This is a genomic window from Aquimarina sp. BL5, from assembly GCF_003443675.1.
GTDB lineage: Bacteria > Bacteroidota > Bacteroidia > Flavobacteriales > Flavobacteriaceae > Aquimarina.
In genome coordinates this window covers 3153673-3211343 of the sequence record NZ_CP031963.1, presented here as the reverse complement: position 1 = coordinate 3211343, position 57671 = coordinate 3153673, and the positions used below count along the sequence as shown (strand labels likewise).

Below are 57671 nucleotides of genomic sequence, written 5' to 3'. Positions count from 1 at the left end.
AGTTAGATAATCTACCTGAAAACTCGCATTTAGAATTAGATGTTAGTAATACAAAATATTTAGATCAAGATATACTTGAAATTTTAGATGATTTTGCGTTAAAAGCGAAAAATAGAAATATATCCGTTAAATTAATTTCAGAACGAGGTATCGAAACGAACTTAAAGAGTTATACCGAGTTTTTTAAAAACAAACCAAAATTAATATCGTAATGAAAGCACATACTAAAGAAACACAAGCGGCGATTACTCCTCAAATAGCACTACAATTGTTGAAAGAAGGAAACCAAAGATTCCAGAAGAAGCATATGGCTGATCGTGATCTTTTGGATCAGGTAAAAGACACTAAAAGTGGTCAGTTTCCGTTTGCAACAATTTTAAGTTGTATTGATTCTAGAGTATCTTCAGAATTAATTTTTGATCAAGGTATAGGAGATATTTTTAGTGCGAGAGTAGCGGGTAATTTTGTGAATGAAGATATCCTGGGGAGTATGGAGTTTGCTTGCAAACTAGCAGGAACTAAATTAGTATTGGTTTTAGGCCATACTGCTTGTGGAGCTGTAAAAGGAGCATGTGATGATGCAAAACTAGGAAACCTTACCGCTTTATTAAGTAAAATAAAGCCAGCAGTAGCAGCAGTAAGTGAGCCATCAGATGAATCCTTAAGAAATTCTAAGAATATCGAGTTTGTTAATGAAGTAGCTGTTAAAAATGTACATATGACAATCGATAATATTCGTAAAGAGAGTGGTGTGCTAAAAGAAATGGAAGACAATAAAGAAATACTCATTATAGGCGGTATGTATGATATTAACGACGGTAGTGTAGCCTTTTTCGAAGGCTAGAAATGCTAAAACTTGAGTCTGCCTAAAATAGGTTGACAATTTTTAAAAAAGGCCTGATTCATTATGATTTAGGCCTTTTTACTTTGGTTCTAATAGTTTTGTTATCATTGTTCAGTATAAAACTAGAAACCGCATCTGTTGTCGTTATGAGATTAGGATGAGTGCTATATATAAATTGAACAGGACTATATGCTATGCAAGAGGTGCTTTTAGGTATTAAAAAGAAGAATATCAATATCTTATTGAAAACAAACAAGATACATGATGGAGCATATTGACATCATACCTTATTTTATTTCCGAAACGAGTATTTTTTATGACTTTACAAGTTGTTTAAAGTATGTAAATGAGCTTGGAGATAAATAGTTTCTGGATGACAAAAAACGGTTAAACTGTTGTGTCAGAATTATCGCTTCGTTCACTTTTTAAAATATTCGGTAGTACCATTGGTGCTAACTTTTTTACGGGAGAATAAAGTATAGACGAATCCAATGTTTCTTGCTTAATTATATTTAGAGATCTATTTCCAGCATCTACAAATATGATAACGACACTGGCTATAAATGCAAATTTTAATACTCCAAAAGCTGCTCCCAGAAGCTTATTAAGAATTCCTAAAGAGGCAAAATCTGCAATCTTAGTCAATAATTTTCCGGCAAGAGAAATCAGGATTACCACAACAATAAATGTGATAGCGAAAGCAGTAAGTTTCATAGCTCCATCTCCCCAATCAACATATTGCTCTATATACCCTCCTACAAGGTGAGAAAAATGCACAGCGATATAAATTCCAGCAACCAAAGCAACTAAAGAAGCTAGCGAAACGAATAAACCTTTGCTAAACCCTTTGATTAATCCCCATAGTAACAATATGCCTAAAATGATATCTATGTAATTCATTGATAATTTTGTTTGGACTAATATAATGTTTTAAATCAAAATTTTGCAGTATCTAGAAAATAGCCTCCAATAATTAATTGACAGATTTAGAAATATACCCTTAATGTTATATTCGGTGTAATTCCTAAGGATTGTTGTCGGATTACATCCAGTTCCACATTTTCTGTATCAGCATTTTCATCTGCTTGATAACGTATTGAAATAGGTACTTGTCGATCATAAACATTGAGTAAAGAGACACCGATTTGACCTCTCCATTTTTTATTTTTATTAATATCAAAATGATAAATCAATGAGGCATCTAAACGATGATATTCAGGTAAATTTCTGGAATTAGGAGTGCTAAACTCTATATCTTCATTGAGAAGATCAGCATCTGTAAAAGGAGCACCTGATCTCCAGATCCAACCTAAAGAGAACTCCCAATTTTTAATTTCTAACGTACTAGAAAATCTAAAACTATGCGTGATATCATTATTTCCTGGAAATGATGACTCTTGTAGTTCAGGAAACGTATAGTCGATATCATTAAAAGTATATCCAATCCAGGTTCTTAAATTTTTGAATCGTTTCTTTAGTAATACATCTAAACCCATGATATCACTTTCACCTGTGGAAAATTCATTATTTATATTGTTAAATCCATTAGTAAGCGAGGTTAGACCATTAATATTTTTGTAGTATCCATCTATCTCAAAATTCCAATCATTTTTAGAGAACAATAATCCACCAGAAAACTGTGCGCTTTTTAATAATGGAATTTCTTCATTATTAGAGTGGATCCATAAGCTGTTTTCTAACCGGAGCTGAGTATCTTCGAATTCTACCAATTGACTTATGGGTTGATATCTGAGCTCACCAGTAGCTTTTACACGTAAGTTTTTGGTAATCGGATACTCAATGTTTATTCTTGGTTCAGTATAGAACTGATCAACCACTGAATAATGAGAAGCTCGAAACCCTAGATTGATTAACCCCTTATTTTTAAAAGAAAATTTATAATTGGCGTAGATTGAGTTTGCATTGTTTTTTACAAGATCCGTTTCATTAATTGGAGTTTCGAATTCACCATCTCTAGTAATATTATAAAACACCTTATTGTTAGAGAATTGATAACCAATGGTTACTGAATGTTTTTTGTATATATCGTATGTCAGATCAAGGTCAAAGCCAATATCTTCTACAGTGTTTTTTCGAATAGATTGTTCCTCTATTACCATCTCCTCTCGCTCGGTAAAACTATAATCAGAGTCATAATTAGAGTAGTATCCCTTAATACCATAATGAAGACGATCTAGTTTTGTGCCTATCCAAGAAAAACTGGCCCCTTTATTTTGTATAGTAAGATCATCAGTTAGTAGATCTTCTTCGTTATTTATTTCAAAAGCAAGATCATTTTTAGTGTATATTCCGCTTACTAGAATTTTATCGTTTTCAGAAATATCGGCAATTAATTTTACACTTGTATCGTAGAAAAAAAAGTTGTTATCCGATATTTCTTCTTCTATTTCATCTTCGTCCTCTAGATCGATTGGATTTAATGCATCAGTTATTTTAGTATTTTGAAATACTTTGTCAAAATATGCAGAGTAGGTTGGAGTTTCTAAGTAATCCGTATATGCTCTTCTCCCAGAGATAACTAGTCCTACTTTATTTGAGATAGGTGTTTTTAGGAAAAGATCAGCATGTGTGCCATTAAACCCCATTCCACCATTAAATTTTTCAGGCACTTCTGTATCACTAGAAATATCGATTACTCCAGATACTCTATCTCCATATTTAGGATCGGCGCCTCCTTTAAAGATTTTTGTATCAGAAACAACGTATGGATTAAAAGCTGAAATGAGCCCAAAAAAATGTCCTGTATTATACATTTTTATATGATCCCAAAGAATTAAGTTTTGATCAGGAGAACCACCTCTAATTTGTATGCCTGTTGCAGTTTCATCAGGACTACTAATACCAGGAATCAATTGCATACTTTGAAAAATATCGGGCTCAATTTGACCAGGTAGAATTCCTAAATTTTCATTAACAATACCAAGAGATCCATCAATATTTTTCCCGAGCCCTTTAGTAATATATTCTATGATAAGTACTTCTTCTAATGCAGTGCTTTCTGTTATAAGTCTTATGCGTTGACAAACTGATTTTTGGAAAGTTGCTACTGGAACAGTTTTTTCTGTGTATCCCACATACTGAATAGTAATAGAAGTATTCTTATCTATTTTTTCCAAAAGGAAAAAGCCGTTTTCGTCAGAAATAGCACCTTCATTTGTTTCTTTTACTACTACAGAGGCATAGGATAGTGGACCATTAGTATCGGCATCAAAAATATATCCACATATAGAAGTTTTTGTATCAGGAGCGCTTACGGTTACTTGTCTGTCAGATATTTTATTATAAGTAAGATTGGTTAGAGTTCTTAAAGTTACCAAAATCTCATCAAGAGAAGTATTGTTAAGTGAAAGTGTTATCACTTTGTCTTTTACTACATCATTACTAAAAGAAAAAATTAATCCATAGGATTCAGCGATTTCGGTAAGTACCTGATGCAAAGGCGCTTTTTTATAATTTTTCATTACCTGTGCCTGCATCGAATAGGTTAAAAAGAATAGTAGGAAAACAGCTTTTTTCATTAAAATAAAATAACAGGTAACATTAAAATTTTATGTTCTTTATGGTTTGTATCAGTCGCGTTCGGCACTTATCAAAACTATTTATAAGATAACTTTACACTTAGACCATTAATAACATACTCTATATTCATTGGAACGAGTACAGATTCTAAAGCAAGATCAAGATTGTTATATAAGAAACCTCCAGAAAACAGCTTATTTTCATCAATATTGGTTCTTATAAAAGTGATGTTATATTGCCTTTCTAATTCATCTAAAACTTCTTTTAAAGGAATGCTTATAAAAAGGCTTTCTCCATTTTTCCATAATGGTCCGGATCTAGAAATATTTGTTTTATGTAATTTGTTGTCTTTAAGTGAAACAGCTTCCCCTTTCTTAATTATTTGTTGTTGATTAGAATTAGTTTCTACACTCACTTTGCCTTCATAACAGGCTACTTCGAAAATGGTTTTTCTCGATTTTACATTAAAAACAGTTCCTAGCACTTCTATTTTTCCGGAATCTGTTATAACCGTGAAATTATTGCCTGTTTCTACTTTAAACAAGGCTTCTCCGTCTAGTTGTACTTCTCTGTTTTGAGACCAAAAGAAACGATTGTAGGTTAAAGTTGAGCCTGCATTAAGATCAGCAGTACTTCCATCAGGTAATATAACTGAAAGCTGTGTCCCTAGGTCCACTGTATGGCTAACTTTATTAAAAAACAATCCAATAATAAGTAAAATGGATGCAGCAGCTGAAATCGCATAAATAAAAGGTTTCAAACGAATGACTTTTCCTTTTTTCTGATCCTGCAGTTTTTGTAAAGTAACAGCAAGAGATGCTTCTTCGTCAAATGAAGGAGCGTCAAAGTATTCAAGACCTTTTACAATTTTATCGTAGTCATCAAATTCTTCCGACTTTTTAAACTGTTCTAGCTCTTGAGGAGTTAAATCATCGTTCAACCATTTTGCCAAATATGGATTTTTGTCCTCAGCCATTTAATTTGTAGTTGTTTTTTCGAATAATTAGGATTGCTATTTGCCATATAACCGGCGATATACTAAATACCCTACCTTATTTAAATATTTTTTATGATTTTCCTTAACTTCTTTAGCGCATTGTGCATTCTTTTTTCTACTGCTTTTACCGAAATACCTAGCATTTCAGCTATTTCATTGTATGTTTTTTTATCTATACGATTTAACAGAAATACTTCTCGTTGTGCTTCGGTAAGATCAGCTATTGCATTCTGTAACTTTATCATAAACTCTTTTTCTTCTAATATAAAATCAGGGGATTCATGGTTTCTGTCTCTATGGGACAACTTACTGTATGCTAATCGTACTTTTTGATGCTCGACCTGATTGAGAAATAAATTTGTGGATGCTTTATACAAAAAAGCCCTCGCTTTTTCTAAGATTATTTTTTTGCAATTATTCCATAATCGAATAAAAGCCTCTTGCATAATATCTTCTGCCTGATCCGGATCTCCACATTTGTAATAAATATGATTTCTAATAGTCCTGGAATGCGCTTTGAACAACTCATTGAATACAGGCTGATCGCATACGGATTTGGGAGATACACTCATAGGGGAAATATTTTTTTTAATCCAGGGTAGGGTATTTTTCTTATGTCCGGTTATACAGCCAAAAATAACTCATTATGAATTCCAAAACAAATCTTAGAATTACGGTTATCTTGATTACTGTTATAGCTATTACCTCAATTGGATTTAAGTTGAAACCAATTATAAATAACTATGATAACTTTAATCCTGATGAAGTGTATAAGGTGAATTATACTTATTTTTTTAAGTCAGGCGACAAAAACACATTTGTAAAAACATTTATTCCTAAAAATAATTTCAGACAAAGAATTTCTGAGGGAAATACCCAAAAAGATAGTGCTTTGCATTTCAAGAAAAAAGAAGAAGAGAATGAAAATATAAGAGCGATTTGGAATACTACAAATAAGAATCAATATCATTCTGTAAACTACGAATTCATTTTTGAGGGAAAAGATAAAAACTATATTATTCCTAAAACATTTATTACAATACCTGATGCGTATAAAAAATACTTAGAACCAACACTGAATATTCAATCGGATGATGAATCCATAAGTGAATTAGCCAAACGGCTTGTTCGGGAAACCAAAAATGATAAAGAAGTTATTAAAAATATTTTTGATTATGTATCCGGTATTCCTTCTGCACCAATTATTACATTAACGGATGCATTAACTACAATCCGACAAAACAAGGCGTCCTGCAACGGAAAGAGTAGACTATTTGTAGCTTTATCAAGAAATCTGGGATATCCTGCTAGAATAAAAGGAGGAATCATCGCAGAAAACTCTAATAAAAGAACATCTCACGTCTGGGCAGAAGTCCTGATTAATGAGACTTGGATACCTTTTGATACCTTAAATAATCACTTTGCATATATACCTTCTAATTATTTAGAGATTTATCAGGGAGATGAATTCTTAATAACCCATACACCTGGAATTCAGTTTGATTATACGTACCAAATAGAAGAAGTAAATCATATTGCTTTCTTGAAGATGAATTCTGAAGAGATACGTAACTTATCAGGGATTTCTCTTTGGGGACTTGTAGAAGGAGGTATCATGCCAAAAAAATCATTAAACCTTTTGCTGTTATTACCTTTAGGAGGTTTATTAGTAGCTTTTTTAAGAAATGTAGTAGGAGTAAAGACATTCGGGATTTTTCTTCCTGTTTTGATCGCATTTTCTATGCTACATATTGGTTTTATATCGGGAATTATACTATTTGTTGGATTGATTTTATTAGTGGGGTTGATCTCTTATCCTTTTGATAAAATAGGCTTGTTGTATACGCCTAAACTAGTAGTTTCTTTGACAATTATGGTTGGGTTAATGATTATAGCTACGACAATCGGACTAAAGTATAAGATAACCTGGCTTACAACATTAACCTTTTTTCCAACTATTATTCTTACAATAGCTGCAGAACGCTTTTCGAGAGCAACTGTCGAGGACGGTTATAAAATGGCGATCGATAAGCTATTTCAAACCTTGTTAGCTACGACAATCTGCTTTGGATTACTATCCTGGAAAGCATTACCATCGATCCTAATAATTTTCCCGGAGATTATACTACTGATTATTTCTTCTGCAATACTTCTAGGAAGATATATAGGTATTAGATGGGTAGAGTTTTATCGTTTCAAACCACTATTTAGTTAATCGATCAATAGTAACCAGTATCCCAACCTTTTTGGTTTATCCTATGAGGATAGAATTGAATATTTTAAAAATATAAAAACTATGTTGTCAACAATTCTGAAAATAAAAAAACGAAGAAAGTCTAACGTAATTGGCTTGAACGAAAGGAATATTAAGTTAATCTATCCTAATAATGCTAAAAAGCACTATCCTCTTGCTGATGATAAAGTATTAACAAAAGAAATTTTACATCAATATAATATTCCTTGTGCAGAAACATATGCCGTAATAGAATACAATAGCGACATTAAAAAAGCTTGGGAGGTTTGCAAGAAATACGACGCGATGGCAATAAAACCGGCAAATGGTTGCGGGGGTGGAGGAATAAAAATTATTAAGAAAGATGCAGTAGGTAATTGGATCAGCAGTGGAAAAATAATTACTGAACGGCAGATATTTCAACATATTGCCGCTACCATAATGGGATTCTTTTCTCTTGGTTCTCATGATAGAGTTTTGATTGAAGAATGTATAGAGCCACATCCGTTTTTTCATAAAATATACCCACAAGGTGTACCTGATTTTAGAATTATAACTCTTAAGAATACTCCTTTAATGGGAATGCTAAGAATGCCAACCGATAGATCGGATGGTAAAGCGAATCTTCATCAAAATGGAGTTGGGATTGGAGTAGATTTAGACAAAGGAACATTAACAGAAGTATATGATGGCAAAAATTATTTTGATCACCATCCGGACAGTGACTTTATAATAAAAGATGTTCCAATTCCATATTGGAAAGAAATTCTGGAAATATCTATTGCAACAGCAAAAGTCTTCCCTTTGGATTATCTAGGAATTGATATTGTAATTGATAAAAATAAAGGACCGCAGATAATGGAGATAAATGTGCGGCCGGGATTAGGAATACAGCTAGTAAATAAACAAGGCTTAAAAAAAGCAATAGAAGAAAAAACAACTAAGTAAGAAAAGGAAAAAGAACAAATATGAAAATCACGAAAATCTCTTTAACAATCATATTAACACTAACAAGTATTATTTCATATACACAAAGTAATCATAGCTTCAATGCAGAAACCCAAGCAGGGTATGAATACAATTATTTCAGAAGTCCTAAAGAGATAAGAACAGGAGGAGCAATATTGAATGAAGATGAATTGATATCTAGCAGTTTTTATCAGGATATTGAACTCAATTATAAATACCGATATAAATGGAGCAAAAATAGAATTAGAGTTTCTATGAATCCTTTTTCTAGAATTTTTCATGAAAATTCTGATGATAGTTATTGGAGTTTGAGTACAAACGTTAAATATGATTATAAGTTTAGTAGAAAAACATCTTTACTTGCAGAAGCGCGATTCATAAGAATGAATAGAGAAGGACTCGGAGGTGATCAGGATGTATTAATTAATCCTTTAGGGTACACCAACTATGGAGGAACCTTAGGTTTACAGTTTGCGCCACTTACAAATAACGAACTTACTGTAGAGGGGTTTTATAACTTCAGGAATTTTGATGTCTTTGGTGTTAGAGATTTACAATATAATGAATTTGGAGCTCAGATTTCTTCAGTTCAAACTTTTAGAATCAATAAACTAAAACACAAGTTAGGTATAACAGCATATGCAAAAAAGAGACGTTATGATACTTTTAATGCCAGTGATGTTGAACCAGATGGAGAAAGAGATTGGGATTATCTAAAAGGGACTTTGTATTATAGACTACCTTTTAGCAAGCAGTTCGAAATAAAACCAAGTGTTGTTTACTATATAAGGATTGATAATTCTACCAACCGATCTGGGTTCAATCAATTCGGTCCTGGAATTGCTCTGAAATATGACAATGACAAGACAAAAATTAGAGGAACTTTCTCTTTCATTACAAGAAATTATACAGATATCGAAGCCAGAAACACTGATGGAGGTATAGGAGAAGATCTGAAATATGAATATTCAAACTTTCAGATGAATGCTGCTCACAAAATAGGGAAAGGTTTTTCTATTACTGCTACCATGTTTTCTAGAATTAGAAGTACTAACTATACTGATATTGATGCAAGATCCTTTAGAAATTATAGAAATCAATATGCTGGAATCGGTGTATTGTGGGAGTTTTAATATTTCTCTCAAATGATGGTTGGTTTTTTTAGTTAAGCGTTACTTTTGTAAGGCTTAATTTTTTATGTAGAAATTGAAAGTATAGTTAAAAATACGTTATGGCTAGAGACGAAAAATTAAAAGAACGATGGGATGTTTTGGTACAAAAATTATCAGTTCAATTTGCTGATGGAGATCCATTAGATTTAGATGCAATCATTTACCTGATTGGAGTGCAGGAATTAGGGCAGGTACATCGTAAGTTTAAGAAAGACGAAAAGCTAGATCTTATGCATATTGCTATCTGTAGATTGTTAGAACCATATGGGTATTATGAGTTCGATTATTTTGATGAGCAAGGATGGCCACATTATATTGTAAAAGAACAATTACCTAACCTCAAAGCCGGAGAGCAATCAGTTTTAATGAAAGAAGCAATTGTTAGTTATTTCCTGACAAGTGAGTATATTTTTTAATGCTGTCAAACAATAATGATTTATAAAAAAGACGCTCAAATTGAGCATCTTTTTTATAAATGTTTTGAATATGTAATATAAAATTCTTGTCTTAAAGAAATTTACTCATAATGTAGTTATCTTCTCATAGCATACCAAGAAGCCGAAGGAAGATTGCTTATCAATTCTTTTAATCCTTTCATGTCTATAATTAGGATTCCAAAAAATAACTTTTTCATATCGACATTTTTTAATTAAACATAAAATAATGACTAACTTTTAGTCATATACCATGTGTTCGCATTTATTGGTTATGAAAGATTATTTTGGGAAAATCTAAGGCTGAATTTTATAGTATTTAAAACTATATTTAAATATAATCAATATCTACAGTTTTGTCAAGATTTTTAACGTGCTTTAACGTACTTAATAATTGTTTTTCTTAAAGAATTTCATAAAAATGATATTTATCTGATTACTAGCGAATTATCTTTTTGTTACTTTCAGTATTTATTACACTTGAATACTTCTCAATTTGTGTCGTTTTTTTAACTTTAATACAAAAAGAAAATATGTTTCTGAATGTTATCAATGATCCTAATGTTGTTCCCAATGATACCGGACCGATTTACCAAGAAACGATCATGGGTAGATTACCAGTAGAACCGTTCAATACGATTAGCAATCTTGTATTTTTAATTATAATTATATACTTTTCTATACGCGTATATAAGAATCCAAAACAGCATTTGTTTTTAGCCTTTTGTTTACCGATTCTTGCTATCGGTTTTATTGGAGGGACTTTATTTCATGGTACCCGAAGTCATCAAATATGGTTGTTTATGGATTGGGTTCCAATTATGGTTTTGTGTATGTCGGCTGTTTTTTATTTCATTTTTAAATTGTACAAAGTTTGGTGGAAAAGAATATTAGCCTTTACCATAATTTTTGGAGTTTCCTTTGCCGTACGCACATTACCCATTCCTGCTATAGTCAGAATTTCATTAGGATATGTAATTACGGCAATTACTGTGTTGCTTCCCATCCTTTTGTATTTAGTAAAAAGAAACGGAAGACATAAAGAAATGATTATACTAGCTTTTGTGTTTTTTGCAATAGCCGTAAGTTTTAGAAGCGCCGATACGTTCTGGGAAACAGATTTTTTCTATATGGGAACACATTGGTTATGGCATTTATTCGGAGGAATCTCGGTTTTCTTTTTGATGTTATATACCTATCTGGATAATCTAAAACAAAACAAAGTTCTTTCTGAAAGGTGATTTTTCTAGAAATTATACGTTTTATTACCAAAATAACACATTTTTTTAGACGCCGTGTACAATTTAATGATGTACAAATCTTAAATTTGCCCTCTACTATAAGAAAAAGATCATGATCGATAAGATTAAAGAATATATCTCAGAAGTTGAGGATTTCTCTGCTAAGACCAAAGAAGAAGTTGAAGCATTCAGAATAAAGTTTTCAGGTAAGAAAGGACTAGTTAATGACTTTTTTACTGAATTCAGAAATATTGCGAATGATCAAAAGAAAGAATTTGGTCAAGCTATAAATGCTTTAAAAGTCGCGGCTGAAGAAAAAGTGAGAGCTTTAAAAGACGAGCTAGAGTCTAAAGATGAAGATAAGGGAACTTACGGAGATCTTACACGTCCTGCAGAACCAATTGCTTTAGGATCACGTCATCCAATTTCTTTAGTAAAGAATCAAATTATAGATATATTTTCACGTATTGGTTTTAATGTAAGTGAAGGGCCAGAAATTGAAGATGATTGGCACAACTTTACTGCACTTAATTTACCAGAATATCATCCAGCACGTGATATGCAGGACACGTTTTTTATCCAAACAGATCCGGATATTCTATTGCGTACACATACATCTTCTGTACAAGTACGGTATATGGAAGAGAATAAACCACCAATAAGAACTATTTCTCCAGGAAGAGTATATCGTAATGAAGCAATTTCTGCTAGATCTCATTGTTTCTTCCATCAAGTAGAAGGATTGTACATAGATAAGGATGTTTCGTTTGCAGACCTTAAGCAAACATTACAATATTTCACTACAGAAATGTTTGGGAAATCTAAGATTAGATTACGTCCATCATACTTTCCTTTTACCGAGCCAAGTGCTGAGGTAGATGTGTATTGGGGATTAGAAACCGAAACAGATTATAAAATGACCAAAGGAACCGGTTGGTTAGAGATTATGGGTTGTGGAATGGTAGATCCTAACGTATTAAAAAATTGTAATATTGATCCTGAGGAGTATAGTGGATTTGCATTTGGTATGGGGATCGATCGTATAGCGCTATTGTTATATGGGATTTCTGATATCCGTATGCTAAGCGAAAATGATGTACGTTTCTTAGAACAATTTAAGCCTGCCTTATAATTGAAAAAAGATATAGAAATACCAATAGTAGAAAATGTCTACGTAGCTGTGGTCAAAGAATGGAATGATGAATTCGGTGGCCATGATTGGAATGCTTATATCATTAATGATCAGGATATTCCTATTGAAATGGTTTTGGTAGTAACCAAAGGTTACAATACCGAAAAAAAGACATCTTTATTAAGACATGGTATAGGAACAGTGAATGCAAAATCATCCGCTAAGATCGAAATGATTCAGGAAGAATTATTTGCTATGAATAATGAGTTTTCAGTTACTTTCTTTGCTGAAGGTAAGCTATTCGATAAGAAATACGTTTTTAGAAAAAACACAATTAATGAAAACGCTTTTCGAGATCTTCCTGTGATGGAACAACGTGGGGTTTTGGTTTCGTAAACCCTTCATTTTATAGAATTATTAGTTAAATAACTTGTGTAAAAACAGGTTAATACCCCGTAATTGAGACGCCAATTGACTTTACTTTAGCGTCATATTTCCCTTTTTAAAATTTTTACTAAAAAGCAACCCTCTAACAGATTTGAAAAAAAGAGGTTGTTATACCATATATCCCTATAACGATTGGAGTGCCAACAGCCAATTGTAATGGGGATTTTTTTAATCTTAAAACCTAAATAATATGAAAAAAGTATTTTTTTTGGCCGTAGCAATAGCAATTGGGGTATTCTACGCTTGTGAAAAAGAAACAGTAGAAGAAACAAATTCTATTGTAGAGGTAAATGAAAGTAATAACCAAATAGAAGCAGAAGGTAAGTGGATTTCTTATCGATGCTACTATATTTTTGAAAGAGGACTAAGGCTTCAAGGAAGGTGTTTCTCTACATTTAATGGAGTATGTAGTGTTAAAAAAATATGTATTCCTATATTTTACGATCCATGCTGGTTTGTACCTTGTTGGATTGATATTTTTGACCCTTGGGTAATCTATGAGAAGTTAGATCCTAGAGATTTTCTCTCTTTTAAAGATAAATTAGAAGTGGATATTGATCCAAGAGAAACCGCTATTCCTTTTGCGCTAAATGAAAAAATAGCGGGATTACAATTTTATCAGGATGAAGGTCTATTCAAGGAAAATGTATTTACTGTAAAAGAGACATTGACCTTGGACCCAGAAGTTTCAAAAGAGTTGGGATTACAAGGTAATGTAATAAAAGCGGGTGAATATCCAGTAATCACTAATAAGGAAAATGGAACGTTTAATGTCATTTTAGCGGTAGAAAAAGGTTTCGAACGCTAATATCGGTTGATAATTGTTGGCAATAAAAAGGGCTGGTTATCTTTCAAGATAATCAGCCCTTTAATTTTGATTGATGATGAGATTCTTATTCTTTTATGTCAAAAACTATAGGCAAAGAATATAGTACACTAACAGGTGCGCCATCTTTCATACCTGGTTCCATATTAGGAAGTCCCTTTAACACACGTAATGCTTCTTTTTCAAATTCTGGGTGTGGACCTCTTACTTGAATATCAACTACCTTACCCGTTTTATCAACTTTAAATCTAGCGTATATTCTTTGTTTCCCACTAAGCCCGATATTTTCTCCAATTTTAATATTGAATTCTGATCCAACAAATTGTGCAATGTTTTGAGAAAAACACTTTTTAATTTCTTCGCTACTTAAACCTTTACAATTGGGATGAATAGGAACAATATCTAATTCTACAAAAGGAACTCCGTCTTTTTTTGGTTGCGTGCTCTGTTTCGATTTAGAGATAGCTTGTATCAAACTTTGAAAAACCTCTAGGTCTTCTGGTTCTAAATCCGGAGCTTCTGAGTTTCCTACATCTTTCATTAGTGCAGAAAAAAGCTCTTTGTTCTCTTTAGTAAACTTACCCTCACTATTTATTTTTACTAATAAAGTCTCTGCTCTTTGTGTTAGTGTTTTCTGAGCAGTTTCGTTTTGCGTTGTTTTTTCCTCTAGAATGCGAGAATCTTCTGAACAAGAGCTATAGATAAGCATTGAACTAATAACTGGGATAAGAAGTAGGTATTTTAATTGATAGACTTTTTTTGATTTTGATTTTTGTAACATAACAAGTCGATTTTTGATTAATGAATGATTAAAAAATGTATTAATAAATGAAATTTTCTCTGTTTGGAAAACCTGAGATAATAAGTCTTGATAGTATTCTTTTTTTGTGGTTTCTGCTATAGCCTTAGCATCTGCAATATATTCCTGAAGTGTGGCTATTCTATTCTGATATATATAGATCAATGGATTAAACCAAAATAGAATCCGTAATATTTCAAAGAAAATAAGATCTATAGAATGGTATTCTTTTACGTGAATTTTTTCGTGAAATAAGATGTTGGTTTTTTTAATTTCCGAGAGATCAGTCCCAATATAGATTGTATTGAAAAAGGAAAATGCAATGGTTGTATTTGGTAATGATATCAGCGTAATATTTTTTGTATGTACCTTAGTTCCGGATCTTTTTAAGTTTATTATTTTAAAGATCTTATAAATAAATAAAAATGAGCTTGTTATTACTCCCAAATACCATAAATATCCAAGGACTGGTATCAAAGAAATGTAACTTGATAGGTGGCTTTCTGATGCGATTATAACTTCTGGTAAAAGATGAACCTGCATAGGAAAATCTGTAATAAGTACTTCAGGTAGCTGTATGATGTATGCTGTTGGAATGTTTTGTCTTATAAAATCCAATTTAATCAGAGGAAGCAAAAAACTTAGAATGGGGGTTATGAGAAGATATGTTCTATTCCAGTTAAAGAATGTTTCTTTTTTTAGAAATAGATCATATATTACTAAAAAAAGTAGTTGAAACGCGATGATTTGTAGTATGTAATGTATCATGTTATTCTTCCTCTTTATTTATTTCTCTCATTGCTGCTTCCATCTCAGCAATACTGATGTCATTTTTCTTCATAAAAAAAGAGACCATGCTCTTAAAGGATCCTTGAAAATAACCATCAATCAATTTGTTAATACTCTGATTGCTGTACTCTGTTTTTTTCACAAGTGGGATGTAAATATGAATTCTTCCTTCTTTTCGATAATTTACAAAGCCTTTATCTTCTAATATTCTGACAATTGTAGAAACAGTGTTGTAAGCAGGTTTTGGTTCTGGTAACTGTTCCAGGATCGCAACAACACTACCTTCCTCTAGATTCCACAGGATTTTCATAATATCTTCTTCTGCTTTGGTCAATTGTTTCATAAATGGATTTCTTTTTAGTTATCAAACTAAAATCTTAGTTTGAAAGTGCTAATATAAACTAAATATTTAGTTTGAACTAATATCTTAGTTTTAAATATTTTTTATTGTATTAGAGTCATTAATGTATTTGTAGTGTTGATAGTGTAGAAAAGAAGCCTAAATAAGTAATTTGTCGATTAAAACTATATCTCAAAAAAAAATTGAAAATCTTGCGATATAACCTTTTTGATTAAAAAAAATGAGAATTTTAGAAATTGCCTTATTAGTTTTTGTAACAATTTTACCATTTGTAAAGCGTCAATCCATTAAGAAAATTCCAAAGAGATATTTAATAACTTCTATCTGTGTTCTGATGGTTTTACATCTTAGTGTCGAAGGCTGGCGTTGGCAAATGATTCCTGCTTACTTGCTAGTTCTAATTTTAGGTTGGTGTTTGTATAAAGAATATTCATTTTTTAATGGAGGTTGGATTAGAAAAACTATAAGAGGAATAGCATTAGTTTTACTATTACTATTTAGTTGGGTGTTACCCTATATTTTGCCTGTTTTTAACTTCCCCAGGCCTACTGGAAAATACAATATTGGCTCTCAATATATTCATTTAAAATCAACCCAAGATGAAATAATGACTTCTGATTTAGGAGATAAAAGAGAATTGATGATAAAGGCATGGTATCCTGCTATCCTAGATAATGAGAAAACAGAACCTTATCTTAATGAAGGGGACAGAGTGAGCTTTGCAATAAAACATGGATTGCCCATAACTATATTCAATTATTTAGATCTTGTTAAAACGCACACATACATTAAGCCATCTGTAGCTATGGGTAAATTCCCTGTATTAATTTTTTCTCATGGGAGCTATTCTCAAGCTTCGGGTTATTATGCTTTAATAGAAGAAATTGTAAGTCATGGGTACATTGTTTTAAATATAAATCATACATATGAAAGTACAGGAACACTTTTTCCTGATGGGGAAATAAAACTTTTTAATTCGGAATACGACAGAAAGCAAAATAATCAGGAAATGGCTGAAATGGCTTGGAATGCCTTGCAAAACTATAATAAGGCAACAACACCAGAAGAACAATTTAAGACTGTTCATAATCTTATTTTAAATTATTACGGCGCTGAACTAACTGAGCGATATAGCAACGATATTTCTTTAGTTATAGATGAATTAAAAAAATGGAACACATCTACTTTTTTAGCGCATCATCTTGATATAACAAAAATTGGCGTTTTTGGGCATTCTCAAGGGGGTGCAGCAGCAGGTCAAGCATTACTTGATGATGACAGATTAAAAGCAGGAATTAACGTGGACGGTATGCAATGGGGAAAAATGATAGATACAATAATGACCAAACCATTTGCTTTAATTTCGTCTGAATGGGATGACTCACACCCAAATTTAAACATACAGGCGTATCATAATGGAAGTTCTTCTGATTTTTACAACGCTAAAATCTTGAACTCTGGACATTCTAGTTTTATGGATATTCCGTTAATGATTAATTTACCATTTATAAATGAAGCAGGAACAATAAGTCCAAATAAAGCATATGAGGTAACTACAAAAACAGTGTTGCAATTTTTTGACTTATATTTATTAGATAAACATTCTGATTTATTGGAATTAGGTAATAAATATCCTGAACTTGAACTTACGGAAAAAAAGTAAAAAGGTTGCCTAACATTTTGGGATAGCTAATATGTTTTGGCAAGGGCTTATTTACTAAATTAGTTCTTTAACGTGCAACTAATCAGACACAAATTCCTTCTAGTATTAAGAAAAATGAATCCTTAATTATGATATATAGAAGAAACTCTAAACAATAATTATAAAAAGAAAGAGGATATCTAAAAAGTCTTCAAAACTTAAAATTGTCAGTCTGAGCTTGTCGAAGACATTTTGAAAATTAAGAAGTTAAAAACTTCGACAAGCTCAGTTTGACATCGTAAACTTACTTTTTAGACACCCACTTTTATGATTTATCTTAGAAAATCAGGTAGATTAGTATCCAACCTTCTCACGTACTCTAGAAAGCACTCTATTTGCTACTTTTGAAGCTTTTTTTGCGCCAATATTTAACGCTTTATCTACTTCTTCTAGATTATCCATGTAATAATTATAGCGTTCACGTTCTTCGGAGAACTTGTCGATTAAGACTTCATATAGCGCTTGTTTTGCGTGACCGTATCCGTAATTACCACCGGAGTAATTGGCGCGCATTTCTACCAATTGCTCTTCTGATGCTACTAATTGATATAATGCGAAGACATTACACGTATCAGGATCTTTAGGCTCTTCCATAGGAGTACTATCTGTTTGAATACCCATAATACTTTTACGTAGTTTTTTGTCTGGTAAAAATAAATTAATGGTATTGCCTTTGGACTTACTCATTTTAGCACCATCTGTTCCAGGAACATACATCGTTTCTTTCTGAAATTGCGCTTCAGGTAAGACAAAAAGTTCTCCAACCTGATTATGCATACGTTCCGCTACATTTCTGGTCATTTCTATATGCTGTTCCTGGTCTTTTCCCACAGGTACAATTTCTGCATCATATAATAAAATATCAGCAGCCATTAGCATTGGATACGTAAACAACCCTGCATTAACATCTTCTAACCGATCCGCTTTATCTTTAAATGAATGTGCTAGAGTTAACCGTTGATACGGAAAGAAACAACTAAGATACCACGACAATTCTGTTACTTGTGGAATATCACTCTGGCGATAAAACACAGTTTTTTCTATGTCTAAACCAAAAGCTAGCCAGGTTGCAGCGGTAGAGTAGGTGTTTTCTCTTAGTGTTTTAGCATCCTTAATCTGTGTTAATGAATGCATATCTGCAATAAACAAAAAGGAATCATTCTCTGGCTGATTAGCCATATGAATTGCTGGAATAATAGCTCCTAATAAGTTTCCTAAATGAGGTGTTCCTGTACTTTGGACTCCTGTTAGAATTCTTGCCATAGTAATTTTGTAGTTTCGGGCAAAGGTAATTTTTTTGTTCAGATAGCTCAAACCAATTGTGTATTTTTACGCTTATGATTATCCTTAGATATATATTGATTCTTCTTTGGCGAATTTGGTTTTATGTGATGATGGGAATTCCTATTATTATATTATTTCCGGTTTTATTGATATTAACATCAAGAGAGCAGTGGTATCCGCAGTTTTTTGTTGTCGCCAGATTTTGGGCTAAAATTGTGCTGTTTGGCAGCGGTTTTGTTCCTAGAGTAAAAAAAGAAGCAAAAGTGGACGCTCATAAGAGTTATATGTTTGTGGCTAACCATACTTCTATGGCAGATATTATGTTAATGCTATATTCTGTAAAGAATCCTTTTGTTTTTGTGGGAAAAAAAGAACTTGCTAAGATTCCAATATTTGGCTTTTTTTATAAACGAACTTGTATACTTGTAGATCGCAATAGTCAGAGAAGTCGGAAAGAAGTTTTTGACCGTGCGCAAGCCAGACTACAAGAAGGAACTAGCATCTGTATATTTCCAGAAGGTGGTGTTCCAGAGGATGAATCTGTTATGCTTGATGATTTTAAGGATGGCGCGTTCAGGTTGGCGATTGATCATCAGATACCCATTGTTCCTTTAACGTTTCTAGACAATAAAAAAAGATTTTCATATACTTTTTTTAGTGGAAGTCCAGGAAAAATGAGGGCTTTTGTACATGAAGAAATTCCAACCGGGGGATTGACTCAAGAACAGAAGAAAGAACTTAATATAAAAACGCGCAAAGTCATTTTGGATAAATTACAATCTGATCAATTATAGAAAGCCAGCTTCTTAAGAAAAAACAAAAGCTGTTCCTCCCCAGAAACAGCTTTGTCATCATTGCTTCCCTAGAGCAATAATTCAACCTAACCAACTAAAATAACCTAAAACACATTTAGTTACTTTTCTTTTTCATTGTTTTAAAACTTAAAACTTAAAACTTAAAACTTATACCTGTATATATACCGAAATAGTAGGGTTTAAAGTTTTGTGCACTTTCTTTAAATCCATTAAATTGATACTTAAAGATAGGTTCCATATTAATCTGGAATTGATCTGATAACTTATAATCAAATCCTATACCAATATTTCCACTAAAGCTTACATCATTAACAGTTTCATCTCTCGCAACGTTTTCATTTCTAAAGCTACCAGCGATGATAGAGACTTCTTCATTTTCTAAGAATAACGTACTGACTCCTCCAATCATATGAATTCCGATTTTGGATTCTGTTAGCGAGTATTTAAGTTCTAGTGGTACTTCAATATATCCAATACTATGATTTAGTAATCCTGGATTTTGAGATCTCACTAAAACTTCACCATTAATATCAGGAAGAGAAGGAGTGAAGCTAGCTTGCGAAGCTTGAAAATCTGACACAATAACACTTTGAGTATTTGTAAAGTCATTACTGTCACCTCTACCTACAGAGGAAATGCCAAATCCTACATCTTCAGTATTGTATCCGACATCAACTTTATTCACGCCAGATCGTACACTTAACTTTTTATTAATTGAATAAGCAACCTGGATACCGTAGCTAAGATTAACTTGTCCTTGTTTATTATTATCAGAGAATTCTGGATCGATAGAAGATCCACCAAATGAATCATAGTACACAGGAGCAACGTTTGGTGATATGTTCCATCTTTTACCCGACTTGGTTTCTGCTATAATTTTTTCCTTTTCTTCTTTTTCTTTTATAGCGTCAAAAATTGATTTTTTTCCACTAACTGGACTTTGATCCGAAGTTTGGTCAGAAACTTCTTTTTTATTCAAATTATTAGACTCTTCTTGATTGTCTGCTATAGACTCCTTAATGGTACTTTCCGTGTTATTTGGATCTTGAAAATATGGACTTTCTTCTTTCGTAATATTTTCAACTTTAGTATTCGTAGAATTGTTATTTTCTGCTATTCCATTTTTAGGAGTAATAGCTGTGCCAGTAACAGGAATTTTTTCTTTATCTATTTCAGAAGTACTAGTTTTTTGTGTTTCTGCTACCGTATTAAAAGTTGTTGATTTTTGATCTAATAGGATGTCCTCTTTTTTCTTATTGTCTTTATTGGAAACAATTGCTTCTTTATTTGTCGCATTAGTAGTTATAATAGGCTCTTTATTGGTAGTGTTTTTATTAGTAGAAGGGTTTTTATAAGTATCTGAAATTGTAGATTTAGAATCTGAGGTTATATCAAACGGAGTATCTTTCTTATCATCATTTTTTAAGGAATTATTCGTAATTGCTTCGTTATTGGCGTTGGAACTTTCTGAAGATCCATCGCTATAGTTTGATTTTTTATTTTTTGGAGTGTTCACAAGACCATCATTGGTGATGATTGTATTGCTATCTTGATTTTCAGTAGATAAATTATCTGTATTTTCTGAATCTTTAGTAACAACTATAGAGTCTTGCGTACTTTCTTTGGGTAGTAAAAAGGATCCAACAGACAAAATTATCGCGACTAATGCAGCAATACCAGCAATGCGGTACCAAAATGGTATAAGAAGTACTCGTTTCTTATCCTTGTTTTTTCGATCTTGGATTTTTTTCCAAACAGCATCGTCAGGTGCAACTTCAAAATTTTTGAACTTTTCCTGAAACAATCTATCTATGTTTTTTTTATCACTCATCTTCATCCTTCAATTGACTGAACACGTGGTTCATGGTTAGTTTCTATTTTTTCTTTCAAAATGTTTCTGGCTCTTGCCAAATTGGATTTAGAAGTTCCTATGGAAATAGTAAGCATTTCTGCAATTTCTTTATGAGAATAACCATCTAACACATAAAGATTAAATACCAGTCGATATCTATCTGGTAATTGCTGAATAATTTCTAGAAGATAATCCAGAGAAACACTGTCCTCATCTATTTCTAATTCTACCTCTTCTATCTGGTCCTCACCAATAATTTCAAAAACTTTTTGTTTTCGGTATTTTTGTAATGCGGTATTGATAGTGATTCGTTTTATCCATCCCTCGAACGAACCTTTACTTTTGTACTGTTCTATTTTGTCAAAAATTGTAATGAAGGCATCCTGCAAGGTGTCTTCTGCACTTGCATAATTGTTAGAATACTTTAGGCAGATGGAAAATAATTTACTACCATATAATCTATACAGTTGTTCTTGCGCCTTAGCATCTTGTTTCTTACATTTTTTTATGAGTTGGTCTAGACTCACGAACAGTTTTTATTTTGATTAACACTATACTACCAAAGTCTTATTCTACAACGGGAACTTCTATAGTTAAAAATTGATTTTCACCTTGATCATCTCTGCCTTGCCAAAATCTGAAAACATACGAATCTTCTGATCCAACAAAAAAGTTAATTGAGACATCAATCAAATCCGTTTCAGCAAGATCTTCACACATACGATCTTGAACAACGACATTTACTACAGAAACTGTACGTTCGTTTGATAGTCTGTCATAATCAAATCCACTAAAAGAATGGCAATCAGATGGTCTAAAATAAAAAACATTGATTGTATAGTTTTCACCTCTTGTAAATTGACCTGGGATGTCTACTCGTTCGATGGGAACTCTTTCATACGAAAAAATGATTCCATCATCATCATTCAAGCAACTTGTCAAACAACTTGAAAAAACAATCAGTAAAATTATTCCTATCCTTTTCATACTAAAATAATTTTGGGGTTCTACATACCAAATTGTATTATATAGATGTAACTATTGGTATTTGGTTGCGTTTGTACGAAATAATATTTTTGAGACGATGTACAACCTTAAAATTCTTAATACGAATTCATATATAGAACTAGGATATAAGGTATAAAAAAATCCCGAAGGATCGGGATTTTAGTATTAGTTTATGAGGGTTACATTACTCATTAACAATTTTTATGGCTTCCTTGATTTTTTCTTCCAATTCCTCCATAAGTTCAGGATTGTCATTTAATAATGATTTGACAGCATCTCTTCCTTGACCCAGTTTTGTGTCTTGATAACTAAACCATGAACCGCTCTTTTTAACAATTTCGTAATCTACACCAATATCAATGATCTCTCCTGTTTTAGAGATTCCCATACCATACATGATGTCAAACTCTGCTGTTCTAAATGGTGGAGCTACTTTGTTTTTCACAACTTTTACTCGAGTTTTATTTCCTTGCACTTCACTGTTACTATCTTTAATCTGAGTAGATCTTCTGATATCTAAACGCACAGAAGCATAAAACTTAAGAGCATTACCACCAGTGGTAGTTTCCGGATTACCAAACATTACTCCGATTTTTTCACGAAGCTGGTTAATAAAGATAACTGTACAATTTGTTTTGCTAATAGAACTGGTTAATTTCCTTAAAGCCTGAGACATTAATCTCGCATGAAGTCCCATTTTAGAGTCCCCCATTTCGCCTTCAATCTCACTTTTTGGAGTTAAAGCAGCTACAGAGTCAATAACGATAATATCAATTGCTCCCGATCGGATTAAATTATCTGCAATTTCTAATGCTTGTTCTCCATTGTCTGGTTGAGAAATAATAAGATTATCTATGTCAACACCTAATTTTTCTGCATAGAAACGATCAAATGCGTGTTCCGCATCTATAAAAGCAGCAATTCCACCTGCTTTTTGTGCTTGTGCAATCGCGTGAATTGTAAGGGTTGTTTTACCAGAAGATTCAGGACCAAAAATCTCGATCACTCTACCTTTGGGATATCCTCCTACACCAAGAGCTAAATCTAATCCAAGTGATCCGGTAGAAATCACTTCTACTTCCTGAATCGCAGAATCACCCATCCTCATTACGGTACCTTTTCCGTAGGATTTGTCTAGTTTGTCTAAAGTTAGTTTTAACGCTTTTAATTTTGCATCTTTTTCTTTATCCGTACTCATGCGCTTACTTTCTTTTGTAATTGATTTTGGCTAAAATACTACATGTTTTTTGCAAACCCATTTCAAAAATTACACTTATCTGACTAATTTATTAACAATGATTATTAGCTTAATTGCGTATTAGTTTAATTTTTTTTAAAAGCATACGCAACCTTTTTTCTTTTACTGCATCTTATAGGAAAGCAAAACTTGAACAAACCGTGAGGAAGGAGGATGTAGATGAAATTTCTTAAAAGAGTCGTAAGACACAAACTTGATGGCTGTACAGTTACTAGTATTAGTAATTGTATAGTTGAGGGTGGTTAGCTTCGTTGTTTAATTTTTAGTCGTTAAGATTAAGTAAATTAATTAAATAACGAATTAGCCCAAAAAATGCCTTGAAGTGGTTTTCAAGGCATTTTTTTTATTCAAAACCAGACTGTTCTTGCATATTACACTTTGATTCGTACTTTTGCATCCATTAAATAATTTCTTTTAACTTAAAAATTAGTATAGCATGCAACTGTACAATAAATTAAGTGCAAAGGAGAGAGCTGCCCTTATTGATGAGGCAGGTACGGAACGTCTTACACTCTCTTTTTATAAATATGCACATATCGGTAATACCGAAATTTTCAGAAATCATCTTTTTATACATTGGGACGAACTAGAGGTACTAGGTAGAATCTATGTGGCTCACGAAGGTATTAATGGCCAATTATCGGTTCCGGCACCAAACTTTGAAGTATTCAAAAAACATTTGGATAGCATTTCTTTTCTGGAAAATGTACGATTGAATATTGCCAGAGAGCAGGATATCAAATCTTTCCTGAAATTAAAAGTAAAGATTCGTAAGAAGATTGTTGCCGATGGTTTAAACGATGAGACTTTTGATGTGACCAATAAAGGAGTTCATGTAGACGCGGAGAAGTTTAATCAATTGATTGAAGATCCGGATACGGTATTGGTAGATATGCGCAACCATTATGAAAGTGAGATAGGTCATTTTAAGGGAGCAGTAACTCCTGATGTAGATACTTTCAGGGATTCTTTGGATATTATTGAAGAAGATCTAAAAGATCATAAGGAAGATAAAAAACTGGTAATGTATTGTACCGGTGGGATTCGATGTGAGAAAGCAAGTGCATATTATAAACATAAAGGTTTTAAAAACGTATTTCAGTTAGAAGGTGGAATTATAGAATATGCCAGACAGGTAGAAGAAAAAGGATTAGAGAATAAATATTTAGGAAAGAATTTTGTTTTTGATCACAGAAGATCAGAACGAATCTCTGAAGATATAATTTCTAACTGTCATCAATGTGGAAAACCATGTGATACCCACGTTAATTGCGAAAATGAAGCATGTCATTTGCTATTCATTCAGTGTGAGGAATGTGCAAAAGCAATGGATAGTTGTTGCTCTATAGAATGTAAAGAGATTAATAGCTTACCTTATGAAGAACAAAAAGCACTGAGAAAAGGTAAAGGGAATAGTAATAAAATATTTAAGAAAGGTCGTTCTGAGGTCTTAAAATATAAGCAGTAATACTAAAATGATTTAGATACTATGGTTTTAAAAGAAATCATAGTATCTTTATCGATTAAGATGTCGGATGTGTAAAACACCTGACCCAAGTAAGAATCATATTTGCTGTGTTTTAACGCAAGCAAATTTCAATATAGCAAGAGAATATGGGGTGTAGTAGTTGTTCCTCCGGGAAAGACGGACAACCAAAAGGATGTAAGAATAATGGTACATGTGGTACAGATGGTTGTAATAAATTAACTGTTTTTGATTGGTTATCTAATATGTCGCTTCCCAGCGGCGTAGCACCTTTTCATTGTGTAGAAATTCGTTTTAAAAATGGACGAAAAAGCTTTTTTAAGAATACAGAAAATCTTTCATTAAGCATAGGAGATATTGTTGCCACTGAGGCTTCACCAGGACACGATGTTGGTATTGTAACACTTACGGGAGAGTTGGTGCGTATCCAAATGAAAAAGAAGAAAGTAGATGTAGATAGTGAAGATGTTAAAAAAGTATACCGAAAAGCATCACAAAAAGATATCGACATTTGGCAAAAAGCTAGAGACCGTGAGCAAGCAATACAGGTTCGTTCTAGAGAAATAGCAATTCGCCTAAAACTACAGATGAAAATCTCTGATATAGAGTTTCAAGGAGATGGTTCTAAATGTACTTTTTATTATACGGCAGAAGATAGGGTCGATTTTAGACAATTGATTAAGGAATTTGCGCAAGAATTTGGTACTAGAATAGAAATGCGCCAAATAGGTTTCCGTCAGGAAGCTGCTCGTTTAGGTGGTATAGGTTCTTGCGGAAGGGAATTATGCTGTTCGACTTGGCTTACCGATTTTAGATCCGTGAATACCAGCGCTGCGAGATACCAGCAATTATCATTAAATCCTCAGAAATTAGCAGGTCAATGTGGAAAACTAAAATGTTGCCTTAATTATGAGCTAGATGCTTACATTGATGCTTTAAAAGAATTCCCTAAGACTGAGGTTAAACTATATACAGAAAAAGGTACGGCTGTTTGTCAGAAAATTGATATATTCAAAGGGTATTTATGGTATGCTTATGAAGGGGAATGGATGAATTGGCATAAGATTTCTGCTGATCATGCAAATGAAATTATTGAATCAAACAAAAAGAAAGAACCGGTAGCTAGCCTTGAAGATTTTGCTTCAGAACTTATTGAAGATACTAAAGTTGATTTTGAGAACGTTGTAGGACAGGATAGTCTAACGCGTTTTGATCAACCAAAAAGAAGCAATAGAAGAAGGAATAAAAATAGAAACAGAAATAAAAAGAAAGTTTCTGTAGAAAAGCAAAAACCAACTTCTCAAAAACCAAAAGAAGGAAATACTGAGAGCAAAAACTCAAATAGGAAAAAAAACAACCAACGTAATAAAAAACGTAAACCACAGCAGCGCAAGAATAATGATAAATCTTAGGTTTTTAACATTACTTTTTCTGTTAATAAGTATTGTTTCTTGTGATGACACAAGAGTTTTTGATGAATATAAAACAGTATCAGATTCTTGGGAAAAAGATGAAAAGATAAGTTTCGCCTTACCAGAACTTGATTCATTACAAGGATATAACCTATTCATTAATGTAAGAAACACGAACGATTATAAGTTTAGTAATTTGTTTTTGATTAGTGAGATGGAGTTTCCCAATGGCAAAATAGTTACAGATACTTTAGAATATGAAATGGCAAAACCAAATGGAGAATGGTTAGGTGTTGGTTTTACGGATCTAAAAGAAAGTAAACTTTGGTATAAAGAAAATGTAAATTTTGCAGAAAAAGGAGTATACAAAGTAGTGCTTCAACATGCAATGAGAAAAAATGGAGAGACGCTCGGAATAAATTCTTTGGAAGGAATTACTGATATAGGTTTTAGAATAGAATTTGCAGAAAACCCTAAATAATATGGCTAAAGCAACACCAAAATCAACAAGAAAAACATCAAAAGCCCCCCAATTAGATGTAATTAAATATATAAAGTGGTTTTGGATCACTTTTGCGTCGGGGATATTTTTGGTAATACTAATATTCCTTTTTGCTAGTTGGGGATATTTTGGAGAAATGCCAGGTTTTGATGAATTAGAAAACCCTCAAAATGATTTAGCAACTCAGATTATTTCCTCTGATGGGAAGCAAATAGGAACTTTTTTTAAAGAAAACAGAACACCTGTTAATTTTGAAGATTTGGCTCCTGACTTGGTTAATGCTTTAGTTTCTACGGAAGATGCACGCTATTATGAACATTCAGGTATAGATGCAAGAGGAACGATTCGTGCTTTTGCCTTTTTAGGAAAAAAAGGAGGAGCAAGTACCATTACACAACAGCTGGCAAAGCTTCTTTTTACTGGAACAAGATCAAAAGGATGGCAACGATATACCCAAAAAATTAAAGAGTGGGTAATCGCTACTCGATTAGAAAGACAGTATACCAAGGATGAGATCATGGCAATGTATCTCAATAAATATGATTTCCTTAATCAGGCAATAGGTATAAGTTCTGCCTCAAGAATTTATTTTAATAAAACGCCTAAAGAACTTAAGAAAGAAGAAGCAGCAGTACTAGTTGGGATGTTAAAGAATTCTTCGCTTTTTAATCCTTTAAGAAGGCCAGAATTAGTAAAAAACAGACGCGATGTGGTTCTATCTCAGATGGCAAAGTATGATTTTATTACTACTCAAGAAAAAGATAGTTTACAACAATTACCATTAAACCTAGATTATGCACCAGAAGGTCATTCTGATGGAATAGCGACCTATTTTAGGGAATATGTAAGAAGTTGGATGGGGAATTGGGTGAAAAAAAACCCAAAAGGAGAAGATGAAGACGGAAACCCTGAGTATTATAACATCTATAGAGATGGCTTAAGAATTAATGTTACAATTGATTCAAGAATGCAGAAATATGCTGAAGAAGCTGTTCAAGAGCATATGTCTAACTTACAAAAAGAGTTTGATAAACAGGAACAAAAAAATAAAACAGCGCCTTTTAGGGATTTGACTAAAAGTGAAGTTGAAGGTATTGTAAAAAGAGCGATTAGAAGTTCTGCCCGAAGAAAGAAAATGTTATCTCAGAATAAAAGTGAAGAAGATATTTTAAAATCTTTTGATGTTAAGGCAGAGATGAAAATATTTTCCTGGAAAGGATATATCGATACTATTATGACTCCTAGGGATTCTATTTTATATTATAAAAGATTTTTGAGATCAGGTATGATGTCTATGGAGCCTCAGACAGGCCAAGTTAAAGCTTGGGTTGGTGGTGTAGATATAAAGCATTTTCAGTATGATCACGTATATCAAGGAGCACGTCAGGTAGGTTCTACGTTTAAACCTTTTGTATATGCTACAGCAATAGATCAACTTAAATTATCTCCCTGCGATACGTTACCAATGTCCCAGATCACAATTCCTGCTGGATCACATGGTGTAATGGAAGATTGGACTCCAAAGAACAGTGATGCTAAGTATACGGGATACTTAAGTCTTAAAGAAGCGCTTGCAAAATCTGTGAATACGATTTCAGCACGTTTAATGGATAGAATAGGACCTGAACCTATTGTAAGATTAGCAAAGAAATCTGGGGTGGCATCGGAAGTTATAGAAGTGGCATCGATAGCATTAGGATCTGTAGACCTGAAGTTATCCGAGATGGTAGGTGCATATGGTACTTTTGCCAATGAAGGGATTTATAATAAACCAGTAATGATTACTAGTGTTGAGGATAAAAATGGTACAACATTGTATCAGTTTGAACCAGAAACACGTGATGTCATAAGTAAAGAAGCGGCTTATGTAACGCTAAACCTTTTAGAAGGAGTTACGCAGTCAGGATCTGGAGCGCGTTTACGATCTGGACCTTCAAATAGATATGACTATAAGAATGTAGTAACAGGATATCCTTATCAGTTTACAAATCCAATTGCTGGTAAAACAGGAACAACTCAGAATCAAAGTGATGGTTGGTTTATGGGGATAGTTCCTAATCTTTGTACCGGTGTTTGGGTTGGAGGAGATGACCGTGCAACTCACTTTAGTTCTGTGAAATATGGGCAAGGAGCTACAATGGCATTGCCAATATGGGCACTATATATGAGAAAGTGTTATGCCGATAAAACGCTAAAAGTATCAAAGGGTGGATTTAAAAAACCTGAGAATCTTACTATAGAAGTGGATTGTAAAGAGTTTAAGAAGAATATAAAAATAGAAGATCCTATAGAAGATGAATTTGGTCTTTAGATTATAATCATTAAACTAGAATGGGGCAATCGGTTTTTAAAACAAAAAACAATAGACAACCTGTCAATTTCGATGGACGTAAATATGTTAGGTATTTCTGGATTGGTTTTATCTCCTTTTTGACCATTGTAGTCTTTTTATTTCTTTTGGCTAGCTGGGGAGCTTTAGGCGAAATGCCAACCTTCGAACAATTAGAAAATCCTAAGAATGATTTGGCCGCTCAGATTATATCCTCTGATGGCGAACAATTAGGAACTATCTTCAAACCCAATGAGAATAGAACGCCAATAACATATAATGAATTACCGTCGCATTTAATTGAAGCTTTAATTGCTACAGAAGATGTTCGTTTTTATAAACATTCTGGAGTTGATGCAAGAGGAACTCTTAGAGCTTTTACATCTTTTGGAAGAAGGGGAGGGGCAAGTACGATCACACAGCAATTGGCAAGATTACTTTTTATAGGTCTTAGATCGAAAAATTGGGATAAATATACTCAGAAGATCAGGGAGTGGGTAATTGCTGCTCGTTTAGAAAGGCAATATACTAAGAACGAAATTATAGTCATGTATTTAAATAAATATGACTTCACAAGACAGGCTATTGGTATAGGATCTGCATCAAGAATTTACTTTAATAAAAAGCCAAAGGATCTAAATATACAAGAAGCAGCAGTGCTTATAGGAATGTTGAAAAGTTCAACTATATACAATCCTAAAACCAGATTGAAAAATGCGGTTGATAGAAGAAATACAGTAATAAGCCAGATGGCTAAATACGGATATCTTACAGTTCAAGAAAAAGATAGTTTACAGAAAACACCCTTAATACTTAATTATAGATCAGAAGGTTATTCTGAAGGTAGTGCTACTTATTTTAGAAGACAAGTAAAAAAATGGGTGGAAGAATGGATTAGGTCAAACCCTAAGGGGAAAAACAAAGAAGATCAATTAGAATACCATGATATTTACGGAGATGGCTTAAAAATTCACGTGACTATCGATTCGCGTATGCAGAAATATGCAGAAGAGGCAGTTACGGAACATATGAGTAATCTTCAGAAAGAGTTTGACAAGCAAGAACAAAATAATAGTACTTCACCATTTAGAGGTATTTCGGATCAGCAAATCGATAATATAGTAAAGAAAGCTATTAGAACTTCATCGAGGAGAAAAAAAATGCTTGATTTAGGTAAAAGTGAACAAGAAATTCAAGATTCTTTTGATAAGAAAGTAGAGATGAAAGTGTTTTCCTGGAATGGAGTTAGAGATACTGTAATGACTCCACGAGATTCTATTTTGTATTACAAAAAGTTTTTACATACTGGATTGATGTCTATGAACCCTCAAACTGGAGAAGTAAAAGCTTGGGTTGGAGGTGTTAATCACAAATATTTTAAATACGATCATGTGAATCAGGGAACACGACAAGTGGGTTCTACATTTAAACCGTTTGTGTATGCCACTGCTATTGATCAATTAAAGTATTCCCCTTGTTATAAAATACCACGAGCGAAGGTCACGATACCTGTCGGAAAGCATGGAGTATCAGGTAAAGATTGGACTCCAACTAATACTGATGGAAACTATATAGGATCTGTAAGTCTAAAAGATGCATTAGCAGAATCGGTTAATACTGTTTCAGCACGATTGATTGATAGAATAGGACCAGAACCAGTTATCAATTTGGCTAAAAAGTTAGGAATACGATCAGATATAGATACGGTCGCATCGATATCTTTGGGAACTGAAAACCTTAAGTTATCTGAGATGGTAGGAGCATATAGTACTTTTGCCAATGAAGGGATATATATCAAACCTTTCATGATTTCTCATATTACAGATAAAAACGGGATATTATTATATGATAATTTTCCTGAAAGAAGAGATGTCATTAGTAAAGAATCTGCATATGTAACTCTTAATTTGATGGAAGGAGTTACGCAAACTGGCTCGGGTAAAAGACTTAGAACAGAAGCTTCTAATCAATATCTTTATAAGAAAGTAGTTACTGGTCACCCATATGTATTTACCAATCCGATTGCGGGAAAAACAGGAACTACCCAAAATCAGAGTGATGGATGGTTTATGGGTATTGTTCCTAATTTGTGCACAGGAGTTTGGGTTGGAGCGGATAATAGAGCAACACATTTTAAATCTACAGCATATGGAGCAGGATCGACTATGGCACTTCCGATTTGGGCGCTCTACATGAAAAAATGTTACGGAGATGATAATTTAAACATTTCAAAATCTGAGTTTAAAAAACCTGAAAATCTTTCCATTGAATTGGATTGTGAGCTCTATGAAAAGAGGAATAAGGTAGATGATGAACTTGGTTTTTAGTCTCTTATATAAATAACATTAAATATTTCTAAAACTATGAATGTTCAAACGTTTTAGTACTATTTTTTTAGTACTTTTAATCTGCTAAAATTGAACACTATGATTCGTAAAACAGTGGGTGGAGTTGTTGAAGCTACAGAGGGTGTAAAAGACAACATGACTTTTATGCTTGGAGGTTTTGGACTTTGCGGAATACCGGAAAATTCTATTGCAGAATTAGTAAAGAAAAATATAAAAGGATTGACCTGTATTTCTAATAATGCTGGTGTTGATGATTTCGGATTAGGACTATTACTTCAACAAAAACAAATCAAAAAAATGGTTTCTTCTTATGTTGGAGAAAATGATGAATTCGAGCGTCAGATGTTAAGCGGAGAATTGGATGTAGAACTCATTCCTCAAGGTACATTAGCGGAACGATGTAAGGCGGCTCAAGGCGGCTTTCCTGCATTTTATACACCGGCAGGTTATGGAACTGAAGTAGCTGAAGGAAAAGAGACCAGAGAGTTTAATGGCAAAATGTATATACTAGAAGAAGCTTTTAAAGCGGATTTTGCTTTTGTAAAGGCTTGGAAAGGAGATGAAGCAGGAAATCTAATTTTTAAGGGCACAGCCAGAAATTTTAATCCATGTATGTGTGGAGCTGCAAAAATTACTGTTGCAGAAGTAGAAGAGTTAGTTCCTGCAGGAACCTTGGATCCGGATCAAGTGCATATTCCGGGGATTTTTGTGCAAAGGATTTTCCAAGGAGAAAAATATGAGAAAAGAATAGAACAACGAACTGTTCGAAAGAAAGAATAACAATAAGTAAAAAAAGCTTTTAAAACTTAAAACACACAAATCATGGCGGTATTACGATTAGGAGATAAAGCACCAAACTTCGCGGCGCAAACAACAGAAGGAGAAATTGATTTTCATAATTGGTTAGGAGATAGCTGGGGGATTTTATTTTCGCATCCCGCAGATTATACACCAGTATGTACAACAGAACTTGGAACTGTGGCTAAGTATACTGATGAATTTAATAAGCGAAATGTAAAGGTGGCTGCACTGAGTGTCGATGGATTGGAATCGCATCGTGGATGGATTAAAGATATTAATGAAACTCAAGATACAAATGTCAATTTTCCGATTATCGCAGATGAAGATAGAAAGGTATCTGAGCTGTATGACATGATTCACCCTAAAGCTGACAGCCAGCTGACAGTTCGTTCTGTTTTTATAATAGGACCTGATAAGACAATAAAACTTACAATTACTTATCCTGCTTCTACTGGACGTAATTTCGATGAGTTATTAAGAGTTATAGATTCATTACAATTGACAGCATATCATAAAGTCGCTACTCCTGCGAACTGGAATCAAGGAGAGGATTGTGTAATATCTCCTTCGGTAAGTAATGAAGAAATACCTGCATTATTTCCTAAGGGACATACAGAGATCAAACCTTATTTAAGAATGACTCCACAACCTAATGGGAATTAATTCTTTTTAAAATTAGAATAAAAAATTATGCTTGATAAAAACGGAATAGCAAAACGAATAGCGAAAGAGCTCGAGGATGGGTATTTTGTGAACCTGGGGATTGGTATCCCTACATTGGTGGCAAATTATATCCCTCAAGGAATAGAAGTGGAGTTTCAGAGTGAGAATGGTGTGTTGGGTATGGGGCCATTTCCTTTTGAAGGAGAGGAGGACGCCGATATCATTAATGCTGGTAAGCAAACCATTACTACTATGCCGGGAGCTTCTTTCTTTGATTCTGCTACAAGTTTTAATATGATACGCGGCCAACATGTGGATTTAACCATTCTAGGTGCTATGGAAGTTTCGGAGAACGGAGATATTGCAAATTGGAAAATCCCTGGAAAAATGGTGAAAGGAATGGGGGGTGCTATGGATCTGGTTGCGAGTGCAGAGAATATTATTGTGGCAATGATGCATACAAATAGGGCAGGAGCATCTAAACTACTCAAAAGATGTTCTTTGCCATTAACTGGTGTAGCATGTGTTAAGAAAGTAATTACTAATATGGCAGTTTTAGAAATTACGGATGATGGGTTTAAGTTATTAGAAAGAGCTCCTGGAGTAAGTATCGATGACATTAAAAATGCCACGGAAGGAAGGCTTATTATTGATGGAAATGTGCCTGAAATGATTTTGGATTGATTTAATCAAATTCTATATCAAGACAAACGATTATTAAATATAGTACAACGAATAATAAATCAGAAAAGAAAACGTTATCCATAAAAAGGTATAATAATCTCTCTTAAAGTAAGAAAAAGACTACTTTTTATCCACCGGTTTTACTTACTTAAACTTTTACTTTAACCTACAAACACTACAAAAACATCTTTAAATGTTAAAATTTTGAGTATTTTGTCGATTTTAATGGTATTTAAACGTTGTTTCCAGAAATATTTTGCATATTAGCAGTCCCTATAAAGAAGTCCAGTTTTTTAATTGTGCTCTTTTTAAAATATTAATTAAGTTTTAACCCTCACACATTGCCCTATTATGAAAAAACGTATAAATCGTCTACAGAAATCAGTTAAGCCTACAATCGAGTTGATTTCTAACTGTATGTATTTAGCAAAAAAAGTATTTTTGTTTTAATAAAAAAGATAATTTTTGTTATGTGATTTTTTGTTGTTAATTAATCGCAACCTCCCCAAGTCGCGATGAATGAACCTGTTAGTCTATTGAGCTTAACAGGTTTTTTTTATGCAATACTTACTTGTAGTTGTGTAATCTATTGTTGTTTTAAAAAATCGAATACATCTATTTTTTTGGTTTTGTTTCGGCTATTATTACACCAAAGTTTCCTTCCATTTGTTCCCAATTGGCGGATGGTAAATATGTTCGAGATACAAATCCGTCAAGATATAATGCGTTTTTACAACCTTTGTCCTTAAAATAGCTTGCAAAATCGTAGAAATTTATCTTTTCTTTAGACATAGCGAAAAGTAAATTTCCATTGGGAAGTATTCCAACCCCATTTCTTATATGGATATTTGGAGATCCTAAATTGAATTTAGGATGGATTTGTCCATTGATTAATAGCATAGGACCAGATTGAGTAGCGTATTTGATGTTTCCTTCATTCTTAAAACTAGTTGTAGTGCGAATAGCAGGTATATTATCCTTTGTAATAGAAAATATCCCATTAGGTTGTAGATAGAAGTTTCCATATCCGTTTTTAAGAGTATCTATTCTAGATTTAATTATACAGTTTTCTATATACAATCCTTGAGGCGATAAATCTTTATTATACATGCCACCATTCATAGCAAAAATTAAGTCCTTATTATTCTTTTGCAATTCTGACTTAAGATTCTGGAAGTTTCTATAATTTTCATTAACATTATTTTTCCAATAGAATCTAATATTCTGATGCTTTAGATCAATTTCATAGCTTATGAACGTATTTTCAATATTTGATCTTTTAAGATTGGTAAAACTTATAATTATAAGACATAATGCTAAGAATAATACGGTTACAATGTTTTTCATATGAATAAAGTGTCATTATCTTAAGTTGGTACAAAGTACCTAATTCTAAACGTTTGTTTGATATTCATACAGCATAAGATCTTCGTCATCATTCGGAATATTGATGATTTTGATAAAGGAAAAGCCTAACTTCTCTAATAGTTTTTGTGAGGATTTATTTTCTTGTATCGTAATAGCACTTATCTTTTGGATACCAAATTCTGCAATCCCAACTTCCTTTATTTTTAGAGCACTTTCGTAGGCATACCCTTTTCCTTCATACTCTGGTAAAAAGGCAAAACCGATATCTACACCTTCAATTCCATCTCTATCATATAACCCACAACAACCTAATTTTACGTTGTCTGATTTGCGAATTACAGTATAATTAGAGTATCCTAATCGTTCTAGTTGAGGGATCATTCTTTCTGTGATATAGCGTTCTGCATCTTCGATAGATTTCACGTTTCGGTCTCCTATGTTTTGTAACCATTTGGGACAGTTAAGCAGCATTAGATAAAAAGCTGCATCATCGATGGTTGAGGGATTTAATAGGAGCCTGTCTGTTTCGAAATGTTTCATTGTGGATATAGAATAAGCTAAGTTATAAATAATAAGTATACAAAAAGCCCTGAAACATTTTTGCTTCAGGGCCTTATTAAAAATTAAGGTTATCTATCTTTAATTTTTATTTTTTTATAAAACTAACTGTATCTGTATTGACTTTTAATATATATGCTCCAGCTTCTAATGCTTCAACATTTATAGTGTTAGAAAATGTTCCCTTAAGAACCGTTTGACCTAACATATTATAAATTGAATAATTTAATGTTCCAGAATTTCCGGTTTGTACATTAAGAATTGCTCCTTTTAAAGGATTAGGGTACACTGAGAATATTGCAGTTGGTGGTCCTAAAAGATCATCAGAATTTGTAGTAAATGATGTAGTAGTTCCACATGCTCCTAGATTAGTCCATCCTGTTGCAGTTCTTTCATATAAGCTTCCTTGATATGTAACTCTATCACCGGTTTGGTACGATTGAGTACTACTCCATTCTGAAACTCCATCACAGATATCAGTTGATCCACCACCACCTGAAGTGCTAGTTAATGATACATTATCTATCGCGATATCTGCTTGCCAAGTAGATCCAGTAATTCGGTTAAATCGTAATTGAACTCCTCCACCTACATAAGCGGCAAGATCGATACTAGCATCTAACCAAGAGTTTCCTTGATTACCCGTTTGGCTCCATAGGTTTGTCCAAGTTACTCCATTATCAGTACTAGCGTCTACTGCGATACTTCCCATATCTGTGGCACCATACATATGGTAACTAAATGTGAAACTCGCTTCTGAAAGACTAGATAGGTCGAAACAAGGAGAATTTAAGATCGCTTGTTTATTAGGATATCCAGTTCCGTTAGTAGAAGCTTCAACAAAAATATAGTATGAACCTTGTGTTGCACTAGATGGTCCTGTACTGCCAGAAGGTGTTCCATTAGCGTCTACAGTCCAATTAATATCGTCAGCAGTAGACTGAGTCCACGCGCCAAGAGTATTTTCAAATCCTTCATTATAAGGGAAAGAAGAAATACCGGATGTACATCCACTTCCTGTAGATCCGCCAGCTGTAGTTACATTAACAGTATTACTTGATGTAGATTCGTTTCCTGCAGCATCTTTTGCTTTTACGCTGAACTGGTATGCGGTATCTGCAGTTAATCCAGTAATATTTGCCGTTGTATTAGTAACTTCCCCTAAAATAGCACTTCCTTGATATACATCATAAGCTGTCACACCTACATTATCAGTAGCAGCAGTCCAAGATAGTGTTAACGTAGTTTCTTCAATATTAGACGCAACCAAACCAGTTGGTGCTGTTGGTGCTTGTGTATCACCAGCTGAAGCTCCAATTATTACCGTATAATCTTCTACTTCTCCATACTGGAATGATTCACAAGAAGTAGGTACTCCATTGTATTTCATAGAAACACGCATTCTTGTATTTCCATTTACAGCACTTGATGGCACAGTAAAGCTTCCGCTAACCGGCGTGGTTTGTGTAGCAGCTTGAGTCCATACCTGTTCTCCAGAATCTGTAAATACTCCATTTTGATTGTAATCGATCCATACACTATATCCTTCACTATAAGTTGTGCCGCTCCAGGTTGGTGTTATCGTTATTGTATAGTCACTTCCTTTAGAAATTGATGTGGAAGTAGCAGTAAAATCTGAATAACCTCCACTTCCTGCACCAGAAGCATTGTTGATTGTTCCTAATTCAACATTACTAATATATTCGTCAGCTGTACTATCACCATTAGATGCACAATAGTTTAATTGAACTTCGGTAGTAGTAAAAGTAGTTGATGTGCTATAAGAAGAAGTTGATCCATCAGAACAATTACTTCTTACCTGTGCTTCATACGATGTAGTAGCAGTTAATCCAGAAATTACATAAGAAGTTCCACTAGCAGACTGAGTTGTCCAAGTAGAAGTTCCTGTTTGACGATATCTTACATCGAAAGATGCTCCGGGAACAGCTGTCCAGTTGATAGTAGCAGTGTCTGAACCTATATTAGAAGATCCAACTCCTGCAGGAACTGTAGCGTTACACACTACCGGTGTTCCTGTTAATCCGGTAACAATAAGAGAGAAGTCTTGGCTTCCTCCAACTAAGGATCCTTTGTTAGTAACAGTAATGGTATAAGAACCGGAAGCATTTGCTACGTCAATTCTTTCATATGGATCTACTGTATTATCTCCAGTTCCATTTGTCGTTATACCTGTTAATCTGTAGGGATTATAGGTTGTAGAGTTTTTAGTAACTCTAATATCTAAATCGTTTACTAAAACAGCGGTACTAGAATTAGCAACTGTGGTTGCAGTTCCGGCACGATCAGTCCAGGAAATAGAAGCTAATAAAGGATTTACTCCATCAGAATCTACAGTGATTGAATATGTTTGACCACTGGTTAATGTAAGCTCTTCTATTTTAGCCTCATTTCCATTAGTAGAAATTGCTTCTGCGGCAGCTTTTGCATTCATTAATCCCCATCCATAAACAGCATCAGGTCCAGAAGGTCCTGCATCATCAGCGGTATGAAGCGCTAACCCTTTTAGAGTAGCAGCTTTCATAAAGCTTCCGTTTAAGTTATCGTAATGTTGCTGTAATAATAATAAAGATCCTGTTACATTTGGAGAGGCCATAGATGTTCCAGTAATGCTGTTGTATGCGGTATCACTACTTGCGTATGTTGAATATACACCTGTACCATTACCAGTAATATCTGGTTTGATTCTTAAATCGTCAGTAGGTCCTTCACTACTAGAACTATTAATAGAAACGCTACTTAAAGATCCATCTGCATTAATATTAGCATCCTGAGCATTGGCAACAACCATATTATTTTTAGAAGTAGCGTGCCCTGAAAGTTTATCGTAAGATGAGTTTCCGTTAAGAGGAGCTCCATTAGCAGAGTTATCGTTTCCGTCGTTTCCTGCTGCAACCACCATAAGGTAATAAGGAGCATTAAACATTACTTCATCCCAATCTCTGGAAACATCAATATATCCTCCAAAAAAGTAAGTTGGCAATTGTGGATTTCCTTGTGCGTCACGTGCGCCAAATCCATACGAATGATTTGATACCAGCATCCCGTTGGCAGCTGCCGCAGTAGCTTCCGCTACATCATCATTCCACATATATCCATTTACTTTTGCTTGAGAGGCCATTCCTTTAGCATTTGCTTGTACACCAGAAGCCATAATCGTTCCAGTTACATGACCTGCGTGAAAATTAAGTCGAACACCACCTTCTGCTGTTATATCTTGAATAGTAACTCTATTATTCCCCCCAGGACCGTCATATTCTTGGTGAGATGCTCTTGCGTGACCACCATCCCATACGTGAGCAGTCATATTTTGACCATCTAGATTGAGTCCAAGAGATCCTCCATTATTCAAGTGATCTGTTCTTGTAGATCTTGCAGCAGCTACATTAAAGGTTTTATAGTAAATCGGTTTTCCCTCTGCAGTTAGTTTTTGTAATTCATAAAAAGTTCCGTCCTTAAGCGTAGTTGTTATAGGCCATCCATTTTTCTTAGCAGCTTCTACAGCTTCTTTTTTCTGAAGTGCTGCTTTTTTTGCATTTTGTACTTGTAGTTGGTTAAGTACAGTTACATTACTGTTTTGTCTAATTTGGTTTTTTTGCTCTGGAGTTTGTGCAAATACTCCAGTAGATAGTAGAAACATAGAAGAAAAAACTAGCGTGTGTAGTTTTCCAAACCTTTTTGGCATAAAGCCAAATACCCCAGTAAGGTTTTTGTAACTTTTTTTCATTTTTATTGAGTTTGAGTTAGCGATAATTTAGTTTCCTTGATAATTCAATAAGGAAACAGCCAAAACTCTTAAAATATTCCTAATTAAAAAAAGATTTTCGACAAAGAGCAGAAAATTACCATACAAAACCTTAACATTGACTTAACATTTGTTTCACGTGTTATAAAATGTGAGAATAATATTACAAAATATGGTAAAAACGTTAAGTTTTCTTACCATTTCTGTAAAAACGCTATGGTTTTCTGTTCGTTGTAATAAGTTTCTCCGTGAAGATAAAAACCAACGTGTCCACCAAAATTGGGTATTTCTAAAAATAAATTGGAGTTTTCTTTAGCTTCTTTGATTGGATAACATGCGTTTCCAAGAAAAGTATCATTTTTAGCATTAATGATAAGTGTAGGAATGTCAATACCCTTCAAAAACTGCTTGCTACTGCATTTTGTATAATAATCGATTGCATCAATATATCCGTGTGCTTTGCTTGTATATAGGTCATCAATATCCATTAGAGATTTACACGAACTAATGTCTGATTTACTAATTCTGTCTGGAAAAACCTCTTGTCTTTCACTTAATTTTTCCTTTAGACTTCTAATAAAACGTTGTTCGTATATAAAATTTTTAGGCTTATTGATTTCTTTTAAAGAATCATAAAGATCACAAGGAACCGATACTACTACGGCTGATTTTACCTGAGAAGGAGTCGCTCTTTCTCCTAAATATTTTAATGTGATATTTCCTCCGAGGCTGAATCCACAAATGGAAATATTGCTATAATCTTTTTTGACAATGTGGGTGATAATGGAACTTAAATCATCACTCACACCTGCATTATAGGATCTATATAGTCGATTAACTTCTCCGCTACAATTACGAAGATTTACTGCTGCAACATCCCAATGATTATTATTTAAGTGTTTGGCAAGCCCCATAATATATTGTCGTTGGGCATTGCCTTCCAATCCATGAATTAGTACAGCAACCTTTCTTGTAGATTCCGAATTGGCTGGATAACTCCAATCTATATCTATAAAATCACCATCGTCTAACTCTACACGTTCACGTTGTTGATTAATTCCTTTAACTGTTCTAAGTAAATTTGGGAATATGGTTGAAAAATGACCATTTCTAAAAAAATAAGGGGGCGTGTATTGTGATTCTACTATTGGCATTAATAAAGGATATTATCTTTTGGTTTTTCCTTTTCAGGAAGTTCTTTCTCATCTAACATATCTCTAAGATCAATCTCAATAGTTCTGCATAAAGCTGTCATTGGAACATCATTAATTCTGCCTTCAAAAGGATCTTCACTATTACTGCCAATTTTTTCCATAGTAGTAAATATCCAAGAGACCAAAACGGATAATGGAATCATTAAAAAGATAAACCATGGTTGCAGATGTTGAGACATATCATTAAGTTCATTTTCAAAAACATTTAATAACCCAAAAGGTAATAACAAAACAAAAATCCAGGTAAAAACAGTACTGAAATAAGCATATTGCCGAGGAAAAGGAGTGTTTTTTATACGTTCGCATTTTCCTTGAAGATTGTATAATTCTTCTAATACTCCGTGAAAAAGCTGTTTATCGAATTCGGTTATTTTGCCTGAATTTAATAATTCTTTAATGTGTAATCCTTGGTTTTTTACTAAGTGAGTGGCCGCATTTTTTCTTTCAAGTAAATCATTATACTCTTCGTTTGAAACAAAACTCTTAGTAGCATCACAGGCAGGATTACGCTCTGCATGTTTGTTAAAGAGACGTTCTACAGCTCCATTTTCTTTAATAGAAAAAGAAGTGGGTTGTCTTAATTGTATGCGTAATGCATTAATCCAAGCGATATGACGATAAATCAAAATTCTTTTGGTTTCCTGATCATCATTAACAAGTGTTAAAACTTGATTTGCCCACGTTCTACTATAGTTAACAATACCACCCCAAATTTTCCGCCCTTCCCAGAAACGGTCATAACTCTGACTATTTTTAAAACCAATATAAAAGGCAACAGCTATACCAATCAGCGATAGTGGTTGAAATGGGATGTCTATAAATCTTAAATCTAAAAAATAATACAGCGAAAAAATACTGGCGGTATAAAAGGAGAAGAAGAGTAAGTTTTTCCAAGCGAAGCGAAGGATAAGTCCCCAGCCAATATTACGTTTAATATACATCTACTAATTTTTGTTCTAAAATAAGAAGACCTCAAAGGTTTTCAAAACTCGTGAGGCCTTATTTTCTTTGAAACTCAATATTATAGAAACATTCCTCCAGAAGCTTCTATGCGTTGACCATTAATCCATCTAGCATCTTCACTTGCTAAAAACGCTACTATACCACCTATATCTTTAGCTACACCAACACGACCTAGTGCCGTTACCGAGGATAGTATTTTTTCCAGTTCTGGATTGTTCTCTAAAGCGTCTTTGTTCATGTCGGTATTTATAGCTCCCGGAGCTACGACATTCGCAGTGATCTGACGGGAACCTAATTCTTTTGCTAAATACCTTGTTAATGCTTCAATACCGGCTTTCATAGACGAATAAGCCCCATATCCTGGTAGACTAAAACGTGCTAATCCAGTAGAGATATTTATTATTCTTCCGCCATCATTGAGTAAAGGAAGCGCTTTTTGGGTAATAAAAAATGGTCCTTTTAGCTGGATATTCACAAGATTGTCAAAAGTTGTTTCAGAGGTTTCGGCCACCATTTCGTTAGCAATAATACCAGCATTATTAACGAGAATATCAAATTTTGAAGTGTTCCAATATTGTGAAAGTGAATTCTTGATTTCAGTAAAAAAAGCATCAAATAGGGTAATATCGCCTACATTTAACTGAAAAGCTAATGCTTTTTGACCTAATGCTCTTATTTCTTTAACGGTTTCGTCTGCCAGGGTTCTATTGGAATTATAGGTAACCAAAATATCCGCTCCTTGTTGTGCTAATCTAATAGCCATTTCTTTTCCTAATCCTCTACTGCTTCCGGTGATCAATGCAATTTTGTTTTCTAAAGTTCTCATAATATTTGTCTTTTAAAAGATTATTAAATAATTACACTGCAAATATGATCTAGAAATGGAAGTGCATAAAGGCATATTTTTTAGGAAGCATGGTATATTTTTTAGATTTGGTATTTTTAGAGAAAATAGTTGATGGTATGATTGGATTAAAAGCAGTTTATATAGCAAATATTCTGGTTGCAGGATGGATTAGTATTACTAGCTTATTTTTTCCGAAAAAAGCTGCGCTATCGGTTTTTTCTAATGCATACTCTTATTCCGAAATTATTAGATTGGTTGGAGCTTTGTGGGGAGCAATTTTTGTTTTATCAATATTAGGAGTGTTCTATCCTAAAAGAATGGCATTAGTATTAGTGTTTCAACTTTTATATAAAAGTTCTTGGTTAGCCTTTGTTGCTCTGCCTGCAATAGTACAAAAGAGACCATACCCAGAAGGTATGACTTTGTTTTTCCTAATTTGGTGTGTTGTATTGCCTTTTATAATCCCTTGGAAAGAAATTTTGGGATGAAATCATTTATTTCTGTATTGATTTGGGGTGAAATTGGTTTGTTTTTTAAAGAATTTAGAAAAATGAGTAGGTTCATTAAAACCAAGTCGATAAGCAATTTCTTTTATTGGAGTATTAGATTTAGAAAGTAAAGCTTGCGCTTCAATAATAGTTTTATCTTGTATCCACTTATTAGCAGATTGACCAGTTTTGGTCTTAATAACAGTAGAGAAATAGGCAGGATGCAATTGTTGATTATCTGCAAATGCAGCTACCTGTAAATCTGTGTTTTTTAGATTTTTTGATCTAAATACGCTTTCTAGATCTTTTTTGAATTGATTCACGATTTCACTGTCTCGATCATATGCTATTTTAAAGGAATCATCTTGTAGTAAAAATTCTTTTACTTTTAAAAGAAACACCATAAAAAGTGAACTTATGATTTTATGCCTTAATATAGATTTTTTGCTTTGTTCATTCAGAATCTGCTCCGACAAATGGAGTAATTCATGAAAACGATCTTGATCCAAAAAACAGGGAGGTACCATTTCTGTCAATAAAAAGGAGAGCTCATCAAAAACATCTGCGTGAATATGTTCCTTTAGATATTCTTCTGATGACGTGATAATAAAACCGTGTACAATCTCTTCTATTGCGAAGGATTTTAAATGACCAGGATTTGTAAAATATAATGTATTTGGTTTTGTGTAAAATTTATGATCATCTATTGTGTAAATACTTTTTCCTTTTTTAACTAAAATAAATGAAAAGTAGTTGGCTCTAAACACCGGTGATTCTGTAGGTCTTGGATGAACCTTTTCCATTCTGTGTATAGTAAAATCCGAATCCTGAAGTATACTTTTGCCCACATTCTCATCGTTATAAAGATCAGAAAGTTTATCGTAGGCTTTTATGTGAGAAGATGGTTTCATGTATCGGAATAAAGATACGATTTTTAACATGAGTTTGTTACGCAGGCATAATAAGTGTTTTGTATTTTTGCAGCCTAAAATTAATGAATATGTATTTAAAGGAATTTGAGATTAGATGGAATGATATTGATGCCAACCGTCATTTAGGAAACAAAACATATATAGAATATGCTGCTCATACCCGCATGTCATTTTTATTCGATATGGGTTTTGATCAAAGACTTTTGGGTAAGTTTAATATTGGGCCTATTACATTTTATGAGCATATCTATTATTTTAAAGAAGTTTTTTATGGCAAACCTGTCAAAGTTTCTTTAGAATTAGCGGGAATGAGTGAAGATGGAAAGTTTTTTGAATTCGTACATAATTTTTACGACCATAAAGGGAGGAATTTTGCACGTTGCGAGATGATGGGAGCATGGTTAGATCTAAAAACTCGAAAGTTAATACCCCTTCCTGAAGAAATGCTTCAATTTATGGATAAAGTAGAGCGTCCTGATAATTTTAAGATTCTTACCAAAGAGGATACTAGAAAATTTGCGAAAACACCTGTTGATTTAAGCTAGTTTTTTTGGTTTTTTGGTAACCAGATATACACCTAAAAAAACTAGTAGAGCAGATATAATTTTAACCAAGTTTAATGAATCTGCACCCATCGCCATGGCAAAACTAATAGCCAATAGTGGTTGAAGATAAATAAATGCACCTATAGTTGAGGCTTTTAATGTCTTTAACGCAAATACGTTTAATAAATAGGTGAAGAAGGTAGTTCCTATTACTACAAAAACCATTTTCCATATTACATCATAAGGAAGAGTGGTCCATTGCACTTCACTAAATTCTGAAATTGTAATTGGGAAATTGATAATAACACCAATTAGGAAAAACCACTTCATCAAGGTAAAAGGATGATATTTTGCCGTTAATGGTTTTACTAATACAAGATAAATAGCGTAACAAGCTGCATTAATGATAAATAATATATTTCCCAAAGGGATATTAGGAGCATCTTGTCTAGTTTCTGCTCCAAAAAGAATGAGTCCTAATGCTCCAGAAAAACCAAGTAAAATACCTACGGATCTCAATAATGTAATTTTTTCGCTTAGAAAAATGGCAGATAATATGAATACCAAAATAGGGGAGATGGTAATCATTACAGAACTATTTATTGGGGTTGATAGTTCAAGTCCTTTAAAGAACATCAACATATTAATTACCATTCCAAAAATTGCGCATCCAAATATCCTGAGCCAGTCGCTACGTTCAACTTTTTGTTTTGGAGCCCAGATAGAAGCTAGCCAAAAAAGTGCTGCAGCACCAATGACCCTAAGAAGGATAAAGCCAAAAGGTTTGATGTATGTAGGCATTACTCCTTTTGCTAAGGTGTGATTAACTGCATAAATCAAACTGGCACCAAATGCTGCAAGTAATGCTACTGTTCTTTTATCCATTAATAGCTGTGTTTGCAGCTTCTACTACTTTTTTACTATTTCCAGCAAATATTTGGTTGTTATACAGAATTACAGGACGTTTTAAGAACGTATAGTGTTCGAGTATTAAATTTTTATAGTCGTCTTCTGTAAGATGTTGATTTTTTAAATCCCGTTCTTTATAAAGTCTTGCTCTTTTGCTAAAAAGAGATTCATATGTACCCGAAAGGGATTTAATTTCTTCTAGTTGCTCAGTTGTAATGGATTCTATTTTAATGTCTTGTAAAACAAAATCGGAAGTAGGATTTAGTTCGTTTAAAATCCGTTTGCAGGTATCACAAGTGGATAGATGGTATATTTTTTTCACAGATGATTATTTAAATGTCAAAATCAACACAAAGGAAATTCATTTCACAATGAAAACTCATATTTTTGGCTAAAAATTAAGAACCTTTACTAAGTAAATATGAAAGATCAATTAGAAATCACTAAAACGAATAGAAGATTACTAACCAAAATAATGGATAAGTATTCATTAGAAGATCTAAATAAAGTTCCCGAAGGATTTTCCAATAATCTGATCTGGAATATTGCACATGTAGTAGTTACGCAGCAGTTACTTGTTTATAAATTGAGCGGGTTACCTTTGATCATTGATGATGAAATGATAGATCTTTATAAGAAAGGGACCAAAACAGAAAGAGTGGTGTCACAAGAAGAAGTGGATACAATCAAGGAATTGCTATTCTCTACTCTTGACAAAACAGAAGAAGATATTAATTCAGGGATTTTTAAGGAGTATCAAGAATACCCAACGAGTACGGGTTTTGTATTAAAATCTGTAAAAGACGCTATAAACTTTAATAATTTTCACGAGGGAATTCACCTTGGTTATATTTTAGCACTTAAAAAATCACTATAATATATTTACGGAGAAGTATTTTGCAACCTCTTCCTTATTGAATTTTAATTCAATAGGCCCTTCTGCATATGAACTTATTTCATATTGATTGTACAATAAAATGAGATGAGTGTCAGTCAAGCCAATGTTAGTAGGAAGAGCAAATGTGTCATTTTCAAAAAAGAATCCGGTACTATTTATAGATTGATTTTCAGGGATGTTGTGAATTTTTCTAAAAGTTTTTTCTACAAAACTTGAAAAGAGAATAGTATCTTTTATTAGTTTTTTGTTTGCTATGACTTTGCCAGTTTTCAGATTCATGTTTAGGTATGTAGAATTACCACTTCCGTGAGCACCTCCCGTAAAAATATAAGAATCCACAAGTACAGAGAGTATATCAGTGTTTTGGAAACTCATATCGCAATTTATACTGGCTTCATATGGAATTGTTTCTTGGGGGAACTCTTTTTTCATCTCTTGATAAGAAATATTGAAGCTTTTGATGGCTTTTTCTATGGAGTTTAATGAGGTATTATCTTCCATATTTAGGAGAGCACATGCAGCTTTTTCGATTTCTGCATTGATGCTTTTTGAAACTTCACTTTCGCTTACGGATTCTAATAGAAAGATTTCTGTTATGGCACAATCCGTCGTCTGGCAGTCAAAAAAGTCATTAATTGCTATCGTTCGCTTCTGAAAAGTAAAAGATTCGCTAGTCTCACAGCTGTTAAAACATACTAGAATCACTAGAAAAAAAGCGATCCTCAACATAGTGTTAGGTTTTGTGTTAATCATCTACTAAAGGTATTCGTTGAGATATGATTAGAACGAATTAAATCATACATTTGTTCAGTTTTTTAACATAAAAAGGAACAAGTTAATTTTTTCTGTTCGAAAATTTAAATATTGACTAAAGGAACGTCAAAAAATTAAGAATTATTATAAAAAATTAAGGTATTGAAATTTAATACTAAAACAATACACGGAGGACAAGAACCTGATCCTGCTTATGGAGCCGTAATGCCTCCTATATATCAAACTTCTACATATGCCCAGACCACACCAGGAGGGCATAAGGGATTTGAATATAGTAGAACACATAATCCGACTAGAAAAGCGTTAGAAGATTCTTTTGCAAGTATAGAAAATGGAAAATATGGATTGGCGTTTGGATCTGGATTGGCGGCCATTGATGCAGTGCTTAAATTACTAAAGCCTGGAGATGAAGTTATTTCGACTAATGATCTTTATGGAGGAACTTATCGGTTGTTTACTAAAATATTTGAAGATTTCGGTATCAAATTTCACTTCATTGGAATGGACAATTCAGATAAGGTTGAATCGTATGTAAATGAAAACACCAAATTGATCTGGGTGGAGACACCTACCAATCCAATGATGAATATTATCGATATCAAAGCAATTGCTAAGGTGTCACAAAAGCATAATGTTTTGTTGGCTGTTGACAATACATTTGCAACACCATACCTGCAAAGACCTTTAGATCTTGGTGCTGATATTGTAATGCATAGTGCTACAAAATATATAGGAGGACATAGTGATTTGGTCATGGGAGCTTTAATTGTTAAAGATGATGAGGTTGCGAAGCGTTTGTTCTTTATTCAGAATGCAAGCGGAGCTGTTTGCGGGCCTCAAGATAGTTTTTTAGCGCTTAGAGGAATTAAAACATTGCACGTTCGTATGCAACGTCATTGCGAGAATGGAGAAGCGATTGCGAAATATCTTAAAAGCCACCCTAAGATTGAAAAAGTATATTGGCCAGGATTTGAAGATCATCCGAATCACAATATTGCTAAAGAACAAATGGATGGGTATGGAGGTATGATATCCTTTATTCCTAAAGGCAGTAATTTTGATGAAGCGATAAAAATAGTAGAAAATTTAAAGATTTTCACTTTAGCAGAATCACTTGGGGGCGTAGAAAGTTTAGCTGGACACCCAGCCAGTATGACACATGCGTCAATTCCAAAAGAAGACCGTGAAAAAACAGGAGTAGTCGACGCTTTGATCAGATTAAGCGTCGGGATAGAGGATGTAGATGACTTAATTGCAGATTTAGAACAAGCAATTAGATAAAGTATTATTAAATTCAAAAAAATAGATGTATTTTTTTGAGAATAACATATATTTGACACGTTAAATTAACCTTTAAAGAAGAATCTTTTAATCCTATTAACATATGCAAGCAAAGATAGATGCATTCATGGAAGAAGTAAAAGCTCGTAATGCACATGAGCCAGAGTTCTTACAGGCAGTACAAGAAGTAGCAGAGACTGTTATCCCATATATCGCTACAAAGGAAATTTATAATGGGAAAAACATTCTATTAAGAATGGTAGAACCTGAGAGAGCTATAATGTTCCGTGTACCTTGGGTAGATGATAAAGGAGAGATACACGTAAATAGAGGATATAGAATTCAGATGAATTCTGCAATTGGACCATATAAAGGAGGACTTCGTTTTCACCATTCGGTGAATTTAAGTATTCTAAAGTTTTTGGCTTTCGAACAGGTTTTTAAAAATAGTTTAACTACACTTCCTATGGGTGGTGGTAAAGGAGGGTCTGATTTCGATCCTAAAGGAAAATCTGATGATGAGATTATGCGTTTTTGTCATAGTTTTATGAGCGAGCTTTTTAGGCATATTGGTCCTAATACAGATGTACCTGCTGGAGATATAGGAGTAGGTGCACGTGAGATAGGATTCTTATTTGGTATGTATCGTAAGATGCGAAATGAATTTACTGGAGTTTTAACAGGAAAAGGATTAAGCTGGGGAGGATCTGAGATTCGTCCGGAAGCAACGGGTTATGGTACTGTATATTTTGCAGAAAATATGCTAAAGACCAAAGATGATTCTTTTGATGGGAAAACTGTTTTAGTATCTGGTTCAGGAAACGTAGCGCAATATGCTACAGAAAAAGCAATCCAATTAGGCGCTAAAGTAGTTACGCTTTCGGATTCTTCTGGATATATCTATGACGAAGATGGAATCGACGAAGAAAAATTAGCTTTTGTAATGGAGCTTAAAAATGAAAAAAGGGGACGTATCAGTGAGTATGCGGATAAATATAGTTCTGCAAAGTTTCATAAAGGAAAAACTCCTTGGAGTGAAAAATGCGATATAGCATTGCCTTGTGCTACACAGAATGAATTAAATGGTGAGGATGCAAAAATATTAATTGATAACGGATGCATGTGTATTAGTGAAGGGGCGAACATGCCTTGTGATTCTGATGCAGTAGCAGCTTTTCATAAAGCTAAGATATTTTTCGCACCTGGTAAAGCATCTAATGCAGGTGGTGTAGCTACCTCAGGATTAGAGATGACTCAAAATTCATTACGTTTTAAGTGGACTAGAAAAGAGGTTGATGAAAAGTTAAAGCAGATAATGAATGATATTCATGAAAAATGTGTTCAGTATGGAACTGATGATGATGGTTACGTTGACTACGTTAAAGGTGCAAACATTGCAGGTTTTGTAAAGGTTGCTGATGCTATGCTGGCGCAAGGAGTTATATAAATAATCATAGGTATTTATAACGAAAGCCGTTCTAGTATATTAGAACGGCTTTTTTCATTATTTAAAAGCAATATTTAGTATTTTAGCGTGTTATCAAAGGCAGGTTAATATCACTCATAAATTATGCAATATTTCAGACAATTAATATTCCTAATCTTTCCAGTATGTCTTTTTGCTCAAGATTTTAGTAATCAGTGGACCGGACATTTTTCGTATTTTCAGATTAGAGATACATATGCAATTGATAATAAAGTGTATGTGGCTTCTGAAAATGCTATTTTTATTTATGATACTGATACTAGAACTTCAGAAACTTTCTCAACGATAAACGGGCTATCGGGAGAAGTTATTTCGGCAATTTATCACAGTGACACATATGATATTACGGTTATTGGTTATGAAAATGGATTATTAGAGTTGGTTATAGATGATGAAGTTAGAACGTTTGTGGATATATTAGAAAAACCGACAATTCCTCCAGTACAAAAGAGAATTAATCACTTTTTCGAAAATCAGGATAAATTATTTATTTCTACAGAGTTTGGAATTGTAGAGTTTAATTTAGAAAGAATTGAATTTGGAGATACGTTTTTTGTTGGCCCGGCAGGATCACAAATAAATATTACAGGAACAACCGTATTAGACAATTCTATATACGCAACTACTGCTAGTAACGGTATATTAATAGCAGATGTTACTAATCCAAACTTAGTCGATTTTAGTCAATGGACTACATTGATTCCTGGAGGGTATAATGGGATTACATTGTTTAACGATCAAATTTTGGTTTGGGAAAATAGTAACCTTGTTCGTAGATTAGAAGGTACAGTATTAACTACTGTTGTTACAGGTCCTGCAAATATTATAGATGCATCTGTTAGTTCAGAAGGTTTAACTGTAGTTACATCTAATACAGCTTTGATAGTGGATTCTAACTTTCAGGAGATAGCATCTGTAGTCAGTACTCCAGAAGACACTTTTTTACTTAATTCTGCATTAACCTTTGATGATAATATATATATTGGAACTCGGACTAAAGGATTGTTAGAGATTGGTTTAAATAACCTAAATTCTAAAACCTCAGTTACTCCTCAGGGGCCATTGCTTAATTCAGCCTTTGGTTTAGAGGCTTTAAACGATAATTTATGGGTGGTTTTTGGTCAGTATGACGTGAATTTTAATCCATTTGGGTTTGGACCACTTAAGCAGTGCGGTATTAGTAAACTTACAGCGAGTGGATGGTTTAATATTCCTAAAGATGAAGTCCTTGGAGTAACATCGTTATCTCATATATCCATAAATCCTAATAATGAAGATCAGGTTTTTATTAGTAGTTATGAGGATGGTTTATTAGAGGTAAATAACAACGTTGCTACTGAATTGTACAATGAGACTAATAGTGATTTTGGTGATGCTCTAAGGTTGAATGGTTCGGTATTTGACAATGAAGGAAATTTGTGGATTAATAATTCCAGAATTGATAATGGTTTAAGAAGATTTTCACCAAGCTCATCACAAATTTTAAATGTAAACTTAAGTGAATTTATACCAAATCCTGGAGGTAATCTTGGTTTTTCTGATACGGTAATTGATAGAGAAGGAAATTTGTTTTTGGGAGGTTGGAATTCAGGAGTAATTGGTTATAATGCTACTACAGGAAACCTAATCCAGTTATCAGGAGAAGGAGAAGGTTCTAACTTACCTAGTGATTATGTTTTAGCTTTAGAAGTAGATCGAAATAATCAATTATGGATAGGTACCTTTAGAGGGATCAGAGTGTTATTTAATACTTCGGGAGCGTTCCAACAAAATAATCCGCAAGCTAGTCAGATTATTATCTTGGATGAAGAAGGTGTTCCTCAAGAACTTTTGTTTGATCAAACAATCACAGATATAGAAGCGGATGGATCTAATAATAAGTGGGTGGCAACGGCATCATCAGGTGTGTTTTATTTTTCTTCAGATGGTCAAGAGACATTAGCTCATTTCACTAAAGATAATTCTCCCTTACCTACGAATAATATTAGAGATATTTCTGTAGATGATTCCACAGGATCCGTTTATTTTGCGACTGGACTAGGGTTGCTTGAATTTAAAGGAACAGCGACAGGACCCGAAAGTAATCTGGATAATGTAGCCGCATTCCCTAATCCAGTACGACCTGGGTTTAATGGACCAGTTACCATAAAAGGACTAACAAGTAGGGCGAATGTGAAAATTACAGATATTGAAGGTAATCTAGTGTATGAAGAGATTAGTGAAGGAGGTAGCATTCAGTGGGATACTACTGCTTTTGGAAGGCATAAAGTAGCTTCAGGAGTATATCTTATTTTAGTTACAGGAGAAGATCAGGCAGAAACAACTGTTTCTAAGCTTTTGATTGTTAGGTAATGATTGTGCAAACTTCAGCTATAGTAATTCACTCTTTGCGTTATGGAGAAAGTGATTTAATAGTTTCTTTGTTAACAAAAACTAGTGGATTACGTTCTTATCTATTAAAAGGTATATTAAAATCAAAACGAGGGAAAATAAGATCATCCTTGTTTCAACCTTTGACGTTATTAGAGATAGAAGCTAATCATAAAGATAAAGGTACTTTAGAAAGGATTAAGGAAGCTAAAATTCTAATTCCGTATCAATCGCTACATACAGATTTTGTTAAAAGCTCATTAGTATTTTTTCTTTCGGAAATATTAAAAAATACAATTCAGGAAGAAGAAGTAAACGAAGAACTTTTTCATTATCTGGAAACCACATTTCTGTGGTTAGATTCTCATGTTAATATAGGGAATTTTCATATTTCGTTTTTGATAAAACTCACGCAGTATTTAGGTTTTTATCCTGATGTGTCAGATATCTCTTTGCCTGTCTTTAATATGCAGGATGGTTGTTTTCAGTATGATAGTTCAAATGTATATTGTATAGAAGGAAGTAGTGTTTTAATGTTCAAAGAGTTTTTAGGCACGACATTTGAAGAAAGTATGAGTATTAAAATGTCTAGAATGGCAAGAAATGAAATTCTTAGCATGTTATTAGTATATTTTGAGCTACATTTGCACGGTTTTAAAAAACCGAAGTCGCTTTCTATTTTGAATGAAATTTTTAGTTAAGTAATGCGCTTATTTTTAATTGTTGTATTCACTTTATTTTTTATCACAGATAATGCTGCTCAAAGTATCACGGTGCTAAGTAGATCAAATAATCAGCCGATTCCTAGTGTTACAATTCATAATAAAGCAAAATCGAAAACGGCGCTAACGGATTTTGATGGAATCGCCGATATTTCGGTTTTTTCTGAAACTGAAACGCTATATTTTGTTCATATTTCTCATATTACTGCTACATCTACTAAATCTCAAATTATAGCATCTTCTAATATTGTATATCTTGAAGTAGATGAAAATCAATTATCCGAGGTTGTTATTTCTGTATCAAAATGGGAACAGGATAAAAAAGATGTAACCCAAAAGATTGTTAGCATAACCTCTGATGAGATTGCCTTTTCTACACCGCAGACTTCTGCAGATCTTTTACAAAGTAGTGGTCAAGTATTTATACAAAAAAGTCAATTAGGAGGAGGAAGTCCAATAATTCGTGGATTTTCTACCAATAGATTATTGCTTACTGTGGATGGAGTGCGCATGAATAATGCAATTTTTAGAGGAGGAAACGTACAAAACGTAATATCTGTGGATCCCTTTACTATAGACAGAACAGAAGTGATATTAGGTCCTGGATCGGTAGTATATGGAAGTGATGCTGTTGGTGGTGTAATGAATTTTTATACAGCACAACCAAAGATTGCGATACGTGGTAAAAACAAATTGAGTGGAAATGCAATAATGAGATATGCCAGTGCAAGCAATGAGAAAACGGGGCATATTGATTTTAATATCGGCTTAGAAAAATGGGCGTTTTTAACAAGTGTGAGTTATACGGATTTTGATGATCTAAAAATGGGGAGTCATGGTCCAGATGATTATTTGCGAAATGAATATGTAGAGACTATAGATGGCGTAGACACTGTTGTAGAAAATGATGATCCAGAAACTCAAAAATTCACTGGATATGATCAAATAAATTTTTTACAAAAAGTACATTTTATACCTAATGAAAGATGGGACATCAATGCTGGTTTTATCTATACAAAAACATCAGATTATCCTAGATATGATCGTTTGATTCGTCGTAGAGATGGAAATTTGAGATCTGCAGAATGGTATTATGGACCTCAAAAATGGTTAATGGGAAATCTTCAGTTAACCAATAAATGGAAAAATCGATTGTATGATAAGGCAAAATTCACAGCAGCTTATCAAAATTTTCAAGAAAGTAGAAACGATCGTGATTTTGGAAGTGATATATTGTCTAGAACTAAAGAAGATGTAGATGCGTATTCTGCTAATATTGATTTTGAAAAGAAGTTTGATGATAAGACATCTGTTTATTATGGGTTAGAATATATTATAAATCAAGTGTATTCTGAAGGTTCAGCTTTAAATATTGTTACTAATGATGTCACTGCAGCACAATCTAGGTATCCTAATGGATCTACTTGGCAGTCTATAGCGGCATATGCTAGTTTAAAAAGCAAATTGAGTGAGAAATTAAGATTTCAAGGAGGTATTCGTTATAATAGAATTATTTTATATTCAGAATTTGATGATGCATTTTTTGACTTTCCATTTACAGAAGCTAATTTAGATACAGAAGCTTTTACAGGAACTGCTGGAATTAGTTGGTTGCCAAATGATATTCTACAATGGAAATTTAATTTTTCAACGGCATTTAGAGCACCTAATATAGATGATGTTGGTAAAATTTTTGATTCCGAAGAAGGTTCTATAGTGGTGCCTAATCCAGATTTAGAACCAGAATATGCATATAATGGTGAAATTGGTCTAACTGTAAATCTAGGTGAAAATTTTAAAGTAGATCTAGCTACGTATTATACGCAATTGGATAATGCACTAGTTCGAAGAGATTTTTTATTTAATGGGAGTCCTACTGTTACAGTGGGTGAAGGAGCACATGAAGAAGAGTTGGGTGTTCAGGCAATTCAGAATGCAGCAAATGCACAAGTTTATGGTTTCGAAGCTGGTATTAGTTATGATTTTATAAAAAACTTTAATCTCTCTTCAAAATATACATTTACTGATGGAGAAGAAGAGTTAGATGATGGTTCCATTGCGCCATCCAGGCATGTGGCTCCGCAATTCGGAAGTTCGAATCTTACCTATACTAAAGATAAATTGATGATTGATTTCTCGGCAATATATAATGGTCAATTTGATTTCGAAGAATTAGCGCCATCACAGCAAAATAACGACTTTTTATATGCGCTTGATGAAAATGGGAATCCATATTCTCCCTCTTGGTATACACTTAATATACGATCAAGATACCAGTTTACTAAAAGTTGGCAAGCTACATTGACTATGGAGAATATTACAGATCAACGTTATCGGCCTTATTCTTCTGGTATAGCAGGTGCTGGGAGAAATTTCATTCTATCACTTAAATACTCTTTGTAACTAAAATTATTTCTTCTGAAAGATACACTTTATATATTCGACATTGATGGTACTTTAACCGATAGTGTAGCAATGTATCTTATTTCTGTAACTAAAGCTATGATGAGTTTAGGAATTAAGGATGTAGATACTGATTATAATAATTATAAACATCATACAGATAGTTATGCATTACGTTATAATTATGAGCGTAATTTTAAAGATACTTTTTCGAAGGATTTATTAAAGGATTTCGAGAATGATTTGGTAAAACAAATGCTTGAATTTGATCCGGTAAAAGAGATTAAAGGAGCTAAATCTTTAGTGCAATTTTTTAGGGATAATTCTATACCGTTTTGTTTTGCAACCGGCGCGTTACCCGAACCAGCAATGCTAAAACTAGAACAATGTGATATTTGGTATGATAAATCGTTATTAGCTACTTCTATGACACACGAGCCAAGAGAAGGGTTTGTTCTTGATGCGGTAGAAAAAGCAAAAGCTTTTTATGATAAGCCTGTTTTTAGAAATATCGTTTCTGTAGGTGATGGACTTTGGGATCTAAAAACAGCTCAGAATCTATCCTTGGATTTTGTTGGAATAGGAAACAGGAACAAGAAAAAACTATTAGAAAACGGAGCAACTAAGTGTTATGACGATATGGAAGAGTTTAAAAAAACTTTGTTTTAGTTCCGCTTACTCCTTAGTTTCTTTATTAAATCATTATCAAAGGTTTTTTTTAGGGCAGTAATTTCTTTTACATTTTCATTAGGTATAGCAATAGAAAGTACATAATGTTTTACTTTCCAGCCATCTTCCACTTTTTCTAATACGCCACTACCGCGGCAGATACCCATTTGCGTATCTAATAGCTCATCAAACCAAGCTAGATTTGCTGTAGGTTGTGCAAATATATTTCTTTCCAAAGTGCTAAAACTCCATGCTTTTCCTTTGTCAAAATAAGGTTTGGAAAATGCTTTAAAAGAGGTTAAATCCCAATTTTCTGTAGCATCAGTTCCAATAAATATTGCATCCTCTGTCATTAACCCAAAATATGAATCATACGAAGCATCAGCAGCAGCTTTATGCCATTGCTCTAAAACCTGGTTGATTTCTTCTTTTGGATCTGTGATTTTAGTGTCTTTTGTCTGAGCTGTGGAGTTAATGACAATCACTAGACAAATAAAAACAATGATATTTTTCATAATAATTTACTCTTCAATTTCTATATTCTTTTCTTCCGGATTTAGAATGGAGTCCCTTAAAATATCTCGCTCTCTCAGTAGTTCTTTTTCAATATCTTCTGGTATTGCTAATGACAATTCATTTAACTGAATAATTAAACTATTATAGGCTGTAAGTAACCTGATATTGGCATCCATTAGTTTCTGAGCATCTTGATTTTGTTTTTGGGTTAGCTGCAATAATAATCCGGACTCTGTAGCTAAAACTGAAATTCTAGAGCTTATAGGATTCACTTTTAAATCCTCAGATAAATTTTCTTTGAAATTTTGCACTAATAAATCGGCGCTATCTGCATATTTCTTGATATGAAAAGGATTTGATTTGTTCAAGGATAGTATTAAATTCTTAAGATTCTGGAAATCTTCAAAGCTTTCTAAATCTTTAGCTGTTTGTGTAGAAAGTTTTAATACGTCTATATCAGCTTTTTCTTTAGATAAACTGTCAAGTAGAACAATTTCAGTTTTCTCTGTAGTGTTAATGGTGTTCTCATTTTTACACCCAAAACAGATGATAGTAAGTATTAATAATAAGGATAATAATGATCTCATCATAAGATTTTCTATAACAGACCAAAAATAGGAAATATCGTTGCAACTAAAAATTAAAAGCCTTAGGTATTATGAACCTAAGGCTTAAAACAATTTATCAAATATAATATTATTGATTATGCATAATACCAAGCGCCATTAACATAAACTACTTCTCTCCATCCTGTAGAACTGTAGTAGTACCATTTATTGTTATATCGGTATACTCTTAGTCCATAAACTGTGTAGTATTGTCCATTTTCGTAGGTTGGTTCACCACCGCCGTTACCACCATCAGGGTACATTTTATCAATTCCTTCTAAATCTGCTGTAGATAATGCATTTCTCTGAACAGAATATGTGCTTCCATCTTTTTTGGTAATCGTTGGTTGACCGTTTCTAGAGAATGAATACGCACCATACATCATGATAGATCCGAAATCTAATGTACCAGTATATTCGTCTCCGTCA

53 protein-coding genes (2 of these 53 only partly in view) are annotated in these 57671 nt (G+C 33.4%); 29 read left to right on the top strand and 24 right to left on the bottom strand.

Annotated features, from left to right (window positions below; translation table 11 throughout):
- Positions 1-212 carry the 3' end of a SulP family inorganic anion transporter gene (locus D1818_RS13600; RefSeq protein WP_118463718.1) on the top strand. 1390 nt of this gene lie to the left of the window's left edge, so the window shows 212 of its 1602 coding nt (coding positions 1391-1602); its start codon lies beyond the left edge, outside the window; its stop codon occupies positions 210-212.
- A complete protein-coding gene (locus D1818_RS13595; RefSeq protein ID WP_118459551.1) occupies positions 212-844 on the top strand; it encodes a carbonic anhydrase family protein in 633 nt (210 codons plus the stop codon). Before D1818_RS13600 ends, D1818_RS13595 begins: the two co-directional genes overlap by 1 nt.
- 387 nt (positions 845-1231) lie before the next feature.
- Here D1818_RS13595 and D1818_RS13590 read toward each other — a convergent pair whose 3' ends face one another.
- The 4 genes from D1818_RS13590 to D1818_RS13575 all read right to left on the bottom strand — a co-directional run bounded on the left by D1818_RS13590 (position 1232) and on the right by D1818_RS13575 (position 5953).
- Positions 1232-1744, bottom strand: coding sequence for a CvpA family protein (locus D1818_RS13590; RefSeq protein ID WP_118459550.1), 513 nt, complete (start codon positions 1742-1744; stop codon positions 1232-1234).
- An 86-nt stretch (positions 1745-1830) separates the two neighbouring features.
- On the bottom strand, positions 1831-4383 hold the full coding sequence (locus D1818_RS13585) for a carboxypeptidase-like regulatory domain-containing protein (protein ID WP_118459549.1): 2553 nt from the start codon (positions 4381-4383) through the stop codon (positions 1831-1833).
- A 77-nt stretch (positions 4384-4460) separates the two neighbouring features.
- Entirely contained in the window at positions 4461-5360 is a 900-nt protein-coding gene (locus tag D1818_RS13580; protein ID WP_118459548.1) for a FecR family protein, read from the bottom strand.
- Between the two features lie 80 nt (positions 5361-5440).
- On the bottom strand, positions 5441-5953 hold the full coding sequence (locus D1818_RS13575; protein ID WP_118459547.1) for an RNA polymerase sigma factor: 513 nt from the start codon (positions 5951-5953) through the stop codon (positions 5441-5443).
- A gap of 74 nt (positions 5954-6027) precedes the next feature.
- Between D1818_RS13575 and D1818_RS13570 the strand changes: the two genes are divergently transcribed.
- The 8 genes from D1818_RS13570 (at position 6028) to D1818_RS13535 (ending at position 13817) form a co-directional block, all read left to right on the top strand.
- Positions 6028-7596: a 7TM domain-containing protein gene (locus tag D1818_RS13570; protein WP_118459546.1), complete on the top strand. Its 1569-nt coding sequence runs from the start codon at positions 6028-6030 to the stop codon at positions 7594-7596.
- Between the two features lie 81 nt (positions 7597-7677).
- The gene (locus tag D1818_RS13565) at positions 7678-8562 is read left to right on the top strand and encodes a sugar-transfer associated ATP-grasp domain-containing protein (RefSeq protein ID WP_118459545.1); all 885 of its coding nucleotides are present in this window, start codon (positions 7678-7680) and stop codon (positions 8560-8562) included.
- A 20-nt stretch (positions 8563-8582) separates the two neighbouring features.
- A complete protein-coding gene (locus tag D1818_RS13560; protein WP_118459544.1) occupies positions 8583-9716 on the top strand; it encodes a hypothetical protein in 1134 nt (377 codons plus the stop codon).
- 98 nt (positions 9717-9814) lie between these two features.
- On the top strand, positions 9815-10171 hold the full coding sequence (locus D1818_RS13555) for a hypothetical protein (RefSeq protein ID WP_118459543.1): 357 nt from the start codon (positions 9815-9817) through the stop codon (positions 10169-10171).
- Between the two features lie 551 nt (positions 10172-10722).
- Positions 10723-11430 carry a ceramidase domain-containing protein gene (locus tag D1818_RS13550; protein ID WP_118459542.1) on the top strand — a complete coding sequence of 236 codons (708 nt, stop codon included), beginning with the start codon at positions 10723-10725 and terminating at the stop codon, positions 11428-11430.
- 112 nt (positions 11431-11542) lie between these two features.
- Positions 11543-12562: a phenylalanine--tRNA ligase subunit alpha gene (pheS, locus tag D1818_RS13545; RefSeq protein ID WP_118459541.1), complete on the top strand. Its 1020-nt coding sequence runs from the start codon at positions 11543-11545 to the stop codon at positions 12560-12562.
- Positions 12563-12958 carry a hypothetical protein gene (locus D1818_RS13540; protein WP_118459540.1) on the top strand — a complete coding sequence of 132 codons (396 nt, stop codon included), beginning with the start codon at positions 12563-12565 and terminating at the stop codon, positions 12956-12958.
- 241 nt (positions 12959-13199) lie between these two features.
- Positions 13200-13817 carry a hypothetical protein gene (locus tag D1818_RS13535; RefSeq protein WP_118459539.1) on the top strand — a complete coding sequence of 206 codons (618 nt, stop codon included), beginning with the start codon at positions 13200-13202 and terminating at the stop codon, positions 13815-13817.
- An 85-nt stretch (positions 13818-13902) separates the two neighbouring features.
- On the opposite strand, the gene D1818_RS13530 is transcribed toward D1818_RS13535, so the two are convergent.
- Together D1818_RS13530 and D1818_RS13525 are read right to left on the bottom strand one after the other, a co-directional pair.
- Entirely contained in the window at positions 13903-15402 is a 1500-nt protein-coding gene (locus D1818_RS13530; protein ID WP_118459538.1) for a M56 family metallopeptidase, read from the bottom strand.
- Position 15403: 1 nt separating this feature from the next.
- Positions 15404-15766, bottom strand: coding sequence for a BlaI/MecI/CopY family transcriptional regulator (locus D1818_RS13525; RefSeq protein ID WP_118459537.1), 363 nt, complete (start codon positions 15764-15766; stop codon positions 15404-15406).
- Between the two features lie 238 nt (positions 15767-16004).
- Between D1818_RS13525 and D1818_RS13520 the strand changes: the two genes are divergently transcribed.
- Positions 16005-17447, top strand: a complete 1443-nt coding sequence (locus D1818_RS13520) for a hypothetical protein (protein WP_118459536.1) — start codon at positions 16005-16007, stop codon at positions 17445-17447.
- A 333-nt stretch (positions 17448-17780) separates the two neighbouring features.
- On the opposite strand, the gene trpS is transcribed toward D1818_RS13520, so the two are convergent.
- On the bottom strand, positions 17781-18749 hold the full coding sequence (gene trpS, locus D1818_RS13515; protein ID WP_118459535.1) for a tryptophan--tRNA ligase: 969 nt from the start codon (positions 18747-18749) through the stop codon (positions 17781-17783).
- A 74-nt stretch (positions 18750-18823) separates the two neighbouring features.
- Between trpS and D1818_RS13510 the strand changes: the two genes are divergently transcribed.
- Positions 18824-19564 (top strand): 1-acyl-sn-glycerol-3-phosphate acyltransferase, encoded by a 741-nt coding sequence (locus tag D1818_RS13510; RefSeq protein WP_118459534.1) that lies wholly within the window; start codon positions 18824-18826, stop codon positions 19562-19564.
- Between the two features lie 154 nt (positions 19565-19718).
- Here the strand turns inward: D1818_RS13510 and D1818_RS13505 are convergent, their stop codons facing one another.
- The 4 genes from D1818_RS13505 to recA all read right to left on the bottom strand — a co-directional run bounded on the left by D1818_RS13505 (position 19719) and on the right by recA (position 23643).
- The gene (locus D1818_RS13505) at positions 19719-21416 is read right to left on the bottom strand and encodes a hypothetical protein (protein ID WP_147406088.1); all 1698 of its coding nucleotides are present in this window, start codon (positions 21414-21416) and stop codon (positions 19719-19721) included.
- Between the two features lie 2 nt (positions 21417-21418).
- Positions 21419-21964, bottom strand: a complete 546-nt coding sequence (locus D1818_RS13500) for an RNA polymerase sigma factor (protein ID WP_118459532.1) — start codon at positions 21962-21964, stop codon at positions 21419-21421.
- 40 nt (positions 21965-22004) lie between these two features.
- Complete coding sequence (locus tag D1818_RS13495; RefSeq protein WP_118459531.1) at positions 22005-22424, bottom strand: hypothetical protein; 420 nt, start codon at positions 22422-22424, stop codon at positions 22005-22007.
- 205 nt (positions 22425-22629) lie between these two features.
- Positions 22630-23643, bottom strand: a complete 1014-nt coding sequence (recA, locus tag D1818_RS13490) for a recombinase RecA (RefSeq protein WP_118459530.1) — start codon at positions 23641-23643, stop codon at positions 22630-22632.
- Positions 23644-24139: 496 nt separating this feature from the next.
- On the opposite strand from recA, the gene D1818_RS13485 reads away from it, so the two are divergent.
- The 8 genes from D1818_RS13485 to D1818_RS13450 all read left to right on the top strand — a co-directional run bounded on the left by D1818_RS13485 (position 24140) and on the right by D1818_RS13450 (position 33928).
- Positions 24140-25171, top strand: coding sequence for a rhodanese-related sulfurtransferase (locus tag D1818_RS13485; protein WP_118459529.1), 1032 nt, complete (start codon positions 24140-24142; stop codon positions 25169-25171).
- Between the two features lie 146 nt (positions 25172-25317).
- Complete coding sequence (locus tag D1818_RS13480; RefSeq protein WP_118459528.1) at positions 25318-26601, top strand: regulatory iron-sulfur-containing complex subunit RicT; 1284 nt, start codon at positions 25318-25320, stop codon at positions 26599-26601.
- Positions 26588-27082, top strand: a complete 495-nt coding sequence (locus D1818_RS13475) for a gliding motility lipoprotein GldH (protein ID WP_118459527.1) — start codon at positions 26588-26590, stop codon at positions 27080-27082. The genes D1818_RS13480 and D1818_RS13475 overlap by 14 nt, the downstream gene beginning before the upstream one ends.
- Position 27083: 1 nt before the next feature.
- Positions 27084-29414: a penicillin-binding protein 1A gene (locus tag D1818_RS13470; RefSeq protein WP_118459526.1), complete on the top strand. Its 2331-nt coding sequence runs from the start codon at positions 27084-27086 to the stop codon at positions 29412-29414.
- Between the two features lie 20 nt (positions 29415-29434).
- Positions 29435-31759: a transglycosylase domain-containing protein gene (locus D1818_RS13465; RefSeq protein WP_118459525.1), complete on the top strand. Its 2325-nt coding sequence runs from the start codon at positions 29435-29437 to the stop codon at positions 31757-31759.
- 99 nt (positions 31760-31858) lie between these two features.
- Entirely contained in the window at positions 31859-32560 is a 702-nt protein-coding gene (locus D1818_RS13460; protein WP_118459524.1) for a CoA transferase subunit A, read from the top strand.
- 42 nt (positions 32561-32602) lie between these two features.
- Positions 32603-33244 carry a peroxiredoxin gene (locus D1818_RS13455; protein WP_118459523.1) on the top strand — a complete coding sequence of 214 codons (642 nt, stop codon included), beginning with the start codon at positions 32603-32605 and terminating at the stop codon, positions 33242-33244.
- Positions 33245-33271: 27 nt separating this feature from the next.
- A complete protein-coding gene (locus D1818_RS13450; RefSeq protein ID WP_118459522.1) occupies positions 33272-33928 on the top strand; it encodes a CoA transferase subunit B in 657 nt (218 codons plus the stop codon).
- A 615-nt stretch (positions 33929-34543) separates the two neighbouring features.
- Here D1818_RS13450 and D1818_RS13445 read toward each other — a convergent pair.
- The 6 genes from D1818_RS13445 to D1818_RS13420 all read right to left on the bottom strand — a co-directional run bounded on the left by D1818_RS13445 (position 34544) and on the right by D1818_RS13420 (position 42620).
- Positions 34544-35275, bottom strand: coding sequence for a phosphodiester glycosidase family protein (locus D1818_RS13445; RefSeq protein WP_118459521.1), 732 nt, complete (start codon positions 35273-35275; stop codon positions 34544-34546).
- A 45-nt stretch (positions 35276-35320) separates the two neighbouring features.
- On the bottom strand, positions 35321-35836 hold the full coding sequence (locus D1818_RS13440) for a GNAT family N-acetyltransferase (RefSeq protein WP_118459520.1): 516 nt from the start codon (positions 35834-35836) through the stop codon (positions 35321-35323).
- A 106-nt stretch (positions 35837-35942) separates the two neighbouring features.
- Positions 35943-39599 (bottom strand): S8 family serine peptidase, encoded by a 3657-nt coding sequence (locus D1818_RS13435; protein WP_233558472.1) that lies wholly within the window; start codon positions 39597-39599, stop codon positions 35943-35945.
- 212 nt (positions 39600-39811) lie between these two features.
- Positions 39812-40771 (bottom strand): YheT family hydrolase, encoded by a 960-nt coding sequence (locus tag D1818_RS13430; RefSeq protein ID WP_118459519.1) that lies wholly within the window; start codon positions 40769-40771, stop codon positions 39812-39814.
- Entirely contained in the window at positions 40771-41772 is a 1002-nt protein-coding gene (locus D1818_RS13425) for a bestrophin family protein (protein WP_118459518.1), read from the bottom strand. Before D1818_RS13425 ends, D1818_RS13430 begins: the two co-directional genes overlap by 1 nt.
- Positions 41773-41852: 80 nt before the next feature.
- Positions 41853-42620 carry an SDR family oxidoreductase gene (locus D1818_RS13420; protein WP_118459517.1) on the bottom strand — a complete coding sequence of 256 codons (768 nt, stop codon included), beginning with the start codon at positions 42618-42620 and terminating at the stop codon, positions 41853-41855.
- A 137-nt stretch (positions 42621-42757) separates the two neighbouring features.
- On the opposite strand from D1818_RS13420, the gene D1818_RS13415 reads away from it, so the two are divergent.
- The gene (locus D1818_RS13415; protein WP_147406087.1) at positions 42758-43129 is read left to right on the top strand and encodes a hypothetical protein; all 372 of its coding nucleotides are present in this window, start codon (positions 42758-42760) and stop codon (positions 43127-43129) included.
- Positions 43130-43131: 2 nt separating this feature from the next.
- Here the strand turns inward: D1818_RS13415 and D1818_RS13410 are convergent, their stop codons facing one another.
- Positions 43132-44070, bottom strand: coding sequence for an AraC family transcriptional regulator (locus tag D1818_RS13410; RefSeq protein ID WP_118459515.1), 939 nt, complete (start codon positions 44068-44070; stop codon positions 43132-43134).
- Between the two features lie 59 nt (positions 44071-44129).
- Here D1818_RS13410 and D1818_RS13405 point away from each other — a divergent pair, with 59 nt between their 5' ends.
- Positions 44130-44606, top strand: coding sequence for a thioesterase family protein (locus D1818_RS13405; RefSeq protein WP_118459514.1), 477 nt, complete (start codon positions 44130-44132; stop codon positions 44604-44606).
- Here the strand turns inward: D1818_RS13405 and D1818_RS13400 are convergent.
- Positions 44598-45491 (bottom strand): DMT family transporter, encoded by an 894-nt coding sequence (locus tag D1818_RS13400; protein ID WP_118459513.1) that lies wholly within the window; start codon positions 45489-45491, stop codon positions 44598-44600. The genes D1818_RS13405 and D1818_RS13400 overlap by 9 nt on opposite strands.
- Complete coding sequence (locus tag D1818_RS13395) at positions 45484-45837, bottom strand: arsenate reductase family protein (RefSeq protein WP_118459512.1); 354 nt, start codon at positions 45835-45837, stop codon at positions 45484-45486. Before D1818_RS13395 ends, D1818_RS13400 begins: the two co-directional genes overlap by 8 nt.
- Before the next feature lie 99 nt (positions 45838-45936).
- On the opposite strand from D1818_RS13395, the gene D1818_RS13390 reads away from it, so the two are divergent.
- Positions 45937-46392 (top strand): DinB family protein, encoded by a 456-nt coding sequence (locus tag D1818_RS13390; protein WP_118459511.1) that lies wholly within the window; start codon positions 45937-45939, stop codon positions 46390-46392.
- On the opposite strand, the gene D1818_RS13385 is transcribed toward D1818_RS13390, so the two are convergent.
- Positions 46387-47142: a DUF3298 and DUF4163 domain-containing protein gene (locus D1818_RS13385; RefSeq protein WP_162897282.1), complete on the bottom strand. Its 756-nt coding sequence runs from the start codon at positions 47140-47142 to the stop codon at positions 46387-46389. The genes D1818_RS13390 and D1818_RS13385 overlap by 6 nt on opposite strands.
- Before the next feature lie 186 nt (positions 47143-47328).
- Between D1818_RS13385 and D1818_RS13380 the strand changes: the two genes are divergently transcribed.
- The 6 genes from D1818_RS13380 to D1818_RS13355 all read left to right on the top strand — a co-directional run bounded on the left by D1818_RS13380 (position 47329) and on the right by D1818_RS13355 (position 56118).
- Entirely contained in the window at positions 47329-48468 is a 1140-nt protein-coding gene (locus tag D1818_RS13380; RefSeq protein WP_118459509.1) for a cystathionine gamma-synthase, read from the top strand.
- Between the two features lie 103 nt (positions 48469-48571).
- Positions 48572-49915 carry an NADP-specific glutamate dehydrogenase gene (gene gdhA, locus D1818_RS13375; protein WP_118459508.1) on the top strand — a complete coding sequence of 448 codons (1344 nt, stop codon included), beginning with the start codon at positions 48572-48574 and terminating at the stop codon, positions 49913-49915.
- A gap of 123 nt (positions 49916-50038) precedes the next feature.
- Positions 50039-52306, top strand: coding sequence for a two-component regulator propeller domain-containing protein (locus D1818_RS13370; protein ID WP_118459507.1), 2268 nt, complete (start codon positions 50039-50041; stop codon positions 52304-52306).
- Positions 52306-53025, top strand: coding sequence for a DNA repair protein RecO (recO, locus tag D1818_RS13365; protein ID WP_118459506.1), 720 nt, complete (start codon positions 52306-52308; stop codon positions 53023-53025). Before D1818_RS13370 ends, recO begins: the two co-directional genes overlap by 1 nt.
- A gap of 3 nt (positions 53026-53028) precedes the next feature.
- On the top strand, positions 53029-55449 hold the full coding sequence (locus D1818_RS13360) for a TonB-dependent siderophore receptor (protein ID WP_118459505.1): 2421 nt from the start codon (positions 53029-53031) through the stop codon (positions 55447-55449).
- 15 nt (positions 55450-55464) lie between these two features.
- Positions 55465-56118 carry an HAD family hydrolase gene (locus D1818_RS13355; protein ID WP_370449360.1) on the top strand — a complete coding sequence of 218 codons (654 nt, stop codon included), beginning with the start codon at positions 55465-55467 and terminating at the stop codon, positions 56116-56118.
- Here D1818_RS13355 and D1818_RS13350 read toward each other — a convergent pair.
- The 3 genes from D1818_RS13350 to D1818_RS13340 all read right to left on the bottom strand — a co-directional run.
- Positions 56115-56633 carry a nuclear transport factor 2 family protein gene (locus tag D1818_RS13350; RefSeq protein WP_118459503.1) on the bottom strand — a complete coding sequence of 173 codons (519 nt, stop codon included), beginning with the start codon at positions 56631-56633 and terminating at the stop codon, positions 56115-56117. The two genes, D1818_RS13355 and D1818_RS13350, sit on opposite strands and share 4 nt — an antisense overlap.
- A gap of 6 nt (positions 56634-56639) precedes the next feature.
- On the bottom strand, positions 56640-57221 hold the full coding sequence (locus tag D1818_RS13345; protein WP_118459502.1) for a hypothetical protein: 582 nt from the start codon (positions 57219-57221) through the stop codon (positions 56640-56642).
- 116 nt (positions 57222-57337) lie between these two features.
- Positions 57338-57671, bottom strand: the 3' end of a protein-coding gene (locus D1818_RS13340; protein ID WP_162897281.1) for a M12 family metallopeptidase. 701 nt of this gene lie beyond the right edge of the window; 334 of the gene's 1035 nt are visible here — the last part of the coding sequence; the start codon falls outside the window, past its right edge — the gene reads right to left on this strand; it ends in the stop codon at positions 57338-57340.

What these genes read in the sequence shown, in the direction of transcription:
- D1818_RS13350 (WP_118459503.1), bottom strand. Translation starts at nt 56,633, where the DNA reads ATGAAAAATATCATTGTTTTTATTTGTCTAGTGATTGTCATTAACTCC.
- D1818_RS13460 (WP_118459524.1), top strand. Translation starts at nt 31,859, where the DNA reads ATGATTCGTAAAACAGTGGGTGGAGTTGTTGAAGCTACAGAGGGTGTA.
- recO (WP_118459506.1), top strand. Translation starts at nt 52,306, where the DNA reads ATGATTGTGCAAACTTCAGCTATAGTAATTCACTCTTTGCGTTATGGA.
- D1818_RS13535 (WP_118459539.1), top strand. Translation starts at nt 13,200, where the DNA reads ATGAAAAAAGTATTTTTTTTGGCCGTAGCAATAGCAATTGGGGTATTC.
- recA (WP_118459530.1), bottom strand. Translation starts at nt 23,643, where the DNA reads ATGAGTACGGATAAAGAAAAAGATGCAAAATTAAAAGCGTTAAAACTA.
- D1818_RS13370 (WP_118459507.1), top strand. Translation starts at nt 50,039, where the DNA reads ATGCAATATTTCAGACAATTAATATTCCTAATCTTTCCAGTATGTCTT.
- D1818_RS13400 (WP_118459513.1), bottom strand. Translation starts at nt 45,491, where the DNA reads ATGGATAAAAGAACAGTAGCATTACTTGCAGCATTTGGTGCCAGTTTG.
- D1818_RS13455 (WP_118459523.1), top strand. Translation starts at nt 32,603, where the DNA reads ATGGCGGTATTACGATTAGGAGATAAAGCACCAAACTTCGCGGCGCAA.
- D1818_RS13425 (WP_118459518.1), bottom strand. Translation starts at nt 41,772, where the DNA reads ATGTATATTAAACGTAATATTGGCTGGGGACTTATCCTTCGCTTCGCT.
- D1818_RS13445 (WP_118459521.1), bottom strand. Translation starts at nt 35,275, where the DNA reads ATGAAAAACATTGTAACCGTATTATTCTTAGCATTATGTCTTATAATT.
- D1818_RS13575 (WP_118459547.1), bottom strand. Translation starts at nt 5,953, where the DNA reads ATGAGTGTATCTCCCAAATCCGTATGCGATCAGCCTGTATTCAATGAG.
- D1818_RS13505 (WP_147406088.1), bottom strand. Translation starts at nt 21,416, where the DNA reads ATGAGTGATAAAAAAAACATAGATAGATTGTTTCAGGAAAAGTTCAAA.
- D1818_RS13385 (WP_162897282.1), bottom strand. Translation starts at nt 47,142, where the DNA reads ATGTTGAGGATCGCTTTTTTTCTAGTGATTCTAGTATGTTTTAACAGC.
- D1818_RS13470 (WP_118459526.1), top strand. Translation starts at nt 27,084, where the DNA reads ATGGCTAAAGCAACACCAAAATCAACAAGAAAAACATCAAAAGCCCCC.
- gdhA (WP_118459508.1), top strand. Translation starts at nt 48,572, where the DNA reads ATGCAAGCAAAGATAGATGCATTCATGGAAGAAGTAAAAGCTCGTAAT.
- D1818_RS13465 (WP_118459525.1), top strand. Translation starts at nt 29,435, where the DNA reads ATGGGGCAATCGGTTTTTAAAACAAAAAACAATAGACAACCTGTCAAT.
- D1818_RS13480 (WP_118459528.1), top strand. Translation starts at nt 25,318, where the DNA reads ATGGGGTGTAGTAGTTGTTCCTCCGGGAAAGACGGACAACCAAAAGGA.
- D1818_RS13525 (WP_118459537.1), bottom strand. Translation starts at nt 15,766, where the DNA reads ATGAAACAATTGACCAAAGCAGAAGAAGATATTATGAAAATCCTGTGG.
- D1818_RS13530 (WP_118459538.1), bottom strand. Translation starts at nt 15,402, where the DNA reads ATGATACATTACATACTACAAATCATCGCGTTTCAACTACTTTTTTTA.
- D1818_RS13580 (WP_118459548.1), bottom strand. Translation starts at nt 5,360, where the DNA reads ATGGCTGAGGACAAAAATCCATATTTGGCAAAATGGTTGAACGATGAT.
- D1818_RS13405 (WP_118459514.1), top strand. Translation starts at nt 44,130, where the DNA reads ATGTATTTAAAGGAATTTGAGATTAGATGGAATGATATTGATGCCAAC.
- D1818_RS13520 (WP_118459536.1), top strand. Translation starts at nt 16,005, where the DNA reads ATGAGAATTTTAGAAATTGCCTTATTAGTTTTTGTAACAATTTTACCA.
- D1818_RS13440 (WP_118459520.1), bottom strand. Translation starts at nt 35,836, where the DNA reads ATGAAACATTTCGAAACAGACAGGCTCCTATTAAATCCCTCAACCATC.
- trpS (WP_118459535.1), bottom strand. Translation starts at nt 18,749, where the DNA reads ATGGCAAGAATTCTAACAGGAGTCCAAAGTACAGGAACACCTCATTTA.
- D1818_RS13550 (WP_118459542.1), top strand. Translation starts at nt 10,723, where the DNA reads ATGTTTCTGAATGTTATCAATGATCCTAATGTTGTTCCCAATGATACC.
- D1818_RS13510 (WP_118459534.1), top strand. Translation starts at nt 18,824, where the DNA reads ATGATTATCCTTAGATATATATTGATTCTTCTTTGGCGAATTTGGTTT.
- D1818_RS13420 (WP_118459517.1), bottom strand. Translation starts at nt 42,620, where the DNA reads ATGAGAACTTTAGAAAACAAAATTGCATTGATCACCGGAAGCAGTAGA.
- D1818_RS13345 (WP_118459502.1), bottom strand. Translation starts at nt 57,221, where the DNA reads ATGAGATCATTATTATCCTTATTATTAATACTTACTATCATCTGTTTT.
- D1818_RS13435 (WP_233558472.1), bottom strand. Translation starts at nt 39,599, where the DNA reads ATGAAAAAAAGTTACAAAAACCTTACTGGGGTATTTGGCTTTATGCCA.
- D1818_RS13360 (WP_118459505.1), top strand. Translation starts at nt 53,029, where the DNA reads ATGCGCTTATTTTTAATTGTTGTATTCACTTTATTTTTTATCACAGAT.
- D1818_RS13560 (WP_118459544.1), top strand. Translation starts at nt 8,583, where the DNA reads ATGAAAATCACGAAAATCTCTTTAACAATCATATTAACACTAACAAGT.
- D1818_RS13570 (WP_118459546.1), top strand. Translation starts at nt 6,028, where the DNA reads ATGAATTCCAAAACAAATCTTAGAATTACGGTTATCTTGATTACTGTT.
- D1818_RS13585 (WP_118459549.1), bottom strand. Translation starts at nt 4,383, where the DNA reads ATGAAAAAAGCTGTTTTCCTACTATTCTTTTTAACCTATTCGATGCAG.
- pheS (WP_118459541.1), top strand. Translation starts at nt 11,543, where the DNA reads ATGATCGATAAGATTAAAGAATATATCTCAGAAGTTGAGGATTTCTCT.
- D1818_RS13390 (WP_118459511.1), top strand. Translation starts at nt 45,937, where the DNA reads ATGAAAGATCAATTAGAAATCACTAAAACGAATAGAAGATTACTAACC.
- D1818_RS13410 (WP_118459515.1), bottom strand. Translation starts at nt 44,070, where the DNA reads ATGTTAAAAATCGTATCTTTATTCCGATACATGAAACCATCTTCTCAC.
- D1818_RS13595 (WP_118459551.1), top strand. Translation starts at nt 212, where the DNA reads ATGAAAGCACATACTAAAGAAACACAAGCGGCGATTACTCCTCAAATA.
- D1818_RS13450 (WP_118459522.1), top strand. Translation starts at nt 33,272, where the DNA reads ATGCTTGATAAAAACGGAATAGCAAAACGAATAGCGAAAGAGCTCGAG.
- D1818_RS13415 (WP_147406087.1), top strand. Translation starts at nt 42,758, where the DNA reads ATGATTGGATTAAAAGCAGTTTATATAGCAAATATTCTGGTTGCAGGA.
- D1818_RS13565 (WP_118459545.1), top strand. Translation starts at nt 7,678, where the DNA reads ATGTTGTCAACAATTCTGAAAATAAAAAAACGAAGAAAGTCTAACGTA.
- D1818_RS13555 (WP_118459543.1), top strand. Translation starts at nt 9,815, where the DNA reads ATGGCTAGAGACGAAAAATTAAAAGAACGATGGGATGTTTTGGTACAA.
- D1818_RS13495 (WP_118459531.1), bottom strand. Translation starts at nt 22,424, where the DNA reads ATGAAAAGGATAGGAATAATTTTACTGATTGTTTTTTCAAGTTGTTTG.
- D1818_RS13430 (WP_118459519.1), bottom strand. Translation starts at nt 40,771, where the DNA reads ATGCCAATAGTAGAATCACAATACACGCCCCCTTATTTTTTTAGAAAT.
- D1818_RS13475 (WP_118459527.1), top strand. Translation starts at nt 26,588, where the DNA reads ATGATAAATCTTAGGTTTTTAACATTACTTTTTCTGTTAATAAGTATT.
- D1818_RS13485 (WP_118459529.1), top strand. Translation starts at nt 24,140, where the DNA reads ATGCAACTGTACAATAAATTAAGTGCAAAGGAGAGAGCTGCCCTTATT.
- D1818_RS13590 (WP_118459550.1), bottom strand. Translation starts at nt 1,744, where the DNA reads ATGAATTACATAGATATCATTTTAGGCATATTGTTACTATGGGGATTA.